The organism is Pseudomonas citronellolis (assembly GCF_029335315.1).
Taxonomy (GTDB): Bacteria; Pseudomonadota; Gammaproteobacteria; order Pseudomonadales; family Pseudomonadaceae; genus Pseudomonas; species Pseudomonas citronellolis_A.
This window is the reverse complement of the sequence record NZ_JARJLT010000099.1, coordinates 1-56,915: the sequence shown is the minus strand read 5'-3', so window position 1 is coordinate 56,915 and position 56,915 is coordinate 1. Positions and strand designations below refer to the sequence as shown.

The window sequence follows — 56,915 nt, the reverse complement described above, 5'->3', positions numbered from 1 at the left end:
GGTCGCCTCGCTGCTGCTGATGGGCCTGTCGACCACCCTGATCGGCCTGCTGCCGGGCTACGACAGCATCGGCGCCTGGGCCCCGGCGCTGCTCTGCCTGCTGCGCTTCGGCCAGGGCCTGGGGCTGGGCGGGGAATGGGGCGGCGCCGCGCTGCTGGCCACCGAGAATGCGCCCAAGCACCGCCGCGCCTGGTTCGGCATGTTCCCGCAGATGGGCCCGTCGATCGGCTTCCTGGCCGCCAACGGCCTGTTCCTCAGCCTGGCCATGCTGCTCAACGAGGAGCAGTTCCGCGCCTGGGGCTGGCGCGTGCCCTTCATCCTCAGCGCGCTGCTGGTGGTGGTCGGCCTCTATGTGCGCCTGAAGCTGGCCGAGACCCCGGTGTTCGCCAGGGCCATGGAACGCCAGGAGCGCTCCAGCCTGCCGATCGCCGAGCTGTTCGCCCATCACTGGCGCCCGGTGCTGCTCGGCGCCCTGGCGATGGTGGTGTGCTACGCGCTGTTCTACATCTCCACGGTGTTCTCGCTGAGCTACGGGGTGAGCAGCCTGGGCTACAGCCGCGAACAGTTCCTCGGCCTGCTGTGCTTCGCCGTGCTGTTCATGGCCGCGGCCACGCCGCTCTCGGCCTGGGCCAGCGACCGCTTCGGGCGGCGCCCGGTGCTGATCGCCGGCTGCGTCGCGGCGATCCTCTCCGGCTTCGCCATGCAGCCGTTGCTGAGCCAGGGTTCTTCCGTGGCGGTGGCGGCGTTCCTGGCCCTGGAGCTGTTCCTCATGGGCGTGACCTTCGCCCCCATGGGCGCCCTGCTGCCGGAGCTGTTCCCCACCCGCGTGCGCTACACCGGCGCCTCGGCGGCCTACAACCTGGGCGGCATCCTCGGCGCCTCGCTGGCGCCCTACATCGCCCAGAAGCTGGTGGGCATGGGCGGGCTGAGCTGGGTGGGCGGCTACGTTTCGCTGGCGGCGGCGCTGAGCCTGATCGCCGTGCTGTGCCTGCATGAGACCCGCGAACAGGACCTCTGACACTCCACCCGCACCCTGTAGGAGCGCCCCATGGGCGCGAATCGCGGGCATGGCCCGCTCCTACGGGCGTAAACGGACGCCATCGGCGTACAACCGTGAACGGTTGTACGCCCTACGCTTCCACCAGCCACTGGGCCAGATGCTCGCCCCACACCTGGTAGCCCAGCGCCGACGGGTGATAGCCGTCGATGGCCAGGTACTGTGGCCGCATCTCCAGCCCCACCGTGCAGTAGCCGGCACCCGATCGCAGCGTCAGCTGCCGCAGTTGACGATCCAGCAGGCCGGCGCGCCAGCCGAGCAGTTGACGGAGCAGCCAGGGCAGCGCGGAGAAGTGCCGCAGCGGCGGTACCGCCGTGCACACCACGCGGGCGCCGCGCGCCTGGAAATGTTCGATCAGTTGGCCGATGGCGGCTCGCCAGCGCTCACTGGAACTGCAATGGGTGGTGTCGTTGACGCCGAACACCAGCGCCACCAGGTCGTAGCGCGCGTCCGCCAGCGGCAGCAAGCGCTCGCAGGCCTCACCGGCGGTGATGCCGTTCTCGCCCAGCGCGCGCCAGGCCACCGGCCTGCGCAGGCGCGCCGCCAGGGCCGTGGCCAGGCGCCCGGCCAGGGCAAAGTCGAGGCAGGAAGCGCCGACGCCGGCGACCGTCGATTCACCGAGCAGCAGCAACCTTAGCGGTTCGCCGGGAAAGTCGGCGCCAGCCAGCCCCTCGGGGGAGCCGGCAGCCGGCGCCAGGCGCAGGGCCGTGCGCCGGGTGCGCACAGCCAACGGCAGGGCCAGTGGCAGCAGCGGCAGGGCCGCGGCCCACCAGGCCAGCCCCGCCAGGCGACTCACAGCTCGATGACCACCGCCTCGGACGAACGGGTCGCCTTGGCCCGCGCTTCCTCGATCGACTCGGCGCGCGCCAGGGCCACACCCATGCGCCGCTGGCCGGAGACTTCTGGCTTGCCGAACAGGCGCAGGGCGCTGTCCGGCTCGGCCAGGGCCGCGCCCAGGTTGCCGAAGCTGACCTGCTGCGACTCGCCGTCGACCAGGATCACCGCCGAAGCCGACGGGCCGACCTGGCGGATCGCCGGGATCGGCAGGCCGAGGATGGCCCGCGCGTGCAGGGCGAACTCGGAGAGGTCCTGGGAGATCAGGGTGACCAGGCCGGTGTCGTGCGGGCGCGGCGAGACTTCGCTGAACCACACCTGGTCGCCCTTGACGAACAGTTCGACGCCGAACAGGCCGCGCCCGCCCAGGGCCTCGGTCACCGCCTTGGCCACGCGTTCGGACTCGGCCAGGGCTTTCGGGCTCATGGCCTGGGGCTGCCAGGACTCATGGTAGTCGCCCTTGACCTGGCGGTGGCCGATGGGCGCGCAGAAGGTGGTGCCGCCGATGTGGCGCACGGTGAGCAGGGTGATTTCGTAGTCGAAGTCGATGAAGCCTTCGACGATCACCCGGCCCTTGCCGGCGCGGCCGCCTTCCTGGGCGTAGTCCCAGGCGGCCTTGAGGTCGGCGTCGGACTTGAGCACGCTCTGGCCCTTGCCCGAGGAGCTCATGATCGGCTTGACCACGCAGGGGTAGCCCACCGCGGCGGCGCCGGCGGCGTATTCCTCGTAGGTATCGGCGAAGTGGTACGGCGAGGTGGGCAGGCCCAGTTCCTCGGCGGCCAGGCGGCGGATGCCCTCGCGGTTCATGGTCAGCTGGGCGGCGCGGGCGGTCGGCACCACGGTGTAGCCCTCGGCTTCCAGCTCGACCAGGGTGGCGGTGGCGATGGCCTCGATTTCCGGGACGATGTAGTGCGGCTTCTCCTGCTCGATCACCGCGCGCAGGGCGGCGCCGTCGAGCATGCTCAGCACGTGGCTGCGGTGCGCCACCTGCATGGCCGGGGCGTTGGCGTAGCGGTCGCAGGCGATCACTTCGCAGCCCAGGCGCTGCAGCTCGATCACCACTTCCTTGCCCAGCTCGCCGGAGCCGCAGAGCAGTACACGGGTCGCGGTGGGCGACAGGGGGGTTCCAATACGGGGCATTGCGTCGGACCTCGGGAAGGGAATGTATTCGGCGCGCTAGAGCAGCACGCCCTGTTCGCGGGCGCGGTCATGGCACTGGCGCAGCACTTCGCGGCGCTCGTCGTTGTCCATGCGGCCCCAGCGGGTGATTTCGTCGGCCGTGCGCTGGCAGCCTATGCACAGGTCCTGCTCGTCCAGGGTGCAGACGTACACGCAGGGCGAGGCTACCGGGCGTTCCTGGCTCATGCGTCGTCCTGTTCGGCCAGGTCGCGGGCATAGCGCTGGGCGTTGTGCACGTAGTGGGCGGCGCTGGCCTCGAGCATCTTCTTCTGCTGCTCGGTCAGTTCGCGCACCACCTTGCCGGGCGAACCCATGACCAGCGAGCCGTCGGGAATCTCCTTGCCCTCGGGAATCAGCGAGTTCGCGCCGATGATGCAGTACTTGCCGATCTTCGCGCCGTTGAGCACCACGGCGTTGATGCCGATCAGGCTGTGGTCGCCCACCGAGCAGCCGTGCAGCATGACGTTGTGGCCGATGGTCACGCCCTTGCCGATGGTCAGCGGGAAGCCCATGTCGGTGTGCATCACGGTGCCGTCCTGGACGTTGCTGTTCTCGCCGATGTGGATCAGCTCGTTGTCGCCGCGCAGCACGGCGTTGAACCAGACGCTGGCGCCGGCGTCCAGGCGCACCTTGCCGATCACCGCGGCGTTCGGCGCGATCCAGCTGTCGGGATGGGTTTCGACTCGGGCCTGGCCCAGGCGGTATTTCATCGGTGATTCCTCAGGCATCTTGTTGTTGTGCGGCGCCGCTCAGCTGAGCTTGATGAATTGCGGCGGCGCCTGGTGCAGGTCGATCCGGGCGTCGTACAGCAGGTTGACCAGCTCGACCACCATGATCGCCGACAACCCCCAGATCTTGTACTCGCCGAAGCGGTAGCTGGGCACGTACCAGCTGCGCCCGAAATAGTCGATGCGGTGGGTCATCTCGCGCGGGTCGCCGCGGAAGAACTCCAGCGGCACCTTGAACACGGCGGCGATCTCGCCGTCGTTGGGGGTGTACTCGACGAAGTCCGGGACGAAACCGACGAACGGCGTCACCTTGATCCCATGGCGCGACACCAGGGTGCTCAGCGGGCCGAGCACCTCGACCAGGCTCGGCGGCAGGGCGATTTCCTCCTGGGCTTCGCGCAGCGCGGTGTGGATCAGGTCCACGTCCTCCGGGTCGCGGCGCCCGCCGGGGAAGGCGACTTCGCCGCTGTGGGTGGACAGCCCGGTGGCGCGCAGCGTCAACACCAGCTCCTCGGCGGGAGTGATGGGCAGCAGCACCGCCGCTTCGGGGAAGCGCTGCTCGCTGTTCAGGTCCAGAGGGGTGTGCGCCGTGATGCGCCGGCGCAGCTCGTCCAGCATGCGGACATCCTGCGTGTAAGCCATTCTCTCAATTGCGGAATCATGGCATGAAAGGCAGCCTCGCCCAAGCCCCACCCCCTTGCTGGGCGGGGGCTCGGACGAGCAAGATGGGCGCAGCAGCCCCCAAGGAAACCCCATGAAATTCTGCAGTCAGTGCGGCGCCGGCGTCAGCCTGCGCATTCCCGACGGCGACAACCGACCCCGTTACGTCTGCGACCAGTGCCACACGGTGCACTACCAGAACCCGCGCATCGTCGCCGGCTGCCTGCCGGTATGGGAGGGCCGCATCCTCCTCTGCCGCCGCGCCATCGCCCCGCGCCAGGGCTTCTGGACCTTGCCGGCGGGCTTCATGGAGAACGGCGAGACCCTGGAACAGGCCGCCGCCCGCGAGACCCTGGAAGAAGCCTGCGCGCGGGTCGAGGGCCTGCGCCTGTACACCCTGTTCGACCTGCCGCACATCAGCCAGGTCTACATGTTCTTCCGCGCCGAACTGGCCAGCGCGGACTTCGCCGCCGGCGAGGAAAGCCTGGAAGTGCGCTTGTTCGAGGAATCGGAGATTCCCTGGTCGGAGCTGGCTTTCCCCACCGTGGGCCGTACCTTAGAATGCTACTTCGGCGACCGGCAGAAGCAGGACTTCCCGGTACGCAACGAGGCCATCGCACCCATGCAGGGCCACTACAAGAAAACCTGAACGCTTTCCTGAACGCTTTCCTGAACACTTTGCAGTGCCGCTGTTCGCGGCCGCTTTATCGAACATCCGGGGGATAGTCTTTCCATGCGCTGGCTGCTTGCCTTTCTGTGCCTGACCTTTGCCGCCTTTTCGCAGGCCAACGCGACGCCGACCCTGGATGGCCGCATCGACAAGGTGCTGGTGCTCAAGTCCGAGCACAAGCTGCACCTGCTGAGCAACGGCAAGATCCTCAAGAGCTACCGCATCTCCCTGGGCAAGAGCCCGCGCGGCACCAAGCTGGCCGAGGGCGACAACCGCACCCCCGAGGGCTTCTACTGGATCGACTGGCGCAAGACCAGCGACAAGTTCAACCTCTCCATGCACATCTCCTACCCCAACGCCCGCGACGTGGTGCGCGCCCGCGAGAAGAACCTGGCGCCCGGCGGCATGATCATGATCCACGGCACCCCGCAGAGCGACGAATACCCGGAGTGGTACTTCTCGTCCCTGGACTGGACCAACGGCTGCATCGCCATGACCAACCCGGACATGCGCGAGGTCTGGAGCCTGGTCAAGGACGGCACGCTGATCGAAATCCGCCCCTGAGCGGCGGAACGAAAAAAGGCGCCCTCGGGCGCCTTTTTCATGCCTGCCGCTTCAGAAGACCATGTCCGACAGGCGCCAGACCTCGAAGGCCGGCGTCTCGTAGGGATGGGCCATCTTCAGGGCCTTGACCGAGTCGTGGATCAGTTCGTCGGCCACCACCAGCTCGACCTTCCATTCGGCCACCTGCTCGATGTGCCCGGCCGCGCCGAGGAACGGGTTGCTGCCCTGCAGCGGGCGGAACTGGCCCTGGCCGAGGGATTGCCAGCAGCAGCTGTCGTAGGCACCGATGCGTCCTGCACCGGCGGCGAACACCGCCTTCTTCACCGTCTCCAGGTGACTCTCGGGAACATAGAAACAGAGTTTGTACATCAGGCGCTCCGTGTCGGAAGACTGGACCGGGGTGGGAGTCGGGAGACAATGCTGCCACAAATGATGGCATTTTGCCTCTATCGACTCAGCGGTCATGCTCGGCAAATTTCGACAGCGCGAATGCCTTCACGTTCTGAAGGTAATTTCAGCGGAGTAGGAAAATTGTGACGGAAAGCTGATTTAGCGAGGCTCACTTTCCGACAAAGCGTCGCCAGCGCCCAGCCCAACCTTCGGTGGGCGGCGCGTGCTTGCCGTCGCAGTACGGCAGGCTGGCGGAGCGTCCGCAGCGGCACAGCAGCAGGCGCTGCTCGCGCGGCACGACCAGCTCCAGCGCCTGCGCGCAGTCGGCCGGGCAATCCGGCAGGTCCGGCGAACGCCCGCAGCGGCACAGGCGCAGGCGTTCACCGGCCTGGACCAGACGCACTTCAGGAAGTATCTCCAACTCGGCCAAGGCCCCTCCTCTTCCGGGTTTCCCGTTGGAGCGAATTCTATCCGCGAACCCGCCGCGCGCCTGTGGCTATCGCGGACAGAGTCCGCTCCTACGACCGCGCTTCCCTGGCAACGTAGCGGACTCCGTCCGCGATGGGCGGAACCTGGGCGCCATCAGCTTCGAAAAAACCGCGCACAACGAAAAAGGGGAAGGCCGAAGCCTTCCCCTTTTCCTGCTGCGTCAGATACGGCCTTAGCCGACCCAGACGCGGGCGTTGCGGAACATGCGCATCCAGCCGCCGTCTTCCTGCCACTCGTCCGGGCGCCAGGAGTTCTGCACGGCGCGGAACACCCGCTCGGGGTGCGGCATCATGATGGTCACGCGGCCGTCGCGGCTGGTCAGGCCGGTGATCCCGCGCGGCGAGCCGTTGGGGTTCGCCGGGTAGGCTTCGGTGACCTTGCCGTGGTTGTCGACGAAGCGCAGCGCCACGCAGCCGGACAGGTCCGACTCGAGCAGGGCTTCCTCGCTCTCGAACTCCGCGTGGCCTTCGCCGTGGGCGATGGCGATCGGCAGGCGCGAACCGGCCATGCCCTGCAGGAAGATCGACTGCGATTCCTGCACCTGGACCATGGCCACGCGCGCTTCGAACTGCTCGGAGCGGTTGCGCACGAAGTGCGGCCAGAACTCGGTGCCGGGAATCAGCTCGTGCAGGTTGGACATCATCTGGCAACCGTTGCACACGCCCAGGGCGAAGCTGTCCTTGCGCTCGAAGAAGGCCTGGAAGCCGTCACGGGCACGGGCGTTGAAGAGGATCGACTTGGCCCAGCCCTCACCGGCGCCGAGCACGTCGCCGTAGGAGAAGCCACCGCAGGCCACCAGGCCCTTGAAGTCTTCCAGGCTGACGCGACCGGCGAGGATGTCGCTCATGTGCACGTCCACCGCGGCGAAGCCGGCGCGGTCGAAGGCCGCGGCCATCTCCACCTGGCCGTTGACGCCCTGCTCGCGGAGGATCGCCACCTGCGGGCGCAGGCCTTTCTTGATGTAGGGCGCGGCGATGTCGTCGCTGACGTCGAAGCTGAGCTTGGTCGACAGGCCGGGGTTGTCCTGCTCCAGCAGGACATCGAATTCCTGGTCGGCGCAGTCGGCGTTGTCGCGCAGGCGCTGGATCTGGTAGCTGGTTTCGCTCCAGACGCGCTGCAGCAGGCGACGCTCGGCGTTGTACACCGGCTCGCCGTTGAAGCTCAGCTCGATCTCGTCGCCGGCGACCGGCTGGCCGATAACCGCGACGCAGTCGCCCAGGCCGGCGGCGCTGAACTGCGCCAGCACTTCGGCGGAGGCCTCGCTGCGCACCTGGATGATCGCGCCCAGTTCCTCGCTGAACAGCGCGGCGCCCAGTTCTTCGCGGCTGGCGGCCAGGTCGTCGGCGTGCAGGTTCAGGCCGCAGTGGCCGGCGAAGGCCATTTCCAGCGCGGCGGCCAGCAGGCCACCGTCGGAACGGTCGTGGTAGGCCAGCAGGTGACCGTCGGCGTTGAGGCCCTGGATCACCGCGAAGAACGCCTTGAGGTCCTCGGCGTCGTCGACGTCCGGGGCCTGCTGGCCGATCTTGCCGTAGGTCTGCGCCAGGATCGAACCACCCAGGCGGTTCTTGCCGCGGCCCAGGTCGATCAGGATCAGGTCGCTGTCGCCCTTGTCCAGGCGCAGCTGCGGGGTCAGGGTGCGACGCACGTCGGTGACCGGGGCGAAGCCGGAGATGATCAGCGACATCGGCGCGGTGACGCTCTTCTCCACGCCCTCGTCCTGCCAGCGGGTCTTCATGGACATGGAGTCCTTGCCCACCGGGATGGTGATGCCCAGCGCCGGGCACAGCTCCATGCCCACCGCCTTGACGGTGTCGTACAGGCGCGCATCCTCGCCCGGGTGGCCGGCGGCGGCCATCCAGTTGGCCGACAGCTTGATGTCGGAGATCGCGCCGATGCTGGCGGCGGCCAGGTTGGTGATGGTCTCGCCGATGGCCATGCGGCCCGACGCCGGGGCGTCGAGCAGGGCCAGCGGGGTGCGTTCGCCCATGGCCATGGCTTCGCCGGTGTAGACGTCGAAGCTGGTGGCGGTGACGGCGCAGTCGGCCACCGGAACCTGCCACGGGCCGACGAACTGGTCGCGGGCCACCAGGCCGGTGATGGTGCGGTCGCCGATGGTGATCAGGAAGCTCTTGCTGGCCACGGCCGGGTGGCGCAGCACGCGCTCGGTGGCCTCGCCGATGTCCAGGGCGGCGGCGCTGAAGTCATCGCCGATCTCCGCTTCGCGGCTGACCGAGCGGTGCATGCGCGGCGGCTTGCCGAGCAGCACGTCGAGCGGCATGTCCACCGGCTTGTTGCCGAAGTGGCTGTCGGCCACGGTCAGATGCGGCTCGGCGATGGCCTCGCCGACCACCGCGAACGGGCAGCGCTCGCGCTCGCAGATGGCCTTGAAGGTCTCGAAGTCGGCGGCGTCCACCGACATCACGTAGCGCTCCTGCGACTCGTTGCACCAGATTTCCAGCGGGCTCATGCCCGGCTCGTCGTTGGGCACCGCGCGCAGTTCGAAGCGGCCGCCACGGCCACCGTCGTTGATCAGTTCCGGCAGGGCGTTGGAAATGCCGCCGGCGCCGACGTCGTGGATGAACTTGATCGGGTTGTTCGCGCCCAGCTGCCAGCAGCGGTCGATGACCTCCTGGCAACGGCGTTCCATTTCCGGGTTCTCGCGCTGTACCGAGGCGAAGTCCAGGTCCGCGGCGGAAGCGCCGGTGGCCATGGAGGAAGCCGCGCCGCCGCCCAGGCCGATGAGCATGGCCGGGCCGCCGAGCACGATGAGCTTGGCGCCGACGCTGATCTCGCCCTTCTGCACGTGGTCTTCGCGGATGTTGCCGAGGCCGCCGGCGATCATGATCGGCTTGTGGTAGCCGCGCACTTCCTCGCCGCGCGGGGTCGCCACGGCCTGCTCGAAGGTACGGAAGTAGCCGGTCAGGTTGGGACGGCCGAATTCGTTGTTGAACGCGGCGCCGCCCAGCGGGCCCTCGATCATGATGTCCAGCGCGGTGACGATGCGCTCGGGCTTGCCGTAGGGCACTTCCCAGGGCTGCTCGAAACCGGGGATGTTCAGGTTCGACACGGTGAAGCCGACCAGGCCGGCCTTGGGCTTGGCGCCGCGACCGGTGGCACCTTCGTCGCGGATCTCGCCACCGGAGCCGGTGGAGGCGCCGGGGAACGGGGCGATGGCGGTCGGGTGGTTGTGCGTCTCGACCTTCATCAGGATGTGCACCGGCTCCTGGCTGGCGCCGTACTGGCGGGTCTGCGCGTTGGGGTAGAAGCGCCCGGCGACCGAACCCACCATGACCGCGGCGTTGTCCTTGTACGCGGACAGCACGCCTTCGCGGTGCATTTCATAGGTGTTCTTGATCATGCCGAACAGGCTCTTGTCCTGGGCCTGGCCGTCGATATCCCAACTGGCGTTGAAGATCTTGTGGCGGCAGTGCTCGGAGTTGGCCTGGGCGAACATCATCAGCTCGACGTCGTGGGGGTTGCGCCCCAGCTCGACGAAGCTCTTCACCAGGTAGTCGATCTCGTCCTCGGCCAGGGCCAGGCCCAGCGCGACGTTGGCTTTCTCCAGCGCGGCGCGGCCGCCGGCGAGGATGTCGACGGCGGTCAGCGGCTTGGGCTGGGCGTGGCTGAACAGGCCGGCGGCCTCTTCCAGCTGCGCCAGCACCAACTGGGTCATGCGGTCGTGCAGGCGCGCGGCGACATGCGCGGCGTCAGCCTCGGAGAGCTCACCGGCGACGTAGTAGGCGATGCCGCGCTCGATCCGCTCGATCTTCGCCAGGCCACAGTTGCGGGCGATGTCGGTGGCCTTGCTGGACCACGGCGAGATGGTGCCGAAACGCGGTACCACCAGGAACAGACGGCCCTTGGGCTCCTGCACCGGTACGCTCGGGCCGTACTTCAGCAGCCGGCCGAGCACCTGCTCCTCATCGGCGGTCAGCGCGCCGCTCACTTCGGCGAAGTGCGCGAACTCGGCGTACAGCCCGGTGACGGCGGGTACCTGCCGGGTCAGCAGGTCGAGCAGTTTGCCGTGGCGGAAAGCGGAAAGAGCGGGAGTGCCGCGCAGGATCAGCATTGTCGGAACAGCCTCTGGAGACAGGGGAATGTGCGGGGCCGGGAGGGGCGGCCGGCAGAGGCCGTGCATTCTACCGTAAAGCGCGGCGCGACGGCACCCGCGGCGCGGTCGTCGCTGGTCGCTTTCTGCCATTGGGCGCCCGGCGGACGCCATTCATCTTCGAAGCGTTTCGAGAGCAGCCCTGCGCACCCCGCGCAGCGCCGGGGTGCCGGCCCCGCGGCGACGCCCCGGGCGGGCCCCGGCGGACGACCGCTAGCAGAGATGCCGGAAGCTGTCCAGATATTGGGCTCCGCGACCTTGGGATATACTGCGTCGATGTTTGCCCCGAACCTGTCCCGCGTGCGCTCCGCCGTATGGATCCTGGCGACCTGTATCTTTCTGCTGCTCTCCGGCTGCACCGAGGCGAAAGTCCCGACGGCCCTGGAGCAAGTGCAGAAGGACGGGGTGCTGCGCGTGATCACCCGCAACAGCCCGGCCACCTACTTCCAGGACCGCAACGGCGAGACCGGCTTCGAATACGAGCTGGCCAAGCGCTTCGCCGATCATCTGGGGGTGAAGCTGCAGATGGAGACCGCCGACAACCTCGACGACCTCTATAGCAAGCTCGGCCAGGAAGGCGGTCCCTCCCTCGCCGCCGCCGGCCTCACGCCGGGGGGCGAGCGCGCCGACCTGGTGCGCTTCTCGCACTCCTACCTCGACGTCACCCCGCAGGTGGTCTATCGCAACGGCGACCCGCGCCCGACCCGCCCGGAAGACCTGGTCGGCAAGCGCATCGTGGTACTCAAGGGCAGCAGCCACGCCGCCCAGCTCGCCGAGCTGAAGAAGCAGTACCCGAAGCTGGAGTACCAGGAATCCGACGCCGACGAGATGGTCGACCTGCTGCGCATGGTGGACGTCGGCGACATCGACCTGACCCTGATCGACTCCAACGAACTGGCGATGAACCAGGTCTACTTCCCCAATGTGCGCGTCGCCTTCGACCTCGGCGACGCCCGCGGCCTGGCCTGGGCCCTGCCGGGCGGTACGGACGACAGCCTGTTCGCCGAGGTCAACAAGTTCCTCGACAAGGTCAAGCAGGACGGCACCCTGCAGCACCTCAAGGACCGCTACTACGGCCACGTCGACGTGCTCGGCTACGTCGGCGCCTACACCTTCGCCCAGCACCTGCAGCAGCGCCTGCCGCGCTACGAGACGCACTTCAAGCAGATCGCCCAGAGCCTGAAGGTGGACTGGCGCCTGCTCGCCGCGATCGGCTACCAGGAATCCATGTGGCAGCCCGACGCCACCTCCAAGACCGGCGTGCGCGGCCTGATGATGCTGACCAACCGCACGGCGCAGGCGATGGGCGTGTCCAACCGACTGGACCCGAAGCAGAGCATCCAGGGCGGCGGCAAGTACTTCGATCAGGTCCGCGACGAACTCCCGGATAGCATCAAGGAGCCGGACCGCAGCTGGTTCGCCCTGGCTTCCTACAACATCGGCAGCGCCCACCTCGACGACGCCCGCAAGCTGGCCCAGCAGGAAGGCCTGAACCCGGACAAGTGGCTGGACGTGAAGAAGATGCTGCCGCGCCTGTCGCAGAAGCAATGGTTCCGCAAGACCCGCTACGGCTACGCCCGTGGCGGCGAGACGGTGCACTTCGTGCAGAACGTGCGGCGCTACTACGACATCCTCACCTGGGTGACCCAGCCGCAGCTCGAAGGCGGCCAGCTGGCCGAAAGCGGCCTGCACCTGCCGGGCGTGAACAAGACCAAGCCTGGCGACGAGCCTGACGAGAAGCTTTGAAGCTCCCGGCTTGTAGGCGCGAGCTTGTTCGCTAACGGTGCTCCCGGTGACTGCGGTCCCTGTGATTGACTCCGCAACCCTCTCCCGCAAGCGGGAGAGGGGGCCGTCCGGCGTAAGCGGATAGCTCGGCGCCATCCTTCCACTCCATCATTCCCGTGAACGCAGGAACGTAGGGCGAATAACCGTTCGCGGTTATCCGCCGCTGGCCCGAGCGCCGGAGCCGACGATAACGACGGATAACGCCGTAGGCGTTATTCGCCCTACGACGCAGAGGAATATCCGTGCGCACCGGAGCGGCGCGCTACACCGAACAACAAGACGTCTCTGGGTCCCCGCATTCGCGGGGATGACGACGGGAGGGATGGCGCTCGGTGGAAAGAATCGCCGTTACCCGCCGCCATGGCTGGCAACAGCGGCTCCCGCCCTAGCCCTTGCGCCGCGCCTTGAAGAAGGCCGAGAGCATCGCGCTGCACTCCTCCGCCAGCACCCCGCCTTCCACCAGCACCCGGTGGTTGAGGAAGTCCTGGGCGAAGAACTCGCCGCGACTGATGACCACCCCCGACTTCGGCTCCGTGGCCGCGTAGACCAGGCGCTGGATGCGCGCGTGCACCAGCAGGCCGGCGCACATGCTGCAGGGCTCCAGGGTCACGTACAGGGTGCTGCCCGGCAGCCGGTAGTTGCCGGCCGCCGCCGAAGCTTCGCGGATGGCGACCATCTCGGCATGGGCGCTGGGGTCGTGGGCGGTGATCGGCTGGTTGAAGCCGCGGCCGATCACCTGGCCGTCCAGCACCAGCACCGCGCCCACCGGCACCTCGCCCAGGGCCGCGCCCTGTTCGGCCAGGGCCATGGCCGCGCGCATGAATTCGCGATCACGGCTGCGGTCGATCACCGGGGCCAGGCCCTTCACGGTCGGGTGGCCCTTGCTGTTGGTCAGCCGCACCAGGCGTCACCCACGGCGATGGTGCCCATCAGGCCGGTCTCCATATGGTCGATGACGTGGCAGTGGAACATCCACAGGCCGGGGTTGTCCGCCACCAGCGCCACCTTCGCGCTCTCGTTCTTGCCCAGCAGGTAGGTATCACTGTAGTACGGGATGATCTTGCGGCGGTTCGACGCCAGCACCTTGAAGGTCATGCCGTGCAGGTGGATCGGGTGCTGGTACTGGGTCAGGTTGCGCAGGGTGAAGATGTAGCTCTTGCCCAGTTCCAGCTTGGCCAGCGGCGGCGCGTTGTGCTTGTGCTCCTCGCCGCCCTGCCAGGCCACGCCGTTGATCTGCCACAACGACGGGGTTTCCTGGCCCTTGGAATAGTCGGTCATGGCGCCGACCCACTCGAACTTGAAGTCGAGGGTCTCGGCCTTCGCCAGGTCCGGCTCGCTCACCGGGTTGGCCGGCAGCGCCGCCGGCCAGTCGGCCGAACCGCCCTTGAGCGGCGCCACGCCGCGCAGCGTGCCCAGGCGCACCACGCCGTCGCGCAGGGACACTTCCTCGCCCTCGGCGGGGCCGCGCACGGCCAGCTCCAGGCGCATGCCCGGGCCGATCCAGACCTGCTCGTCCATGTCCCGCGGCTGCACCGGGTGCCCGTCCATGGCGTAGATCTTCGCCTCGCAACCCGCCAGGTTGAGGCGGTAGGTCACGGTGTTGTCGATGTTCAGGATGCGCACCCGGGTGACCTGCCCGGCGGGCAGCTCGATCACCGGCACGTTCTGCCCGTTGATGGTCGACAGGCTGCCACGGGTGCCCTCGCGGGCGGCCTCGCGCGGCACGCTGAAGGCGGTGAAGGCGCCTTGCTCGTCCACGTGCCAGGTCTTCAGGCAGAGGATCTTCTCGTGGCTGAAGCCGCTGGGCTCGCGCTCGTCGATGATCAGCGGACCGACCAGGCCGCGGCCGAGCTGCTCGCTGCTCATCAGGTGCGGGTGGTACCAGTAGCTGCCGGCGTCCGGGGTCTTGAACTGGTAGATGAAGCTCTGCCCCGGCTGCACCGGCGGCTGCGAGATGTAGGGCACGCCGTCCATCTCGATCGGCAGGCGGATGCCGTGCCAGTGGATGGTGGTCGGCTCGTCGAGCTTGTTGGTGAAGCGCACGCGCAGCCAGTCGCCTTGCCGGGCACGGATCTCGAAGCCGGGGAAGCGCCCGCCGTAGAGCAGCGCCGGGGTCTTGTGCCCGGGCACCAGTTCCAGGTCCATGGGCGCGGCGATCAGTTCGTAGTCGTGTTCGGCCGCCACCTGCGGGCGCGCCAGCCACAGGCGCGCGCCGCCGGCGCCAAGGCCGACCACGGCGAGGCCGGCGATGCCGCCCAGTACCTGTCTGCGGGTAAAGCTCATGTCTCCCCCATCCCCTTGCGGGTATCTCGCAAATGCAAGATTTTCTCATTTTTGCCGGGGCCGTGGCGAGGGCGAAGGCGCTTCCTTATGTCGCAAGCCGACCGATGCCAGAGCCAATCGAAGACAGACATGGACAGCCGCGCCCCGGGAAGCTATCTGGATAGCCTGCCAGCAATCAGCGTGGAGAGTCGAAGCATGAGCGAAAAACTGAAAGTGGAACGCCGGGGCCATGTGCTGTGCATCGGGCTGAACCGTCCGGAGAAGTACAACGCCATGGACGTCGAGCTGTACCAGGAGCTGGCCGACGCCTATGGCGAGCTGGAGCGCGACGAGCAGCTGCGTTGCGGCCTGCTCTACGGCGAGGGCCGCCACTTCTGCGCCGGCCTCGAACTGGACAAGTGGGGCCCGCAGTTCGCCCAGGGCCGCTTCCCCGAGCTGCGCCCCGGCGCCTGCGACCCCTTCGGCCTGGACCCGGCGCGACGGGTGAGCAAGCCCCTGGTGGTGGCGGCGCGCGGCGTCTGCTTCACCGCCGCGCTGGAGCTGATGCTGGCCGCCGACGTGCGGGTCGCCGGCGACGACGCGCGTTTCGGCCAGATCGAGGTGAAGCGCGGCATCTACGCCGTGGGCGGGGCGACCATCCGCTTCGTGCAGAACATCGGCTGGGGCAACAGCATGCGCTACCTGCTGACCGGCGACGAATTCGGCGCCCAGGAGGCCCTGCGCATGGGCCTGGTGCAGGAGGTGACGGCGCCGGACGAGGCCTTCGCGGTGGCCCTCGGCATCGCCGAGCGCATCGCCCGCCAGGCCCCGCTGGGCGTGCGCGCCACCCTGGCCAGCGCGCGCCTGGCCCTGGCCGAGGGCGAGGCGGAAGCCGCGCGCCGGCTGCTGCCGGACCTGCAGCCGCTGATGGGCAGCGAGGACGTCAAGGAAGGCGTGGCCTCCTTCCTCGAACGCCGCGAGGCGAACTTCGTCGGCCGCTAACTGCCGCGGCAGTCCGGCGTCGGTTGCGCGGCGCCGGGGCTGCCGCCGGTGGCGATGCGCACGAAGCAGGCGTTGCGCACGGTGCTGTCGAGCAGCTGGCTCTGCACCGGCAGCAGGTCGCCGATGAGGATGTTCTGCAACGGCGGGTTGCCCTGGTAACTGTTGCCGCCGAGCACCACCTCGTCCACCCCTTCGACCCGCACCAGGGCCTTGCCGATGCCGTCCAGGCGGTTGCCGGTAAGCACCAGGCGCCCGGCCAGGCGCGTCGGGTTGCGCACGCTGATGGCGTACTCCGGGCTGCCGCCGATGCGGTTGTCCAGCAGGTAGGCCGAGGCCACGCCCGCCGCGTCGATGGCGCTGCCCTGGCTGTTGCCGATCAGGTTGCCGTCGAGCAGCAGGCGGGTGTCGGCGGCGCTGGCGATGTCGCGCAGCTGGATGGCGTTGCCGCGCGACTCGCCCAGCACGTTGTGGTTGATCGCCAGCCGGCCACTGAAACCGTTGACCTCGATGCCGGCCTTGGCGGTGCGCAGGATGCGGTTGTCCGCCAGGCGCCCGGCGAAGCTGCCGCGTACGCGGATGCCGCTGTTGTTCTCCACGCCATCGATGCGGTTGTCGCGCACCTCGGCGCGGCTGTCGCGCAGGTCCACGGCGTACTGCTGCATGGCGCTGAACCGGTTGCCCTCCACCCGTGCCAGCGCCGCCTGCAGTTCCAGCCCGGAGGACAGGTCCTCGAAGCGGCTGTTGCGCACCAGCACCTGCGCCGGCGCCACCGTGGCCGCCTGCTGGGTGCTGCGGGCGGTGGTCAGGCCGCGCGTCAGGTTGGCGTTGTAGCCCAGCCGGCGCAGGGTCGAGTCCTCCACGCGCACGCGGCTGCCGGCCCAGGCCATGATGAACGGGCGGTACGGGCGGTCGGTGGATTGCGGCTTGTCGCCATTCCAGCTCTCCACACCGGCCTTCTCCAGGCTGAGCAGGCCCTGGTTGATGATCGCGGTGCCGGAGTAGGTGTACAGGTACAGCGTCTGGCCCTGCACCAGCAGCGCCGCGCCGGGGCCGATCACCAGCGGGTAGCTGAGCAGGTAGCCGTCCTTGTGCCGGCGCAGGATGCGCGGGTCGTTGACGCTGGCGGCGAGCTGCTCCAGGGTCAGGCTGCCGCCGCTGAGCACCAGGGCCTGCGGGTGGTGCGCCTGGTAGCCGGCGATGGCGCGGAACAGGCCGTCGTTGACGAAGGGCTCGAAGGGCCAGCTGCCCTGCTGCGAGGAGAACATCGGCTGCACCGCGACGCTGCCGCGCCCGGCCGGCGCCTGCAGGTTCGGCGCCGGCAGGCGCTCGCCCTCCAGCTGCGCGCGCAGCTCGCCGGCCTCGGCGCGCAGGTCGGCGCCGGCCACCACCTCCAGGCGCGGCTGGGCCAGGCCGTAGCTGGCCGCCTGGGCCTGCCCGGCGAGGGCCAGGGTAGCGCCGAGAAGCAGCCCGAGGCGGGCCGCGCGTAGTCCTGTGTTGTTCATAGAGCGGTCGTCCTCGAATCAGTGCGCGCGCGGGTAGAAGGGTTTGATCGCGCCGCCGATCTGGCTGTAGTTGTCCACTTCGCCGTCCTCTTCCTGGTACAGCTTGCGCGCCCAGGGGTGCTGCGGATAACGCGCGAGGAACGGCAGCAGCCAGACCAGCTTGTAGGTGGCCGGGTCTTCCTGGGACTGGCCGCCCAGCTCGTCCAGGGTGTCCGGCTCCATGGCCGCGCGGGCGGCGAAGGTCGCCAGCTGCTGCAGCTTGCGCTGCTCCTCGGGGCTGAGCGGGCGGCCGTTGGCCTCGGCGGTTTCCACCAGCAGCATCAGCGGCACCAGGGCGTACTGGGTGTAGGTCGAGGCCAGCTTGCCGCGCGCCACTTCCAGCGGCAGGTAGGCGTAGTCGCCGTGGGTCGACGGGGTGATCTGCTGCAAGGCGCGGCGCAGGCTGCCGTCGCCCCAGGCGATGAAGTCGTCGCGGCCCAGCGCCATGCCGGTGGCCGAGACCGCCCAGCCGGCCCAGTAGTCGTGGTTGTTGAAGTAGCGGAACTCCGCCGTGCGGCGCGGCTGGTACTCGGCGATCACCCGCTCGGCCAGGCGCTGCAGCCAGTCGCGCTCGCTCGTCGAGAGGCGGAAGCGCCCATCGCTCAGCGCCTGCACCCGCAGCACGCTGCCGGCGATGGCCGCCAGCGCCCACTTGCGCCCGGCCATGCCGGTGCTGCTGGCGTCCGGGTTGAGCAGCGCTCCGCCGCGCGCCCAGGCTTCCAGCCACTGGTCGAAGCAGCCCACGGCGAGGGTCGCGCGCTCGCCGTCCTTGGCCCGCTGGAAGTACTTGGAGGCCTGGATCAGGCCGCCGATGTAGGTCTTCACCTGGGCCTGGATCTGCTTCGTCGAGGCGTCCTGGCGGCCGCTCAGGGTCGACTTGGTGACGTCGCTCTGGTCGTACTTGCTCTGCAGTTGCAGCGGCCCGGTGTAGGCCGGCGGCGGCGTCTTCTCGCAGCTCACCGCGTGGTAGTCGCCGAGCAGCGCCGCCTGCGGCGTGGCCTGGGGCGCCCAGATGCTGGTGGTGGCCTGCGCCTGCGCGGCCAGGCACAGGCCGCAGAGCGCGGCGGCCAGGGGTTTCAACGGCATAGCTGGACCTCCACCGAGGCCGGCCCGGCGCTGGCCTGGGTCGGTTCCATGAATACCGAAAGCAGGTTGGCCTTGCGGAAGTTCTCGGCGCGACTCAGTTCCAGGTAGTACTGGCCGCCGGTGACGATGGCCTCGCGGCGGAACCACACCTTGTCGCGCTCGCCGTTGTCGTAATAGACGATGACGTAGAAGTCCTTGACGTTCTTGTCGCTGACCTTGATGTCCAGCAGGCCATCCAGGCCGGTGAAGTCCTTGCGCTGCTCGCCGGCGTTGCTCAGCAGCTCGATGCGGTCGCCGACCTTCAGCTGCGTGCGCTCCACCTTGTTCTTCGCCAGCGCCAGGGCCGAGCAGCCGCCATTGATCGCCGGGATCAGCTGGCGGTAGCTCAGCGGGCTGTCCAGCCGGTAGTTGGCCGGCAGTTCCCAGATGATCATCTTCGGCGGTTTCTTCACCGAGTAGTTGGGCGACTGCAGGTACTCCAGCAGCGCGCCGTCCTGGCCGGCGCCGGGCAGCGCGTAGTTGAGGATGTCGACGTCGAGGTCCTGCTTGAGGAAACCGTCGAAGTTGAACTGCTTGCTCTCGTCTTCGCGGGAGGCCGAGTTACTGGTGCCCACCAGCACCACTTCCGGGTCCGGGGCCTCGTCGAACAGCGCGCTGGCGTCGTCGTTCACCGGCACCGTCTGGAAGCCGCGGGTGTACTGGAAGCTGTAGTTGTTGCCGCAGATGCGCCCCAGCGCCAGGTTCATGGTGCCGTCCTTGGGCACCATGACGCCGGGCTCGGTGCGGTACTTCTTCTTCGCCAGGCTCGCGTAGAACGGCTGGCGGCGCACCTCTTCGGCGACCAGCTTGGCGGTGGCCTCGGCGCCGGCCGGGGTCCAGTGGTGGTCGCGGCGGAAGAAGTATTCCTTCTGCGGCGGGTGCTCCACCAGTTGCATCACGTCCGGCACCACGGCGCCACCGGCGCGCAGCTGGCCGAGGAAGGCGCGCAGGCTGGTGCTGGCCTTGGCGTAGTCGAAACCGTAGGCGCGCTGCGGGTCGATCTTGTCGCGGTGCATCAGCCCACGGGTGGGCTGCACGGCGAACACCACGTGGGTGCCGTGGGCGGCGAAGGTGGCCATCAGCCGGGCGAACTCCGGGCGCATCGGGGCCGGGATGCCGAACTCGTTGGTCAGGTCCACGGCCGAGCGGAACAGCCAGCGGTCCTTGCCCGGGGCGATGTCGCGCATCAGCTTCATGTTGCCGGTGGCGTACTGCGCCGGGTCGGTCAGCGCCGGGCAGACCATGCATTCGAGGCCGCTGCAGGCGCTCTTGTCGGCGGCCGCGCCGGCCAGGCTGGCGCCACAGGCGAGGAGCGCGAGGCCGAGCTGCAGGAATTTCTTCATGGGTTCATCCGCTGAGGGGGAAAGGCGCCGCCCGTGCCGGCGGCGCCTGGTGGTCACTCGCTGGGGTCGATGGCGTTGGCCAGGCTGATGGTCCGGAAGCCGGAGCCGGCCGGCAGCAGCAGGTAGCTGTAGGAGCGGCCCTTCTTGAGGAACTGCTCGTCGAAGGTGGCCAGGCTCTTGTCGCCGGCGTAGGCGGCGAAGGCGATCTTGATCTCGTTCACCATGCGCCCGCCGGTCTGGTTCTGCGGTAGCGCCTCGACGATGGCGTGCTTGCCGTCCACGGTCTTCAGCGCCACCGGTTCGGCGGTGAGGTTGTAGAAGGCGACCTGGGCCTTCTTCGGCTCGTTGACGAAGGTGTCGGCCAGCAAGGTCAGCTTGCCGCCCTCGTAGATCACGGTGCTGGCGGTGTTGGGCTTGAGGTCGGCCTCCAGGCTCTGCCCGCCGATGGCGATGCGGTGTACGCCCTTGGGCACGAAGCGGTAGCCGCTGAGCTGGCCGCCGGCGACCTTCTGCGGGTTGATCTTGCCGCTGAGGCTGGCCTCGACGCTGCCGCTGCTGAGGTTGAGCACGCGGACGAAGGCCGAGTCGGCCGGGGCCACGGCGTCGTACAGGTCGGCATTGCTGTCCTTGGCCTGGGCCAAGCCGGCCAGGCCCAGCAGCAGGACGGCGCCGGCGAGCAGATGGGTGAGGCGATTGCGCATGATGGTCTCCTTGGAGTCAGAAATGGTGCGGCTGGTCGTCGGCGACCAGGCTCGAGCCTTCGCGCTGGGCCAGCAGGGTGCGCAGCGGGAATTCCCAGATCACGGTCTGGATGGCCTGGTCCTGGAGTTCCTTGCCGGCGAGGAATTCGTCCATCGCCTGGAACGGCCCACGGGCTTCCACGGCGATGCTCACCAGGTCGGTCTGCAGCGCCTCCTTGAGGAAGCCGACGAAGTTCCAGTCGTCGATCTTGCTGTAGCTGGTGCCCACCAGGAGGATCGACGGGTCCTGTTCGCCGAACAGGTTGTCGTCGCTCACCGGCTGCTGCTGGCGCAGGGTCTCGTAGACCGGCAGGCGCGCCAGGTGGAACTCCTGCGGGGCCAGGTCGGGGCTGAACAGCATGTAGTTGAGCAGGTCGCCCTTGTGCTCCTTCTCGCCGACCTGCTGCGACCGGTAGGCCAGGCCGCCCACCAGCTGCGGCTGCTGGGCGGCGAAGCTGGCGGCGGCCAGGCGCGCGCCGGCCGGGCTCCAGTGGGTGTCGTTGGGCACGAACAGCTCGCTGGCGTCGCGCTGGGCGAGGAAAGGCGCGCGGATCGGCGAGACCTTCACCCCGCGCTGGCCGAGCTCGGCGGTGAAGCTGTCGTACAGGCCCAGGGCGCGCGGGTCGGGCTGGCGCCGGGCATGCTCGGCGTAGACGTCGACCTTCATCGGCAGCGGCAGCAGGATCAGCTCCTTGCCGTGCTCGCGCAGGCGTCGCTGCACGTCGACGATGCGCTGCACCTGCTGGTCGAGGTTGTGCGGCAGGTCGGTGGGCACCAGGTACTCTTGATTGGTGAACAGCCAGCCGTCGTTGCCCAGCACCACCCCGCTGCTGCCTTCGCCGAAGAGCATGAAGCGCGCGTCGGCCCACAGCCGCACCGAGGGCTCGCGGAGGAAGAAGCGCTTGTCGTAGACCTTCTCGAAACGCCGCAGCAGCTTGCCGTCGAGGAACAGCCCGAGCGCCTCGGTCTGGCCCTTGGCGAAGCCGAACACCGCCGGCAGCGAGTAGACGAACATGGCCGCCATCAGCGCTATGAACAGGATGCCGTTGAGCTTGCTGGCCGATTTCATCACCGGGAACATGGCGGGCCTCCTAGAACTGGAAATAGAGGAAGGGCGAGAAGGAATTCGCCGCCAGGCTCGACAGGGCGACGAAGAAGCCCGCCCACAGCAGCAGCATGTTCAGGCCGCTCACCGAGGCCATGAAGTAACCGTCCTTGTTGCCGGCGTAGAAACGCACGTTGTTGATCCCGGCCAGCGCCAGCCACACCAGCGCCAGGGCGGTGAAGGCCATGGTCATCTTCGAGGCGCCGAGCACGTACATGTCCAGGCTGCCGAAGCCGTGCAGGCCGAACAGCGCAGCGTAGATGTCCAGGCTGTGGGCCAGGTTGTTGGTGAAGAACAGCGGCATGCTGAGGATGATCAGCGCGAAGGTGCGCAGGTTGCGCCACAGGCTGTAGGGGGTGTTGAGCTTGGTGGCGATGCCGAGCTTGCGCTCCACCACCATGGCCACGCCGAAGAACAGGCCCCAGCAGATGAAGGCGAAGCTGGCGCCGTGCCACAGGCCGGAGAGGATCATGGTGTACACCAGCGCCGGCAGCGCGCCGGCGAAGCGCTTGCGGACCATGGGCATGTACACGTAGTCGCGCAGGAAGTGCGCCAGGGTCATGTGCCAGCGCTGCCAGAACTCGGTGACGCTCTGCGAGACCCAGGGGTGGTTGAAGTTCTCCGGGAAGCGGAAGCCCATCATCAGCGCCAGGCCGATGGCCATGCAGCTGTACCCGGCGAAGTCGAAGTACAGCTGCAGCGAGGACGCCACCAGGCCGAACCAGGCGTCGGAGAACTGCAGCTCTGCCTGGCCGACGAACAGCCCGCTCATGGGCGCCAGGTTGTCGGCGATCAGCACCTTCATGATGAAGCCCTGGAGGAAACGGCACACGCCCAGGCTGAACAGCTCCAGCGAGTGCTCGCGCTGGCGCAGCTGCGGGGCCAGCTGGCTGTAGCGCAGGATCGGCCCGGCCACCAGGTGCGGGAAGAGCGCGACGAAGGCGGCGAAGTCGACGAAGTTGTTCGTCGGCTCGGCGTCCTTGCGGTAGATGTCGACGATGTAGCTCAGGGCGTGGAACACATAGAAGGAGATGCCCAGGGGCAGGAAGATGTGCTCCAGGGTGAAGGTGTTGATGCCCAGCGGCGCCAGCAGCGCGGCGATCACCTCGACGCCGAAGTTGGCGTACTTGAAGTAGCCCAGGGTCGACAGGTTGCCGACGATGCCGATCCACAGCAGGCGCAGGGCCAGGCGCTTGTCGCCGGCGTCCAGGCGCGCCTTGATGCGCAGGCCGAACCAGTAGTTCCAGTAGGTGATGGCGACGAACAGCAGGAGGAAGTCCGGGCGCCACCAGGCGTAGAAGATGTAGCTGCCGGCGACGATCACCGTGGAGCGCCAGGCCGGCCGCGCCAGGTAGTAGATGGCCAGGAACACCGGCAGGTAGAGGAAGAGGAAGACGTTGGAAGCGAAGATCATCGGACGGGCCCTCTCCTTAGTAACGCAGCACGATGCCGAAGGACAGCTGGTAGTCGTCGCCGCTCTGCAGCGCGCTGCCGGCCTTCAGGTAGCTGGCGCTGACCAGCGCATTGAGGTCTACGTGCTTGCCCTGCCAGGCCTGCGGGAACATCTTCCAGTAGTAATTGAGGTCGTAGACCTGGCCGATCGAGTCGCCGCCGGAGAGCGTGCCGGCGTCGCGCGCGCGGTTGCGCTCGCGGCTCTGCTCGCGGTCCACGCGCACCGGCAGGTCGCCGTCGGGGTCGCGCATGCGCAGGTCGGAGACGCGGAAATCCAGCGAGCTGCGCGGGGTCGGCCGGGTTTCCAGGGCCACGCCGTAGTACTTCAGGTTGCGCATGTCCAGGCGCACGAAGGAGCTGACCAGGCGTGTGCTGTAGGTGTCCGGGTTGATGATGCGGTCGGACTCGATGCGGTTCAGGCGGAAGCCGTCGTTCTCGTCCGAAGGCTTGTCGGTGATGCCACCGCGCAGGGCGACGCGCGGCGTCCAGGGCAGCGCCTCGAAGCGCTTGCCGATCTCGCCCAGGGCCATCCAGCCACGGGTGTCGTCGCGGCTACTGACGTAGTTGTCGTCGGTGCTGCGCACCTTGCCGGTGAGGCCGGCCAGCTCCAGGTGGTAGTCGCTGAACACCGGGGTGACATCCAGGTCGTCGCCCTTGAAGAACAGCCCGGCGCGCCAGCCGGTGAAGTCCTGCGGGTCGTCCGGGTCCTTGTCGGAGCGGTCGTCCTCGTAGAGGAAGCGCGTGCCCACCCAGTTGTTGCCGCTCCAGCGCAGGGCGTATTCGCCCATGCCGTAGAAGGTGTGCTTGTCGCGCGGGTCGAGGGCGTTGACGTCGGTGTTGTAGTTCCAGAACTTCTGCGCCACGGCGACGAAGCCGTTGGCGAAGGTGTCGTTGTAGTTCAGGCGCAGCGATTCGATGCTGTCGTCCCACCAGATGCCGTAGGTGTCGTAGAAGCGCTGGCGGCCGAGGGAGGCGGAGAAGCGCGGGTCGTCGCCGATCAGGTTGCGTCGCACGTACAGCTCGCGCAGCTCCGAGTAGAAGTACTCGGGGCGCTCGTAGCTGCGGTCGGCCTGCTGGTTGTTGTCCTGCAGCCCGGTGGTGGCCTGGCTGGAGTCGTAGTTGATCCAGGCGCGGCCGAACACCTGCCACTTGGCCCAGCGCTGTTCCGGCGAGTACCAGATGAAGGTCGGCTCGTAGCGCAGGCTGTAGAAGCTCTCGCGACCGTTGCCGATCACCGAGTCCTGCGGGCCGAAGCCGCCCTGCATGGTCAGCTTGTTGAAGAACTCCGAGGTCACCGGTGCCTGGGTGGTCTGCGACAGCGACGCCGGCGCGGCGGCATGGCTATCGGCAGGGGAATCGAACGCGCCTTCGTCGGCGGCCTGGGCCAGCACCGGGGCGAGCAGCGCCAGGGTGCCGATGACGGTCTTCAGGTCCTTCACAGCCGGTACTCCTTGATGATCTGGTCGCGGACGACGGCGGCGCGCGCCAGCTCGTCGGCGGTCATGTCCTTTTCCAGGCGCTTGAGCAGCCCGCGCGCACGGAACTCGCCGAGCCCCATGGAGGCCTCGGCATAGGCGTGGGCCTGCACCTTGTCGTGGCAGATGGAACGGCCGATGTAGTAGATGCTGGCGATCCGGTAGAAGGCCGAGGGCGCGCCCAGGCGCGCCTGCTCCTTGAAGATCGCCAGGGCCTTGTCCTGGTCCGCCTCGTCGAGGCCGCCGCGGCTGTAGAGGTCACCCAGCAGCAGGTTGGCGTCGCGGTAGTGGTCGGCCAGCAGTTCCTCGATCAGGCCGTGGGCCTTCTCCGGGTCGAGGGTCAGCCAGTTGGTCACCATCAGCACCGAGACGCGCAGCGCCTTGCCCTGCTGCGGGTCGCTGGCGGCGACGCGGTCGACCAGCGCCAGCGCCTGGTCGGCGGTGAAGTCGGTGGGCCAGGAGGTCATGTTGTTGACCTTGCTGACCATCGCCGGCACCCAGTTGCGGCCCACGGCGTTGTCCAGCCAGGCGCGAACCTCGGCGTTCTGCCGCGCCTCGACCTGTTGCTGGGCCTTGGCGCGGGCTTCCTCGGCCTGCTTGGCGGCGTCCTTCTCGTCGCCGTCGAGGCCGGCGTCGGCCTCGCGGGCGGCGCGGTTCTCGATGGCGGCCAGGCCATTGCGGGTGGAGTAGATGCTGTCCAGCAAGGTCGCGATGCGCTGCACCGTCTCCACCGGCAGGCTGCCCATCTGCCCCTGCAGGCTGCGCGCGAAGGCCGGGAACTCGGTGTCCTGGCGGTCGCCGAGGAACTCGTAGTAACGCACCACCGCACGGGTATCCACGCGCACCGACTTGCGGTACAGGCGCTCGGCCAGCTCGCGCTGGCCCTGGCGCTCGGCGAGCACCGCGCGGAAGAACTGCGGCCGGCAGAACTCCAGGCACGAGGCTTCGTACAGTTCGATCAGGCGTTGCACCCGGGCGTTGTCGAAGTACTCGGGGAACACCACGAAGACTTCCAGGGTGGCGTCCAGGGTGCGCGGGTCGCGCTCGTGCGGGTAGCGTCCGAGGGCGTCGCGCACGTACTCGGCGTTGGCCTTGCGCAGGCGCGGGTTGGCGTCGAGCAGACGGGCCATGGAGGCCAGCGCCGGCACCTCGCCGCGGCCGCCGGCGAAGGCCTCCTTGTACAGCGCCAGGGACTGCTCGGCGTTGGCCGAATCACCGGCGGCCAGGCGCTCGCCAAGCAGCTGCTTGGACGCCAGGTCGCCGCGCTCGGCCAGCGCGCGCAGGTCGGCCAGCACGTCGGCGTTGGGGTCCTTGTACAGCGCGTAGCGGATCTGTTCGAGGCTCTGCCCGGCGTTGGCCGAGAGGGCGAAACCGGCGAACAGCGCGGCCAGCAGCAGGGAGGAATGCGCCTTCATCGCCAGCCTCAGAAGCTCGGGCCGGAGGGCAGGCCGAGGTACAGGTCCACCGCCGCCGGCTTCTGGTAAGCGTCGCGGGGCAGCGGCTGCTCCGGACGGATGTTCAGCACCAGGTTCTGGGTCTTCTCGTCGACGCTGGAACCGATGATCTCGCCGCGCACGTTCTCCTCACCGCCGAACACGCTCAGGCGCACCGAGCGCACGCGGTTGAGGTCGGCGAGCTTGGCCGCCGGCACGCTGGCGCGGACGAACAGGTCCTCGCCCCTGGGCACCAGGTGCACCAGTGGCGCGTCCTTGTAGGCGTAGCCGTCCAGGCGCGGCGCCGGGAAGTACAGCTCGCAGTCGCAGGGGCTGTTGATCACCGTCTCGATGGTCGCGCGGCCGAGCAGGGTCTGCACGTCGCCGGGCGCCAGGTTGGACAGCGCGGCCATGTCCGCCGGGGTGGTGAAGCGGGTCGCCAGCTGGGTCGAGACGCTGGCCACCGGCTCGCCGACCTTGACCTCGGTCTGGCCCGGCTTGAGCAGGTACTTCACGTAGCCGTTCTCCGGCATGCTCAGCACGTAGGTGTTGGCGCTGACCACGGCCTGCACCGCCGGCACGCGGAAGAACAGCATGTAGACCTTGTAGGCCACGAAGGTCAGCGCCAGCAGACCCACGGCGGTGAACGCCAGGGAGCCCAGGGCGGCCTTCAGGCGGTCGCCGAAGGTGCGCGGCTGGGCGCCCTTCTGCTTGCGCTCCTTGATGTAGTTCTCGCGCTGCATCACGTTGAACAGGCCGTTGATGTCGGCGATCTCGCCGGACATGTAGGCGCTGATGATGTAGCGCAGGATGTCGCGCTTCTGCGCGTCCAGCTCGACGAACTGAGCGCCGACTTCGCTGCCGCGCTGGGAAACGATCTTCACCATGGCATCGACGTTGAGGTCGATCTTGTTCAGCTTCAGCTTGACCGACGCGTGCAGCAGGCTGCCGATCTTCAGCGGCTGGTCGTGGGTCAGGCCGATGCCGCCCAGGGAGATGTCCTGCAGCTCGCATTCGATCTGCGGCTGGCCGCCGCCGCTGAGGATCACCCGGGCGGGGATCTTGGTGCGGACGTACTGGCGTTCGTCGATCGCCTCGTGGACGACGTTTGCGGGAGTGTTCATGGGTTGCGCGCCTATGCCTTAGAGTTGCGTGAGTTCCAGCAGAACCGAGACGACCCCGAGGAAAATCGCGATGGAGGACAGCATCATCGCCTTCGAGGACCAGCGGTTCAGGGCCGCGTCGAAACCGACGCGGCCGTTCGCCAGGGTGGTCTTCTGTCGGGTCCAGCTCTGCTGATCCATATGGAAGAGCGCGTAGACCTTCATCAGGGAACCCACGATCTGGTTGTAATAGAGAACGAACGGGTACAACGCATCGACCGGGTGCCCGCTGAAGTGGAACAGCAGGGTCACCAGGCTGCGCGACAGCAGCACCCAGAACAGGTACACCAGCAGGTACTGCACGCCGAACAGCAGCGAGGCCGCCACCGAGGCGGTGAGCCCCATGAGGCAGGTCCACATGGAAATGCGCTGGTCGTACAGCACGTACATGGTGAAGGCTCCCAGGCGGTCCAGACCGAGCAGGCTGGTGGCCCGGAAGTTCTGCCGCAGCGAGTTGCCGTACCAGCGGAACATCAGCTGGCGGGTCGCGCGGAAGAAGTTGCTGTCCGGCGGATGCTCCACCGTCAGCGTGTGGCTGTCGGGGACGTAGAAGGTGTCCCAGCCGGCCCGCATCAGGCTGAACCAGGAGGACTTGTCGTCGCCGGTGAGGAACTGGAAGCGCCCCAGGCGCCAGTGTTCGAGGAAGTCGGCCTCGACGTCCTTGATGAAGTCCGGGTCGGTCATCACGCTGGCGCGGAAGAACGACAGGCGCCCGGTCAGGGTCAGCACGCGCTTGGACAGGGCCATCGAGCACATGTTGATGTGGCGCTGGACGAAGCGCATGGTGTGCCACTCCTTGACCAGCTTGCCGCCTTCCACCTCGCAGTATTCGTTGGTGGTCAGGCCGCCGACGCTGGGCAGGTAGGCGAACAGCTTGACCGCGCGCTCGACGCAGCCGGGCAGCATGATGGTGTCGCCGTCGACCACGCCCACCGCCGAGTTCTCCAGCGGCATCTGCCGCGACAGCGCGCGGAACGCGTGGGCCAGGCCGTCGCGCTTGCCGGTGCCGCGGGCGCGGACGATCACCAGCTTGATGTCGCGGCGCTCGCTGACCACCTCGCGCATGATCTGCTTGATGAAGTTCTCGTCACCGCGCTCGACGATCGAGGCGATCACCGTGCACGGCACCGGCAGGCGCTGCACTTCCTCGAACACCGAGCGGTACACCTTGTAGGTGGTGGCGGTGGGGATGCGGAAGCTGGTGACCACCATGAACAGGTGGTCCGGCAGCGCGGCGTCGCCCATGCGCTCTACCGCGCGGCGGATGCGCGGGAACTTCCAGTGCAGGAAGTACATGCCGCGCAGGAAGTGGATCGCCGCGTTGCTGTAGCGCCACAGGCCCAGGCCACCGACGATGAAGATGAACTTGGCGTGGTCCGGGTCCAGGTATTCCGGACCGACCATCTCCGAGGCCAGGGCGATCAGCCCGAACAGGCAGGCCCAGCCGAGGAAACTGCGGCTGAACCGCTTCCCGGCGCCGGGCACGCCCGTGTCGGCACTATTGGCTTGCATCCTTTCTCCCCTCTTTTCCCGCCAACGCGGCGCAAAAGGTCACGCAAGGCCCGCCGGGCGCGAGCCGCGGCGGGCGTGGTTTCTTGTGATGGCGCTGGTGGCTAGCCGGCTATGGGTGCGGAGCGTCCGTAGACGTCCTCGATCCGTTCGATGTCGTCTTCACCCAGGTAGCTGCCTGACTGCACTTCGATGATTTCCAGCGGGATCTTTCCGGGGTTGGCCAGGCGGTGCACCGAGGCCACCGGGATGTAGGTGGACTGGTTCTCGCTGAGCAGGAACTGCTTGTCGTCGCAGGTCACGTAGGCGGTGCCGGAGACCACGATCCAGTGCTCGGCGCGGTGGTGGTGCATCTGCAGCGAGAGGCTGGCGCCGGGCTTGACGGTGATGCGCTTGACCTGGAAACGGCTGCCCAGGTCGATGCTGTCGTAGGAGCCCCAGGGCCGGTGCACCAGGCGGTGACGGCTGGCTTCCGGGCGGCTGTCGGCGTCCAGGCGCTGGACCAGCGCCTTGATTTCCTGGGCGCGCTCGCGATGGGCGACCATCACCGCGTCGTTGGTCTCGACCACCACCACGTCGTCCAGGCCGAGCACGGTGACCAGCTTGCCGCTGCTGTGCACGAAGCAGTTGTTCGCCTCGTGGAGGATGGCGTCGCCACGGGTCACGTTGCCGTTGGCGTCCTTGTCGTGCACTTCCCACAGCGACGACCAGGAACCGACGTCGCTCCAGCTGGCATCCAGCGGCACCACGCGGGCGCTGTCGGTCTTCTCCATCACCGCATAGTCGATGGACAGGTCCGGGCAGCAGGCGAACGACTCGGCGTCGATGCGGATGAAGTCCAGGTCGGTGGCGCTGTGTTCCAGGGCCAGCCGGCAGGTGTCGAAGATGTCCGGGCTGTGCCGCTGCAGCTCTTCCAGGTAGCGGCTGCAACGGAACAGGAACATGCCGCTGTTCCAGAAGTAGCCACCTTCGTTGACGAAGGCGGTGGCACTGGCGGCGTCGGGCTTCTCGACGAAGCGCTCGACCACCAGGCTGCCCTCGGCGTTCTCGACACCTGCGGCGCCGAGGTCGGCCTTGATGTAGCCGTAGCCGGTCTCCGGGCGCTCGGCGGGAACGCCGAACAGCACCAGGGCCCCGGCCTCGGCGCTGCGGCGAGCCTGCTCCAGCGCCCGGCTGAAGGCTTCGCCGCCGTCCAGCACGTGGTCGGCCGGCAGCACCAGCAGCAGGTCGTCACGGCCTTCGGCGAGCAGGTGCATGGCGGCGATGGCCACCGCCGGCGCGGTATTGCGGCCGAAGGGTTCGAGCAGGATGGCCTGGGGCGCGACGCCGATCTCCGCCAGCTGCTCACTGACGATGAAACGGTGCTCTTCGTTGCTCACCACCAACGGCCGCCCTACCCCGTCGATGGCCAGGCGCTGGACGGTCTGCTGGAACAGGGTGCGCTCGCCGGCGAGGGCGAGGAACTGCTTGGGGTGCTGCTTGCGCGACAGCGGCCAGAGGCGCGAGCCGCTGCCACCGGACAAAATCAGCGGAATCATGTCGTCTCTCCTGAAAACATGAGTGCTTGGAACAGGCAGGTCTTGTGCAAGGGGGCGCCTGGCCGGGCCGCGCAAGGCGGCTCCGGCGCGCGCCGGGTGCGAGCGGGGGCGTCGAGGCCCCCGGCGCCCTACCAGCAGATGCCTTCGCGGCTTTCGGTCGAGGCTCGCTCCATGAAACCGACCAGGTCGAGGATCTGCTTGTCGTCGCCCGCCGACTGCAGCACTTCGGCGAACTGCGCGTCGTTGTTGCCCAGGACGATCACTTCCGAGTCGCCGACGACGGCGTCGAGATCGCTGAGCAGCAGGCTGGAGACGTGGGGAATCTTGCCTTCGATGTAGTCCTTGTTGGCGCCGAAGACCCGTGCGTACTCGACGTTGCGGTCGTAGATCTTCAGCTCGTAGCCCTTGCCGATGAGTTGCTCGGCCAGCTCCACCAGCGGGCTCTCGCGCAGGTCGTCGCTGCCGGCCTTGAAGGCCAGGCCGAGCAGGCCGACCTTGCGCTTGCCGTAGCCACTGATCAGCTCCATGGCGCGCTGCACCTGGACCTGGTTGCTGCGCATCACCGAACTGAGCATCGGGTGCTCGACGTCCAGCTGGCCGGCGCGATAGGTCAGCGCGCGCACGTCCTTGGGCAGACAGGAGCCGCCGAAGGCGAAACCGGGGCGCAGGTAGTAACGCGACAGGTTCAGCTTGCGGTCCTGGCAGACCACGTCCATCACCTCGCGGCCATCGACGCCGCAGGCCTTGGCGATGCTGCCGATCTCGTTGGCGAAGCTGACCTTGACCGCGTGCCAGACGTTGCAGGTGTACTTGATCATCTCCGCGACTTCGACCGACTTGCGGATGATCGGTGCGTCCAGGCCCTCGTAGAGCGAGGCGAGCAGATCGCCGGAGGCCTTGTCGAGTTCGCCGATGACGGTCATCGCCGGGAAGTCGTAGTCCTTGATCGCGGTGCTTTCGCGAAGGAACTCGGGGTTGGTGGCGACGCCGAAGTCCTCGCCGGCGCGCTTGCCGGAGGCAGCCTCGACCAGCGGGATCACCACGTTGTTGACGGTGCCCGGCAGCACGGTGCTGCGGACCACGATGGTGTGACGCTCGGCCTTGTCGCGCAGCGCCTCGCCGATCTGCCGGCAGACGACTTCCAGGTAGGCCAGGTCGAGATCGCCGTTGCGCTTGCTCGGCGTGCCGACGCAGATGAACGACATCTCGCTGCCGAGCACCGCTTCGCGGACCTCGGTGGTGCCGCGCAGCCGGCCACTCTCGACGCCGGCCAGGAGCAGTTCGCCCAGGCCCGGTTCGACGATGGGCGATTTGCCCTGGTTGATCAGGTCGATCTTGCCCTGCGAGACATCGACCCCGATGACCTCATGCCCCCTCGCGGAAAGACAGCCCGCGCAAACGGCCCCCACATAGCCCAAACCGAAAATGCTGATACGCATAAATCCCTCTGCTCGCCGTATTCGTCGTCCAAAACGAACACTCCCCCTTGCGGCCGTCTAATGCGGTCTTGTTCTTGTTGTGCAGGGCTCCGGGAAAGTGTGAACCCGATCACGCTGACCGGGCGTAGGAAAAATCCTAAGAGTTATTTTTTTGGCGTTCAATAGCCAATGCGTCAAAAAATAGATGTAAAAAATAAAACACGCATAAATCAACGGGTTAAGCCTTAATATTTCTTTTGACGCCAAAAAACCACTCTAGAACGCCAGAATGCAGGCGCCAGAGGGCGCGACGTTTTCGCCCGCCCAGCCACTGAACGCCCCTCAATGGACGTCAACAAACAGTCACTAGCAGCAAACAATTGACGAAAACGCCACAAGCCCGACAACCAAAGTATGGAAAACGGTTCGAAGCAAGGCGGAACGAGCGCGTCAAAAAGGCGCAAAGAGACCCGAGCGGGCACCCGAAAAGTGCGCGGCAGAGCGGTTGGAGCGCAGAGGAAAAGCGGGGGGGAACGCAGGAAGGAAGCGAGGGGGGGAGATCCCCCTCACGCCAGAAGCGCGAGGGGGACCGGCGGGAGCATCACTCCCACTCGATGGTCGCCGGCGGCTTGCTCGACACGTCGTAGGTGACGCGGGAGATGCCTTCGATCTCGTTGATGATACGGTTGCTGACCTTCTCCAGCAGCTCGTAGGGCAGGTGTGCCCAGCGGGCGGTCATGAAGTCGATGGTCTCCACCGCGCGCAGGGCGACGACCCAGGCGTAGCGGCGGCCGTCACCGACCACGCCGACCGATTTCACCGGCTGGAAGACCACGAAGGCCTGGCTGGTCTTGTGGTACCAGTCGAAGTTGCGCAGCTCTTCGATGAAGATGTGGTCAGCGCGACGCAGCAGGTCGGCGTATTCCTTCTTCACTTCGCCGAGGATGCGCACGCCCAGGCCCGGGCCCGGGAACGGGTGGCGGTAGACCATGTCGTAGGGCAGGCCCAGTTCCAGGCCGATCTTGCGCACTTCGTCCTTGAACAGTTCGCGCAGCGGCTCGACCAGCTGGAACTGCATGTCTTCCGGCAGGCCGCCGACGTTGTGGTGCGACTTGATCACGTGGGCCTTGCCGGTCTTGGCGCCGGCCGACTCGATCACGTCCGGGTAGATGGTGCCCTGGGCCAGGAACTTCACGTCCTGCAGCTTGGTGGCTTCCTCGTCGAAGACTTCGATGAAGGTGCGACCGATGATCTTGCGCTTCTGCTCCGGGTCGGCTTCGCCGGCCAGGCGGCCGAGGAACTTCTCTTCGGCGTTGGCGCGGATCACCTTGACACCCATGTTCTCGGCGAACATGGCCATTACCTGGTCGCCTTCGTGCAGGCGCAGCAGGCCGTTGTCGACGAACACGCAGGTCAGCTGGTCGCCGATGGCCTTGTGCAGCAGGGCCGCGACCACCGAGGAGTCCACGCCGCCGGACAGGCCGAGCAGCACCTTGGAGGAGCCGACCTGGGCGCGCACGGTGGCGATGGCGTCGTTGACGATGTTCGACGGGGTCCACAGGGCTTCGCAGCCGCAGATGTCCAGCACGAAGCGCGAGAGGATGCGGCCGCCCTGCTTGGTGTGGGTCACTTCCGGGTGGAACTGCACGCCGTAGTAGCCGCGGGCGTCGTCGGCCATGGCGGCGATAGGGCAGCTCGGGGTGCTGGCCAGCACGTGGAAGCCGTCGGGGATCTCGGTGACCTTGTCGCCGTGGCTCATCCACACGTCGAGGCCGAACACGCCGTCTTCATCGACGTGGTCTTCGATGCCGTCGAGCAGGCGCGCCTTGCCGACCACGTCGACGCGGGCGTAGCCGAACTCGCGCAGGTCCGAACCCTGCACCTTGCCGCCCATCTGCTCGGCCATGGTCTGCATGCCGTAGCAGATGCCGAACAGCGGCACGTTCAGGTCGAACACCGCCTTGGGCGCGCGCGGGCTGTTCGCCTCGTGGACCGACTCCGGGCCACCGGCGAGGATGATGCCGCGCGGGGCGAAGGCACGGACTTCGTCGTCGCTCATGTCGAACGGATGGATCTCGCAGTACACGCCGATCTCGCGCACACGGCGGGCGATCAGCTGGGTGTACTGGGAGCCGAAGTCGAGGATCAGGATCCGGTGAGCGTGAATGTCTTGGGCCATGGCCATCTCTCGTAGCGAAATTCTCAAACGACACGGGGCTGTATCAACCAGCCCCGTGTCCGACTCATTTACCTGGAACCCCTCAACCTACGCGGTAGTTCGGGGCTTCCTTGGTGATCTGCACGTCGTGCACGTGGGACTCGGCCATGCCGGCGCCGGTGATGCGCACGAATTGCGGCTTGGTGCGCATGTCCTGGATATCGGCGCTGCCGGTGTAGCCCATGGCGGCGCGCAGGCCACCCATCAGCTGGTGGACGATGGCGGTCAGTTGGCCCTTGTACGGGACGCGGCCCTCGATGCCTTCGGGCACCAGCTTCTCGGCGCCGGCGGAGGCGTCCTGGAAGTAGCGGTCGGAGGAACCGGTGGAACCGGCCATGGCGCCCAGGGAGCCCATGCCGCGGTAGGACTTGTAGGAACGGCCCTGGAACAGCTCGATCTCGCCCGGCGCCTCTTCGGTACCGGCGAACATCGAACCCATCATCACGCAGTAGGCGCCAGCCACCATGGCCTTGGCCAGGTCGCCGGAGAAGCGGATGCCGCCGTCGGCGATCAGCGGAACGCCGGTGCCTTCGAGGGCGGCGGCGACGTTGGCGATGGCGGAGATCTGCGGCACGCCGACACCGGCGACGATGCGGGTGGTGCAGATCGAGCCCGGGCCGATACCGACCTTGACCGCGTCGGCGCCGGCGTCGGCCAGGGCCTTGGCGGCTTCGCCGGTGGCGATGTTGCCGCCGATCACCTGGACCTGCGGGAAGGTTTCCTTGACCCAGCGAACGCGGTCGATCACGCCCTTGGAGTGGCCGTGGGCGGTGTCCACCACCACCACGTCGACGCCGGCGGCGACCAGCGCGGCAACGCGCTCGCCGGTATCGGCGCCGGTGCCGACGGCGGCGCCGACACGCAGGCGGCCCAGGTCATCCTTGGACGCCAGCGGGTAGGTCTTGGCCTTCTCGATGTCACGGAAGGTGACCAGGCCGGTGAGGCGGAACTTCTCGTCGACCACCAGCATCTTCTCGATGCGGTTCTCGTAGAGCGCGGCCTTGATCTCTTCCAGCGCGGTGCCTTCGCGGGCGGTGACCAGCTTTTCCTTCGGGGTCATGATCGCGGAGACGCTGTCGCCGACGTTCGGCTTCACGCGCAGGTCGCGGCCGGTGACGATGCCGACCAGCTCGCCCTCTTCCACCACCGGGAAGCCGGAGAAGCCGTATTCGCGGGCGATCTGCAGCAGCTCGATGATCTTGGTCGAGGGGGTCACGGTGACCGGGTCGCGGACGATGGCGGTCTCGTGTTTCTTGACCTTGCGCACCTCGGCGGCCTGCTGCTCGATGCTCATGTTCTTGTGGATGATGCCGATGCCGCCTTCCTGGGCCATGGCGATGGCCAGGCGGGATTCGGTCACGGTATCCATGGCGGCGGACACCAGCGGAATGTTCAGTTCGATGCCCCGGGTCAGGCGGGTCTTCAGGCTCACGTCCTTGGGCAGGACTTCGGAATAACCGGGGATCAGGAGGACGTCGTCGAACGTCAGGGCTTCTTGGCTGATGCGCAGCATGGCGGGGGCTCCCACGCGGGAAAATGGAAGCGCGGCATTATATCCCAGTTCGGGGCTCGGGCTCAACGCGCCCGACCGCTGGAATCGCGGCTTTCGCACTGGCCCTCGGCGAAGGCCGGGCTTATCATCCTGCGCCATGTTCAAGGACCCTTTCCAACGGCTCGGCCTCGACCGCGAGGTGCTGACCGTCAGCCAGCTCAACCAGCGCGCCCGCCAGCTCCTGGAGGACGTGTTCCCGCAGGTGTGGGTGGAAGGCGAGATTTCCAACCTCGCCCGCCCCGCCTCCGGCCACCTCTATTTCACCCTCAAGGACGGCAACGCCCAGGTGCGCTGCGCGCTGTTCCGGCAGAACGCCCTGCGCGTGCGCCAGGCGCTGCGCGACGGCCTGGCGGTCAAGGTGCGCGGCAAGGTGTCGCTGTTCGAGGGCCGCGGCGACTACCAGCTGATCGCCGACGCGGTCGAGCCGGCCGGCGACGGCGCCCTGCGCCTGGCCTTCGAGGCGCTGAAGGAAAAGCTCGCCGCCGAGGGCCTGTTCGCCAGCGAGCGCAAGCGCCCGCTGCCGGCCCACCCGCAACGCATCGGCATCGTCAGCTCGCCCACCGGCGCGGTGATCCGCGACATCATCAGCGTGTTCCGCCGCCGCGCGCCGCAGGTCGAGCTGACCCTGGTGCCCACCGCCGTGCAGGGCCGCGAAGCCACCGCGCAGATCGTCCGCGCCCTGCGCCTGGCCGACGAACGGGGCTTCGACGCCATCATCCTGGCCCGTGGCGGCGGCTCGCTGGAAGACCTCTGGTGCTTCAACGAGGAAGCCGTGGCCCGCGCCGTGGCCGCCTGCGCCACGCCGGTGGTGAGTGCCGTCGGGCATGAGACCGACGTGTCCATCAGCGACTTCGTCGCCGACGTCCGCGCGCCCACGCCCTCGGCCGCCGCCGAGCTGCTGGCGCCGCACAGCGGCGACCTGCAGCAGCGCCTGGACGGCCTGCGCCGGCGGCTGATCCTGCGCATCCAGGATCGCCTGACCCGCGAACGCCTGCGCCTGGAAGGCACCGCCCGGCGCCTGCGCCACCCCGGCGAGCGCCTGCGCCAGCAGGCCCAGCGCCTGGACGACCTGGACATGCGCCTGCGCCGCGCCTTCGAGCGCCAGCTGCAGGTGCGCAACGAGCGCATCGGCCGCCTGCAGACGCGCCTGCAGGCGCAGCACCCCGGCCGCGCCCTGGCGCTGCTGCGGCAGAAACTCGACAGCCTGGCCGAACGCCTGCCGCGCGCCACCCAGGCGATCCTCCGCGAACGCCGCCAGCGCCTCGACGGCCTGGCGCAGAACCTGCACATCGTCAGCCCGCTGGCGACCCTCGGGCGCGGCTACAGCATCCTCCTCGACGAACGCGGCCAGGCCGTGCGCCGCGCCGACCAGGCGCAGCCGGGCCAGCGCCTGACCGCGAAGCTCGGCGAAGGCCAGCTGGAAGTGCGCGTCGAGGACAACCACCAGGCGCCGGTAACCCTTTCCCTGCTGGACTGACACAGTGACCGACCTGCTCGCCGCCATCCCCGAAGCGCCGGAGCCCGACTGGGCGGCGGCGTTCCGCATGCCCATCGTCGAATGCGGCGAGCCGCTGGAAGCCCTCGGCACCAGCCAGGGCTTCCTGGTCTGGCCGGCCTACCAGCGCCTGGGCATTCCCAACGCCCTGCCCGAATGCCACGCCCGCGCCGGTGTCTTCGAGCGCCTGCTGCATGCGGCGCGCCTGCTGCCCGACGGCCTGCGCCTGGTGGTGCTGGATGCCTGGCGGCCATTCGCCGTGCAGCAGCACCTGTACGACACCCTCTACGACATCCTCCGCCAGCACGAGCCCAACGCCGCCCCGGCCGAGCTGACCCGCCGCACCCGCGAATTCGTCGCCCCGCCGAGCACCCGCGCCGAGGCGCCGAGCCCGCACCTGACCGGCGGCGCCATCGACCTCAGCCTGTGCGACCGCGACGGCCGCTGGCTGGACATGGGCAGCCTGTTCGACGAGGCCACCCCGCGCTCCTACACCCGCCACTACGAGAACGCCACCGACGATCACGGCCGCGCCATCCGCGACCGCCGCCGGCTGCTGTTCAACGTGATGCGCGAAGCCGGCTTCAGCAACCTCTCCAGCGAGTGGTGGCACTACGACTACGGTGACCAGCTGTGGGCCTGGCACCTGGGCAAGCCGGCGGCGATCTACGGCCCGGCGCAGGTGCCGCCGCTGGAAGCGCTGTGGCGCCAGCAACTGCAGAGCCTCCCAGGCTCTTCGTAGGAGCGAGCTTGCTCGCGAAAGGCCTAGGCAGCGAACCCTCGGCAATGGCGCAAGATCCGCGAGGACCGTGCGGTGGTACATGAAAGCTCTGGCTCCCCGCACCGAGGAGGATGGCCTGGAGTAGGGGCGGTTCGCGAGCAAGCTCGCTCCTACAGGGGCTGGCCAATTCAGGGCGCACCGGCCTTTCCCGGGATGTAGACTGCTCGACTCATCCCCAGCGCCACCCCGGAACGCCCCATGCTTCGAGCCTTCTGCCTGCTGTTCGCCACCTTCCTCGCCCTGCCCGCCCACGCCGAGGGTTTCATCAGCCGCACGCTGAACAAGCCGGTGCCCGGCGGGGTCGCCGTGGTGCAGCTGGGCCAGGACGCCGCCGCGCCCACCGCCACCTACCAGGGCAAGCCGGTGCTGGTGGTGCGCGAAGAGGGTCGCGACTGGATCGCCATCGTCGGCATCCCGCTGACCATCAAAGCCGGCGCCCAGCAGATCGTGGTGAAACAGGGCGGCGCCAGCCGCAACCTCGGCTTCACCGTGGGCAGCAAGCACTATAGAGAGCAGCGCATCACCCTGAAGAACACCCGCCAGGTGAACCCGCTGCCGGAAGACCTCAAGCGCATCAACCGCGAACTGGCCGAGCAGACCGCCGCCTACCGCAGCTTCAGCCCCGGCACGCCGAGCAACCTGGTGCTCGACAAACCGGTCGACGGCCCGCTCTCCAGCCCCTTCGGCCTGCGCCGCTTCTTCAATGGCGAGGAACGCAACCCGCACTCCGGCCTGGACTTCGCCGTGCCCGCCGGCACCCCGATCAAGGCTCCGGCGGCCGGCAGGGTGATCCTGATCGGCAACTACTTCTTCAACGGCAATACCGTGTTCGTCGACCACGGCCAGGGCTTCATCAGCATGTTCTGCCACATGTCGAAGATCGACGTGAAGGTCGGCGACCCGGTGCCGCGCGGCGGCGTGGTCGGCCGCGTCGGCGCCACCGGCCGGGCCACCGGGCCGCACATGCACTGGAACGTCAGCCTCAACGATGCCCGCGTCGACCCGGCGATATTCATCGGCGCCTTCAAGCCCTGAGAGCCTCTTTACGATCTCGCGAGCTAACGCAGTCATGCCGACGCGCAGCAGATCGTAGGTGGCTCAGTCGGCGCGGCTGGGCATTCGTTCCAGGCGGTACAGCTGGCCGATCAGGCAGGGCTCGGGGATGCCCGCCGAATCCACCGAGACGATGCGGTCGAGCGGGGTCACCGCGCCCACCGTGTTGCTGATGTTCAGGCGGTTGCTGAACGACAGGTTGTTGCACGGCGAGGAGAAGGCCACCAGGTAGCGCCGCCCCGGCGCCTGGCCGAGGACGATGTGGCCCTTGTCGAGGTATTCCCAGCCCTGGGTATCCCACACCGGGATCGACTTCACCGCCTCGCCCTGGCGCAGGCCAAGCTTGGCCAGGTGCGCCTCCAGCGGCAGTTCGTCGTCGTGGAGCGAGCTGTGGGCGCAACCGGCGAGCAGCGCGAGCGCCGCCAGCAGCGGAAGCAGAGGGAGCCTGAGCATGCCGCACCTCCTGGCCGCCCTGGCGGCCGCACGCGGGGCGGCGCCCAGGCTGGCGGCGCCCCGCTGGCCATTGTCCCACCGGGCCGGCGGCGGCGCCACGTGGATCAGTTCATCTTCATGTCGGGCATGTCATGGCCGGACATGTCGTGCTCGGGCATGCCGTGCTCGCCGCTTTCCGGCGCCTGCTTCTGCACCAGCACCTCGACCTTGAGGTCGCCGGCCTTCTGGAAGTGCAGGGTCAGCGGGAAGCGCTCGCCGTCGGCCAGCGGTTTCTTCAGGCCGAACAGCATCAGGTGGTAGTGGCCGGGGGCGAAGGTGAGCGTGCCGCCGGCGGGGATGTCCACGCCGTCGACCTTCTGCATCTTCATCATGCCGTCCTTCATCAGGTGCTCGTGGACCTCGGCGCTGGCCGCGCGCTCGGTGTCGGCGCCCAGCAGGCGGTCAGCCGCCTTGCCGTGGTTGTGCACGACGAAGTAGGCCGCGCCGTTCGCCGAGTTGGCCGGCAGCAGCAGCGACCAGGGGTGCTCGACGTCGAGGTCGCCGGCCTTGTATTCGTGGGCCAGCAGCGGGGTGGAGAACGACAGCATGGCCGCCAGGGCCAGGAGGGTCTTGCGCATGGTGAAACTCCTAACGATCTCATGGGCCGCCCGGCGTGCGGGCGGCTGCGTCGAGGGGCACGGCCAGCATAGCCATTCCGCGCCCCCACTCAAGCCGGCGATCGCTGCCGCCGGGTCAAACGAAACTCAGGACAGCGCCGCGCGGCGCTCGCCCAGGCGCGACAGCACCAGCCAGTCGAGCCCCCACACCAGCAGCAGCGACAACCCCACCAGCGGGAAGGCCACGCCCAGCGCCAGCACTATGCCCAGGCCGACCTTCCACACCGGCAGCGCGTGCGGCAGCGGCGGCGCGCCCAGGCGCCCGGCCGGCTTGCGCAGCCACCACAGCCACAGGCCGCTGGCGGCGCTGAAGAGGATCATCAGGCAGACCGCCAGCATCAGCAGCTGGTTGGCCAGGCCGAACATCTTGCCCTCGTGCAGCATCACCCCGGTCTCGACGCTGCGCGCCACCAGGCCGTAGTCCTTCCAGCCGATATCGGCGAGCACCCGGCCGCTGTACTGGTCGATGTGCAGGGTGGCGTCCCGGCGCGGGTCGTCGGCGAACACCGCGACGGTGAACACGCCTTCGGCGGTGGTCGGCAAGGTCACGCTGTAGCCCGGCGCCACGCCGCGCTCGCGAGCGATGTCGAGCACCCGCTGCAGGCTCACCTGCGGCGCCGCAGCGGCGCCATCGGCCGCGTGCCCAGCGTGCCCGGCATGCGCGCCGGAAATCGGCATGGGGGTGTTCTCCACCGCCCAGGGCACGGTCTGGCGATGCGCCTGGTTGAGCTCGCGGGCCTGCACGTCGGACTTCGGCACCTCGTTCCACATGGCCGCCGGGAAGCGGTTCCAGACGTCGGCGAAGCTCTGCCCCCAGTAGCCGGTCCAGGTCATGCCGGTGAGCAGCATGAACAGCAGCGCCAGCGCGCCCCAGAAGCCGACCACCGCGTGCAGCTCGCGCCACCAGCCGCGCCCGCGCTGCTCGCGGTTGGGCAGCAGCACGCCGCGCTTGGCGCGCCCGCGCGGCCACCAGAGGTAGACGCCGGACACCACCAGGACGATGCCCCAGCCCGCCGCCAGTTCCACCAGGCGATCGCCGACGGTGCCGAGCAGCAGCTCGCCGTGCAGCGCGCGGGCGATGGCCTGCAGGTTGTCCTTGGCGTCCTGGCGACCGAGCAGTTCACCGCTGTAGGGGTCGAGGAACAGGTTGGTCTCGCGGCCGTCGAGGCTGGCGACGAACTGCGCGCTGCGCCCCTCGCCCGCCGGCGGCAGGTACTGGCTGACGCTCGCCTGCGGCAGCACCTGCCGCAGCCGCGCCAGCTGCCGGTCGGCGTCCAGCACCTGGGCGGCCGGCTGTACCTGCAGCAGGTCGCGGTACATCAGCGGGTCCAGCTGCGGCTTGAACAGGTAGATGATCCCGGTGAGCGACAGCAGGATCATGAACGGCGCCACGAACAGGCCGGCGTAGAAATGCCAGCGCCAGGCCAGGCTGTAGAAGTCCACGGATTTCTTCATCGTTGTTCTCTCCACGCAAGGCCGCCCCCGCCTTGGCGGGGGCGGCGGGGCTCAGAAGCTGAAGTCCACCTTGGTCCAGAGCGTGCGGCCCGGCTCGCGGATCGCCTGCGGGTCGTTCGCCGGGTAGCCGAAGCCGGCGTTGCCGGCGAGGTTGAGGTGCTCGGCGTAGTCCTTGTCGAACAGGTTGTCGACGCCGGTGCTGACCTTGAAGTGCTGGTTCACGCGGTACGCGGCGTTGAGCGAGAACACGCCGAAGCCGGCGGTCTCGTCGAAGTCCTGGCCGACCACGTTGCCCTGCCCCTCGGCCACCCGGCCCTGCTTGGCCACCAGGCGCCAGAGCGCGCCGGCGCTCCAGTCGCCGCGCTCGTAGGTCAGCCCCAGGCGGCTTTCCAGCGGCGGCATCTGCGGCAGCGCGCGGTCGTCCGTGGTGTTCTTGCCCCAGGCGTAGGCCAGGGTCGCGTCGGTCTTCCAGTTCGGCGCCAGCTGGTAGGCCGCGCCCAGTTCACCGCCCATGATGCGTGCGTCCACGTTGCTCGCCTGGGACGTTGCACCCATCATGCCGCCGCTGGTGTAGCTGAACAGGATGTAGTCGCGGATCTCGCCGACATAGCCCGAAGCCCAGGCCTTGAGCTTCTCGCCCTCGTACTGGGCGCCGAAATCGAGCTGGGTGGTCTTCTCCGGCTTGATGCTGTCGAAGGCGTTCGCCGAGCCGGCAGGCCCCGAATCCGGGGAAAACAGCTCCCAATAGTCGGGGAAGCGCTGCACGTGGCCGAGGCCGGCATAGAGGGTGGTGGGCGAGTCGGCCAGGTCGTGCTCGTAGCGCACGAAGCCGCTGGGCAGGGTGTCGGCGCGGGTGTCGTCGGCGGTCGGATTGGGCGTGCTCATCATCCCCGAGCCCAGGGTCTGCCGGTAATCCTTCGCCGAGGCGCGGTCCAGGCGCGCGCCACCGATCACCCGGTCGCGCTCGGCGGCGTACCAGGTCAGCTCGCCGAAGGCGCCGTAGTTGTGGAAGGCGGCGTCCTTGTCCCAGGGAATGTCGTCGTAGGTGCCGATGCCCGAGGCGCTGCGCTGGCGGTGCTCGTTGGCCTGTGCGTCGACCCCGGAGACCAGCTTGAAGTCGTCCCAGCGCCAGGTCGCCGCCAGGCGCCCGCCGAGGGTGCGGCGGTCGACGTTGGCGGCCATCGGGCCGGCCATCATGCCGGCGCCCGAGGGCGTGCGCAGGCTGTAGTTGTCCATCACGTGGTCGGCGTAGTTGTAGTAGACCTGCGCCTCCAGCTTGTCGAGCACGCCGCCCAGGTTGGACTTCTCGAAGCGCAGGCCCAGGCTCTCGCGCTTGAACTGCGCGCCGTCCATGCCGCGCCCGGCGTAGCGCGCCTCGCCGTCGCCCTTGCCGGCGGTCAGCTCGACCAGGGTGTCGGCATCCGGGGTCCAGCCCACGGCAACGTCGCCGTTCCACTTGTTCCAGCGCGACGGCACGGTGTGGCCGCCGCCATCCTGGTAGTCGTCGGACTGCGAGCGGTTGCCGGTGAAGCGCAGGTAGCCTTCGGGGCCGCCGGCGGCGGCGTCGAGTACGCGGTCGAAGCGGCCGTTGGAGCCGGCCACCAGGCTGCCGTTGATCCGCGTGCCCAGTTCGCCGAAGCGCTCCGGCTCGCGGTCGAAGCGGATCGTCCCGGCCGAGGCGCCCGGGCCCCAGATCACGGTTTCGGGGCCCTTGACCACGGTCAGGCGGTCGTAGGTTTCCGGCGAGATGTAGGAGGTCGGCGCGTCCATCCGCGCCGGGCAGGCGCCGAGCATCACGCCACCGTTGGCGAGGATGTTCAGCCGCGAGCCGAACATGCCGCGCAGCACCGGGTCGCCGTTGGTGCCGCCGTTGCGGATGGCCGAGAAGCCGGGGATGGTCTTCAGGTAGTCGGCGCCGTCGCTGGCCGGGATCGGCTGGCGCGCCTGCTTCGGGTCGGTGACCACGGTCAGCGGCGAGCTTTGCGCCACGGCGGTGATCACGCTGGGTTGCAGTTCGGCGACCTTGTGCGCGGCATGCGGGTCGTTGTTGTCGAGGTCGTCGGCGTGCGCCAGGCCGACGATGCCGCCCAGGGCGGTGAGGGCGCACAGGGTGCGCAGGCGCGGCGAGCGAACAGGCCCGCGCGGGAAGGTTCTGGACATGCGAGATTCCATGATCGATGACGATGTGCTTCAGGCCAGGCACGGCGAGCGCGCGCAGGGAGCAATCCCGGCGCGGCGGCGCGTAGCGCTGGCTATGGCGTAGCGGTCAGGCGATCAGGGACGGTGGCGCGCGCGAACGGGCGCCGGGGAACACCGGCGACGGCGGGATGGGGTGTTCGATGACGACCTGGGGCGCCGGCGCGGCGCCGGGCAGGTCGGCGGAGAGTGCCAGGCGCGGGGTTTGCAGCGCCGGGCTGTGGAGCAGCAGGCCGCAGTAGCCGCACTTCTCCATGAAATGGTCGGCGGCGAAGCCCTTCTGCGCGGCACCGGCGTCGTGATGGCCGCTGCGCGCGTGCTCGGAACAGGCCATGGCGTCCATGCCCGCCATGTCGGCCATCGCCGGCATGGCGTGGTCCATGGGCATGGACTGCGACAACAGCGGGCCGAGGTGGATCATCAGCATGGCGAAGAGCGCCAGCCAGATGGCCATGCCTTGTCCTGTGCCTTGTCGTCTGCGACCTGTCACTGGGAGTCCCCGGAATAAGTGGCGGCGTTTTACCCTGCCAGGCCGGCGGACGCAATTCGTCGATGGCCAAATGCCCGTGCGGCATGGGGACGCATCAGTCAGTTAAGCAGAAAAATGCCATCGCAATTCATTGCGCAGAAACCGCCACAGACAAGCATAAAATCTTGCTTTAAGTCATCCGAAGACGATTTCTACCAAATTTTCCACAATGCTTGCCATGAAACCCCGAGAGCACTAGGGTGGTCGCTATGAAAACCGCACACACCCTCATCCTGCTTCGCCAACACGCCTGCCTGCGCCTGGTCAGCCCGCGACTGCGTAGCTGATCCCTTTCCCCGGCTTCGCCACTTCATCTTTTTACCGCGCAGGGCCGTCGTTGGCCCGGAAGAACAAGGATTCCGCCCATGAGCATGCTCAAAGACCCGTCGAAGAAATACCGTCCCTTCACCCAGATCACCCTGCCGGACCGCACCTGGCCGGACAAGATCATCGACAAGGCGCCGATCTGGCTGAGCACCGACCTGCGCGACGGCAACCAGTCGCTGATCGAGCCGATGGACGCCGAGAAGAAGATGCGCTTCTTCAAGTGCCTGGTGCAGGTGGGCCTGAAGGAAATCGAAGTGGGCTTCCCGTCCGCCTCGCAGACCGACTTCGACTTCGTCCGCGAGCTGATCGACGGCAACCACATTCCCGATGACGTCACCATCCAGGTGCTGACCCAGGCCCGCGACGACCTCATCGAGCGCACCTTCGAATCGCTCAAGGGCGCCAAGCGCGCCATCGTGCACTACTACAACGCCTGCGCGCCGAGCTTCCGCAAGATCGTCTTCAACCAGGACAAGGAAGGCGTCAAGCAGATCGCCATCGCCGCCGGCAAGACCATCAAGCGCCTGGCCGCCGCCGCACCGGAAACCCAGTGGGGCTTCGAGTACTCCCCCGAGGTGTTCAGCTCCACCGAGACCGATTTCGCTGTCGAGGTGTGCAACGCGGTGATCGACGTGTTCCAGCCGACCCCGGCCAACCGCCTGATCCTCAACCTGCCCGCCACCATCGAGTGCGCCACGCCGAACAACTACGCCGACCAGATCGAGTGGTTCGGCCGCCACATCGACAAGCGCGACAGCGTGATCATCAGCCTGCACACCCACAACGACCGCGGCACCGGCGTGGCCGCCTCGGAACTGGCGCTGATGGCCGGCGCCGACCGCGTGGAAGGCTGCCTGTTCGGCAACGGCGAGCGCACCGGCAACCTGTGCCTGGTGACCATGGCGCTGAACATGTACACCCAGGGCGTGGACCCGGAACTGGACTTCTCCGACATCGACGCCGTGCGCAAGGTGGTCGAGGAGTGCAACCAGATCCCGGTGCACCCGCGTCACCCGTATGTCGGCGACCTGGTCCACACCGCCTTCTCCGGCTCCCACCAGGACGCCATCCGCAAGGGCTTCGCCCAGCAGAAGGACGACGCCGTGTGGGAAGTGCCCTACCTGCCGATCGACCCGGCCGACATCGGCCGCAGCTACGAGGCGGTCATCCGCGTCAACAGCCAGTCGGGCAAGGGCGGCATCACCTTCCTGCTCGAACAGGAATACGGCATCAGCCTGCCGCGCCGCATGCAGATCGAGTTCAGCCAGGTGGTACAGAACGAGACCGACCGTCTCGGCCTGGAAATGACCGCCGAGCAGATCTACGGCCTGCTGCAGAGCGAGTACCTGCAAGCCGTCTCGCCGTTCGGTCTGAAGAACTACCGCCTGCAGGAAGAGAACGGCATCTGCGCCATCGACATCGACGTGACCCACAAGGGCGAGCAGCACCGCTGGCACGGCAAGGGCAAGGGCACCCTGGAAGCCCTGGTCGCCGCGCTGCCGGTACAGGTCGAGATCATGGACTACAACGAGCACGCCATCGGCGCCGGCACCACGGCCCGCGCGGCGGCCTACATCGAGCTGCGCGTCGAAGGCGGCCGCTCGCTGCACGGCATCGGCATCGACGAGAACATCACCACCGCCAGCTTCCGCGCCCTGTTCAGCGCGCTGAACCGCGCCGTGACCCTGGGCCAGGCGCAAGCCGCCTGAGTCCGCCGGTGATGTGAAAAAGGGGCCTTCGGGCCCCTTTTTTCGTCCATGCCACCGCGTCGAACACTCCGATGGCCAGCGTAGGAGCCTGTTACTCGTCGTCGCCGCTGGCGCTGACCGCGCCCAGGCAGCGCAGGCGGTGCTCGACGCCTTCGGCCTGCAGCGTCCAGCTGTCGTCGGCGGCCTGGTATTGCGCTTCCATCACCTGGTTGTAGGTGAACTGCCAGCGGCGCTTGTCGCGGCCGTCCAGCGCCTCCACGCTCAGCACCACTTCGTCGCTGGAGAAGGCCTGGCCGGCTTCGGCGGCGATCTCGGAGCGGTCCAGCAGGTCCTCGTCGAGGCTGAATTCCCAGGCGTGCAGGCCGTCCAGTTCGAGCATGTCGGTCAGTTCGAGCTGGTCCAGCAGGTAAAGGGTTTCTTCGGACATTTTCGTGTTCCCGGTAAGACAGGCCGCCATGATAGAGCAAAGCCCCGGCGGCGGCCCTCCCCGCCTAGTCGGCCAATGCCGCCAGCACCCCGCGCAGGCGCTCGATGGTCACCGGCGCGCAGCGCTGCATGGGCTCGCGCAGTTCGTCGCCGATCAGCCCCTGCAGCGCCAGCGCCGCCTTCACCGCCGCCGGGTTGGGCTCGGCGAAGGCCGCCTGCATCCACGGCAGCAGGCGGTAGAAGGTACGCCGGGCGCTGGCCAGGTCGCCCTCCTCCACCTGGCGCTGCAGCAGCACGTAAAGGTCGGCGCGGACGTGGGCGGAAGCGGAGATCGCCCCGGCGCCGCCCAGGCACAGGCTGGTGAAAATCTGCGTGTCCTCGCCGGCCAGCACCGCGACGTTGCCGTCGGCGATCAGCGCCATCGTGGTCTCCGCGTCGCCGCCGCAATCCTTGATCGCCGCGATACGCGGGTGGCGAACGATGCGCCGCAGGGTCTCGCGCTCGATGCGCACGCCCGTGCGGTAGGGAATGTCGTAAAGCACCACGGGCACGCTGGCGGCGTCGGCCACGGTCTGGAAGAACGCCTCCAGGCCCTGCTGCGACGGGCGGATGTAGTACGGCGCCGGCACCAGCAGGCCGGCCAGCGGGCGGCGCTGGATTTGCTGCTGGAAGGCCAGCAGCTCGCGCAGGTTGTTGCCGGCCAGGCCCATGATCACTTGCTGCGGCGGCACCCATTGCAATACCGCGTCGAGCACGGCGAGTTGCTCGTCGTGGCTGAGCGCGGCGGCCTCGCCGGTGGTGCCGCAGACCACGAAGCCGGCGACGCCATCCTCCAGCAGCTTGCCGACCAGGCCGCGCAATGCGGCGAAATCGACCTCGGCGTTACGGAACGGCGTGGCCAGGGCGACCCAGATTCCTCGAAAAGCGGACATGCGAAAACTCCTAGTGGCTGACCGTCTGGTCGCCGTCAGGGAGGGTGAGGGAAGCAAGCGGGGGGAAGTTCAACCTGGCGCCTTGTGTCCTGTCAGCCCATCTGACGGGACAGCACGCCCCGGTCAAATGAGCGACTGTTTCTTCGATTTCTTGGCAACGGCGACGCACGCGCAGGCCGGGGCGAAAGAGCCCGGAAGCGGCAGCGAGTGGTCGAGGTTCGGAGACATGGGTAGTCCGTTGCGCGAATCAGGCTGCGAATATGCGCAACGTAGGAAGCGGCTGTCAAGAAGCGGCTATCAAGAAGCAGCTATCAGGAAACGCCAAGGGTCTATGCTGGTTCAACCACACCGCAGTATGGAGAAGTGACAGGTGAACTCTCGCGAACTGGGCCGCTCCGGGCTGGCCATCCCGCCACTGGTATTCGGTGGCAACGTCTTCGGCTGGAGCGCCGATGAAGCCACTTCCTTCCGCCTGCTCGACAGCCTGCTGGACGCCGGGCTGAACTGCATCGACACCGCCGACGTGTACTCGCGCTGGGTACCGGGACACACGGGCGGCGAATCCGAGGCGCTGCTCGGCAAGTGGCTGAAGCTGCGCGGCAACCGCGACCGGGCGATCATCGCCACCAAGGTCGGCATGGACATGGGCAATGGCCACAAGGGCCTCTCCGCCGCCTACATCGAGCAGGCCGTGGAGCGCTCGCTGAAACGCCTGCAGACCGACTACATCGACCTCTACCAGTCGCACTGCGACGATACCCACACCTCGCTGGAGGAAACCCTCGGCGCCTACGCCAGGCTGGTCGAGAAGGGCAAGGTACGGGTCATCGGGGCGTCCAACTACGACGCCCGGCGCCTGCGCGAAGCGAAGGAGGTGGCCGAACGCCTGCGCCTGCCGAGTTACCAGAGCCTGCAGCCGAACTACAACCTGTACGACCGCGCCGACTACGAGACGCGCCTGGAGCCGACGGTGCGCGAGCTGGGGATCGGCGTGATCCCCTACTACGGCCTGGCCGGCGGCTTCCTCAGCGGCAAGTACCGCAGCGAAGCGGACCTGGGCAAGAGCGCGGCGCGCGCGGACAAGGTCAAGGGCTACCTCAACGAACGCGGCGTGACCATCCTGGTGGCGCTGGACGAGGTGGCCGAGGAACACGACGCCACGCCGGCGCAGGTGGCCCTGGCCTGGCTGATCGCCCGGCCGAGCATCACCGCGCCGATCGCCAGCGCGTCGCACCTGGAGCAGTTGCCCGACCTGGTCGCGGCGACCCGCCTGCAACTGAGCGACGAGGATATCCACAGGCTGGATGCGGCGAGCGCGTACTGAGCCGCACAACGTAGGATGGCGTTGAGCGAAGCGATACCCATCCTACGAAAAGCGCCTCGGCGCCATCGCATCCCGTAGGGCGCATAACGCCTACGGCGTTATCCGCCATTTTCGACAGGCATCGGTGTTTCGACCGACGGCGGATAACCGCGAACGGTTATTCGCCCTACCGGTTGCCCCGACACCGCGTCAGGGCTCGATGACGAAGCTGTCGGCGTCGAGGTAGGCCGGGAAGCGTTCGCGGTAGGCCGCCAGGGCCTGGGCCGAGAGGGTCGCGTGGAACACGCCGTCGCCGTTGCCGGCTTCGAGCAGCGGTTCGCCCTGGAAGTCCAGCACCTGGCTGTCGCCGGAGTAGGCGTGGCCCTTGCCGTCCTCGCCGACGCGGTTCACCGCCGCCACGTAGCACAGGTTCTCGATGGCCCGCGCCGGCAGCAGGCGGTTCCAGTGCAGGCGCCGCGCGGCCGGCCAGTTGGCGGTGTAGAGCAGCAGGTCGGTGTCCTGGGCGTCGCGGCTCCAGGCCGGGAAGCGCAGGTCGTAGCAGACCAGCGGGCGCACCCGCCACCCCTTCCACTCCAGCAGCACCTGGGCGTCGCCCGCGGTGTAGTGCTTGTGCTCGCCGGCCATGCGGAACAGGTGGCGCTTGTCGTAGTGGAGGATTTCGCCGTCCGGGCGCGCCCAGAGCAGGCGGTTGCGATGGCTGCCATCGGCGGCGCGGACGATCACGCTGCCGGTCACCACCGCGTCCAGGCGCGCGGCCTGGCCGCGCAGCCAGGAGTAGGTCTCGCCCTCCTCCGCCTCGGCCAGGGCCGCCGAATCCATGGAGAAGCCGGTGGTGAACATTTCCGGCAGGATCACGATGTCGGCGCCGCGCGCCTGTTCCAGCAGCGCGTCGAAGTGCGCGCGGTTGGCCGGCGCGTCGTGCCAGGCCAGGGTGGTCTGCAGCAGCGCCAGGTTCAGGTCGGGCAGTTGGCTCAGATCGCGCATAGCTTCTCCGCCGCCTGGCGCAGCGTCTCCTCTTTCTTGGCGAAGCAGAAGCGCACCAGGCGCATGTCCGCCGGGGCCTGCTGGTAGAACACCGATACCGGAATGGCCGCCACGCCGTGCTCGCGGGTCAGCCATTCGGCCATGGCGACATCGTCCAGGTCCGGGCGGATCGCCGAGTAGTCGACCACCTGGAAGTAGGTGCCGGCGGCGCGGCGGAAGCTGAAGCGCGAGCGCGCCAGCAGGTCGCAGAATAGGTCGCGCTTGGCCTGGTAGAAGCCCGGCAGCTCGCGCAGGTGCTCGGGGTGCGCGGCCATGAAGTCGGCCAGCGCCCACTGCAACGGGGTGACACCGCAGAAGTTCACGTACTGGTGGATCTTGCGCAGCTCCGCCGAGAGAGTCTGCGGCGCCACCACGTAGCCGGTCTTCCAGCCGGTGACGTGGTAGGTCTTGCCGAAGGAGCTGACCACGAAGGCGCGGGCGTAGAGCTCGTCGTGGGCCAGCACGCTGGCGTGCTGCACGCCGTCGTAGATCAGGTGTTCGTAGACCTCGTCGCTGATGACGTAGATCTCCCGCTCGCGGATCAGCGCGGCCAGGCGATCCAGGTCGGCGCGGTCGATCAGCGCGCCGCTGGGGTTGTGCGGGCTGTTGAGGAAGATCAGGCGGGTGCGCGGGGTGATGGCGTCGGCCAGGCGCTGCCAGTCGATGCGGAATTCCGGCAGGCTCAGCGGCACGTGCACGCAGCGGCCGCCGGCCAGTTCCACCGAGGGTTCGTAGCTGTCGTAGCAGGGGTCGAGGACGATGGCCTCGTCGCCCGGGCGGATCAGCGCCTGCACGGCGCAGAAGATCGCCTCGGTGGCGCCGGGGGTGATGGTCACTTCGGCATCGGCGCTGACGGTGCGCCCGTAGAAGGCGGCGACCTTGGCCGCCACCTGCTCGCGCAGCGCCGGCAGGCCGGTCATCGGGCAGTACTGGTTGTGCCCGGCCATGACGTGGCGGGCCACCGCTTCGCGCAACGCGGCGGGGCCGTCGAAGTCGGGGAAACCCTGGGACAGGTTGAGCGCACCGCACTCGGCGGCGAGCTGCGACATGCGGGTGAAGATGGTGGTGCCGACGTTGGGCAGTTTGCTGGTCAACATGGGGCTACGGGTCGCAGGCGATGAGTAGGAAGGGCCCTACTCTATCGCCTGTGGCCGGCGGCCTGAAGAGCGGCGAGCGTTATTAGCGCTTGTCCTTCTTCTTCTTCTCGGCCTTCTTGTGGTGCGACATCAGGCGGCGCTTCTTGTTGACCTGGCGATCGGTAAGCTGGGTCTTCTTGCCCTCGAAGGGGTTGTCGCCGCCCTTGTACTCGATGCGGATCGGCGTACCGACCAGCTTCAGCACGCGCCGGTAGGTCTTCTCCAGGTAGCGGGTGTAGGCCTTGGGCACCGCGTCGGTCTGGTTGCCGTGGACCACGATCAGCGGCGGGTTGGCACCGCCCAGGTGGGCGTAGCGCAGCTTGATGCGGCGACCGTTGACCATCGGCGGCTGGTGGGTCTGCACCGCGTCTTCGAGGATCTGCGTCAGGCGGCTGGTCGGCCAGCGGGTCACGGCGGAGCGGAAGGATTCCTGCACCGACTTGTACAGGTGGCCCACGCCGGTGCCGTGCAGCGCCGAGATGAAGTGGATGTCGGCGAAGTCGACGAACAGCAGGCGGCGCTCCAGCTCGGTCTTCACGTACTCGCGTTCGCCCGCGTCCATGCCGTCCCACTTGTTCAGGGCGATGACCAGCGCGCGGCCGGTCTCCAGCACGAAGCCGAGCAGGTTGAGGTCATGCTCGACCACGCCCTCGCGGGCGTCCATCACGAAGATCACCACGTTGGCGTCCTGGATGGCCTGCAGGGTCTTGACCACCGAGAACTTTTCCACCGCCTCGAAGATCTTGCCGCGGCGGCGCACGCCGGCGGTGTCGATCAGGGTGTACTTCTCTTCGTTGCGCTCGAAGGGGATGTAGATGCTGTCGCGGGTGGTGCCGGCCTGGTCATAGACGATCACCCGCTCTTCGCCGAGCATGCGGTTGACCAGGGTCGACTTGCCGACGTTGGGACGGCCGATGATGGCGATCTTGATGCCATCCTTCTCGCTCGGGCCGGGGATGCGCTTGGCTTCCTGGCCTTCGGCGACCTCTTCGAGCTCGTCCGGCAGGTCGTTGTCTTCCGGCGCGTCGGGTTCGGGCTGGAACAGCTCGCCCAGGGCTTCCTGGAGCATCTGGGTGATGCCGCGGCCATGGGCGGCGGCGACCGGCAGGGCGTCGCCCATGCCCAGCGGGCTGAATTCGGCGCGGGCGATGTCCGGGTCGACGGTGTCGACCTTGTTCGCCACCAGGTAGCTGCGCTTGTTGCGCTTGCGCAGGTGCTCGGCGATCAGCTCGTCGGCGGCGGTCATCCCGGCGCGCGAGTCAACCATGAAGAGCACGGCATCGGCTTCCTCGATCGCCTGCAACGACTGCTCAGCCATCTTCGCATCGATGCCTTCCTCATCACCGGTGATACCGCCGGTGTCGATGACGATGAATTTCTTGCCTTGCCACTTGGCTTCCCCGTACTGGCGATCACGGGTCAGGCCGGCGTACTCGGCGACGATGGCGTCGCGAGTCTTGGTCAGGCGGTTGAACAGGGTGGACTTGCCGACGTTCGGGCGGCCCACCAGGGCGATTACGGGAACCATGCGGCTCTCCAGGAAATTTCAGGAATTCGTAAAAAACACGCCGGCCGCTGTCGTCATCCAACAGCGGCCGGCAGGTAACACAACAGCTTAGCGAATGGTGTAGGCGACGAGCTTGCCGCTGTTGCCGAACACGTACATCCAGCGGTCGACCACCAGCGGGCGCACGCGCACGCCGTCACCGTCGACCTTCTCGCGGCCGACGAAGCGGCCGTCCACCTGGCTCAGCAGATGAATGTAGCCTTCCAGGTCGCCGACCACCACGTTGCTGGAGAACACCGCCGGGGCCGACAGCTGACGGCGCGCCAGGGCTTCGTTGCTCCACAGCGAGGACGAGCTGCGGCCGTCGAGGGCTTCCACGGTGCCGCTGGCGTCGCTGACGTAGACGTTGCCGAAGCCTTCGGCGACGCCGGCGTAGCTGGACGCCTCGCGCTGCCACAGCACGCGGCCGCTGGCCGGGTCGAGGGCGGCGGCGCGGCCCTGGTAGCTGGCCACGTAGATCACGTTGTCGACCAGGGTCAGGCCGCCGTCGATGTCGACCACGCGGTCCAGTTCGGAACGGCCCTGGGGCACCGCCACGCGGGTTTCCCACGCCGGCAGACCACGCTGCAGGTCGACCGCCACCACCTTGCCACTGGCCAGGCCGGCGATGGCCAGGCGACCGGCGATCAGCGGCGAGCCGGTGCCACGCAGGGTCAGCACGGGCACGCTGTTCTCGTAGGCCCAGCGCTGGTTGCCGGTGCTGGCGTCGAGGGCGATCAGCTTGTCGTCCTGGGTCTGCAGCACCACCACGTCACCGTCGGTGACCGGTGCGGAGAGCACTTCGCTGGGCACCTTGGTGCGCCACTTCTGCTCGCCGTTGGCGGCGTTCAGGGCGATAACGTCGCCCTTCATGGTGCCGACCAGGACCAGCCCGCCACCGACGCCGACGCCGCCGGAGATCGGCAGGTCGATGTCCTGTTTCCAGAGCACGTCGCCGCTCTCGCGCTGCATGGCCATGACCCGGCCTTCGGCGGACGCGGCGTAGATGGTCGAGCCATCCACGGCGGGCTGCAGGAGTTCGTACAGGTCGCCCTGGCCGTCACCGACCGAACGACTCCACTGCTTGTCCAGGCGCACCTCTTCCTTGAAGTCGGTGAGCTCCGCCGGCGGCAATTCCTTCTTGCTGTTGCTGCTGCAACCGACAGCGAGCAGGGTCAGCGCCAACAGCGCCGCATGTTTCCAGCGCAGCATCTCAGGCGCCTCCCTTGGCCAGATCGTCGAGTTTGACCTGCAGGGCGCCGGCCGCGGCGTCCTCCGGCAGGGAGGCCTTGGCCTTTTCGTATGCGCTGCGGGCGTCGTCGGTGCGCTTGAGCTGCACCAGCAGGTCGCCCTTGAGTTCTTCGCGGCTGGACTGGTAGGCCTTGTCGGCGTCGCCTTCGAGCAGCTTCAGGCCGTCCTCGGCCTTGCCCTGGGCGGCCAGGACGCGCGCCAGGCGCTGACGGGCCAGCTCGCCAAGGGTGGCGTCGACCGGCTTGTCCAGCACGGCCTTGAGTTCGGCGGCGGCGTCATCCAGCTTGCCGGCGTCCACCGCGACCTTGGCCACGAACAGGCGGCCGTACTGGGCGTAATGAGTGCCGCCGTACTCGCTGGTGAGCTTGTTGGCCAGCTCGGCGACCCGCGCGGTATCCGGCTGCCCGGAGGGGGTCAGCGAAGATTCCACCAGCTGCTGGTAGAGGATGGATGCGTTCTGCGCCTGGTTGTTCTGGTACTTCTTCCAGGCCTGCCAGCCGAACACCACCACCAGGGCCAGCGCGGCACCGGTGAGCAGGGGCATGCCATTGCGCTGCCACCAGTCCTTGATGTCGGCCAGTTGTTCTTCTTCGGTACGCGTGGTCACCCCAATACTCCTATACGTATTCGGTCTTATCTCAAACCCGCTGGATGCAGGCGGCCAGGTGCTCGGGCAGAGCGTCCCAGCCGATGTTCTGTTGCTCACCCTCGCCACGCAGGGGTTTGAAACCTACCACGCGGCCCGCCAGTTCGTCGTCCCCCAGGATCATCGCGAACTGCGCGCCGCTCTTGTCGGCTTTCTTGAACTGGCTCTTGAAGCTGCCGGCGCCGGAGTTGACCAGCAGGCGCAGGCCGGGAACGGCGTCGCGCAGGCGCTCGGCCAGGGCCAGGCCGGCGAGTTCGGCGGCTTCACCGAAGGCGCAGAGGAAGACGTCGGCCGGGCGATTGAGCTCGGCGGGCACCACGCCCAGGGTCTCGAGCAGCAGCACCAGGCGTTCCACGCCCATGGCGAAGCCCACGCCCGCGGTCTGCTTGCCGCCGAACTGGGCGACCAGGCCGTCGTAGCGGCCACCGCCGCAGACGGTGCCCTGGGAGCCGAGCTTGCTGGTGACCCACTCGAAGGCGGTGCGGCTGTAGTAGTCGAGGCCGCGCACCAGCTTCTGGTTGATCTCGTATTGCAGGCCGACCGCATCCAGGCGGGCCTTCAGGCCCTCGAAGTGGGCGATCGACTCTTCGTCCAGGTAGTCGTGCAGGGTCGGCGCGCCGACCAGCAGGGCCTGGGTGCTTTCCACCTTGCTGTCGAGGATGCGCAGCGGGTTGGTGGTCATGCGTCGCTGGCTGTCTTCGTCGAGCTGGTCGAAGCGCACCTGCAGGTAGGCCACCAGGGCGTCGCGGTAGCGCGCGCGGGCCTCGCTGGAACCCAGGGTGTTGAGCTGCAGGGTGACCGCGTCGGCCATGCCGAGCTTCTTCCACAGGCGCCAGGTGAGGATGATCAGCTCGGCGTCGATATCCGGGCCGGGCAGGTTGAAGACTTCCACGCCGATCTGGTGGAACTGGCGGTAGCGGCCCTTCTGCGGTTTCTCGTAGCGGAACATCGGCCCGGTGTACCAGAGCTTCTGCACCTGGCCGCCCCCGGTCAGGCCGTGCTCGAGCACGGCGCGGACGCAACCGGCGGTGCCTTCGGGGCGCATGGTCAGGGATTCGCCGTTACGGTCGAGGAAGGTGTACATCTCCTTGTCGACCACGTCGGTGCCTTCGCCGATGCCGCGGGCGAAGAGTTCGGTGAACTCCAGGATCGGCATGCGGATTTCGCTGTAGCCGTAGCCTTCGAGCAGTTCGGCGAAGCTGCGTTCCAGGTAGCGCCAGGCCGGGGTCTGGTCCGGCAGGATGTCGTTCATGCCACGAATGGCTTGCAGGGACTTGCTCACGTGATGTCCTTGTTGCGGTCAGCCGCGCACGATCAGTGCGGCGTCGGCCTCGGCCTTCTCGGCCGCTTTTTCGCGGATCAGCCGTTCCAGCTCATCCACCAGGTTTTCGTTCTGCAGCTTCTGCGCCGGCTTGCCGTCGATGTAGACGAGGTTGTTCGGCGTGCCGCCGGTGAGGCCGACGTGGGCCTCCTTGGCTTCGCCGGGGCCGTTGACCACGCAGCCGATCACCGCGACGTCCAGCGGCACCAGCAGGTCCTCGAGGCGGCCTTCGAGCTCGTTCATGGTCTTGACCACGTCGAAGTTCTGGCGCGAGCAGCTCGGGCAGGCGATGAAGTTGATGCCGCGCGAGCGCAGGCGCAGCGACTTGAGGATGTCGAAACCGACCTTGATCTCCTCCACCGGATCGGCGGCCAGGGAGATGCGGATGGTGTCGCCGATGCCTTCGGCCAGCAGCATGCCCAGGCCCACCGCGGACTTCACGGTGCCCGAGCGCAGGCCGCCGGCCTCGGTGATGCCCAGGTGCAGCGGCTGCTCGATCTGCTTGGCCAGCAGGCGGTAGGCCGCCACGGCCATGAACACGTCGGAGGCCTTCACGCTGACCTTGAAGTTCTGGAAGTCCAGCTTGTCGAGGTGGTCGACATGGCGCATGGCCGATTCCAGCAGGGCTTCGGGGGTCGGTTCGCCGTACTTCTTCTGCAGGTCCTTTTCCAGGGAACCGGCGTTGACGCCGATACGGATCGGGATGTTCTTGTCGCGGGCCGCGTCGACCACGGCCCGGACGCGGTCCTCGCGGCCGATGTTGCCCGGGTTGATGCGCAGGCAGTCGACGCCAAGCTCGGCCACGCGCAGGGCGATCTTGTAGTCGAAGTGGATGTCGGCGACCAGCGGCACGTTGACCTGCCGCTTGATCTTGCCGAAAGCCTCGGCCGCGTCCATGTCCGGCACCGAGACGCGCACGATGTCCGCGCCGGCTTCTTCCAGGCGGCGGATCTGCGCGACGGTGGCGGCGACGTCCAGGGTGTCGGTGTTGGTCATGCTCTGCACGGCGATGGGGGCGTCCCCACCCACCGGCACGTTACCCACCCAGATCTTGCGGGACGGGCGACGTTTGATCGGAGACTCGCAATGCATCTTACTGCCCACCCAAGGTTACGCGCGCAGTGCCGCCGCGCGCCGGGGTCACTTCGACCGGCTGGCCGTTGTAGCTGACCTGGGCGCCACGGGCGAAGCCCAGGCGCAGCTGAATCGGTGCCTTGGCGGCCAGCTCCAGGCTGTCGCCCTTGCGTTTGAGCGCGCCGAACAGGACCTTGCCGTCGGCGTCGGTGACCTGGGTCCAGCAGTCTTCGCTGAACTGG

Annotated in this window: 49 protein-coding genes (1 of these 49 running past the window's edge); 10 read left to right on the top strand and 39 right to left on the bottom strand. The window is 68.0% G+C overall.

The window, feature by feature from the left end; translation table 11 throughout:
- Positions 1-1,018, top strand: the 3' portion of a protein-coding gene (locus P3W75_RS08320) for an MFS transporter (protein ID WP_276226894.1). 284 nt of this gene lie to the left of the window's left edge; 1,018 of the gene's 1,302 nt are visible here — the last part of the coding sequence; its start codon lies off the left edge, out of view; it ends in the stop codon at positions 1,016-1,018.
- A 112-nt stretch (positions 1,019-1,130) separates the two neighbouring features.
- Here the strand turns inward: P3W75_RS08320 and P3W75_RS08315 are convergent, their stop codons facing one another.
- Genes P3W75_RS08315 through P3W75_RS08295 form a run of 5 tightly spaced genes read right to left on the bottom strand, consistent with a single transcriptional unit; the run spans position 1,131 to position 4,416 of the window.
- Positions 1,131-1,853: an SGNH/GDSL hydrolase family protein gene (locus tag P3W75_RS08315; protein ID WP_276226893.1), complete on the bottom strand. Its 723-nt coding sequence runs from the start codon at positions 1,851-1,853 to the stop codon at positions 1,131-1,133.
- Positions 1,850-3,031 carry a formate-dependent phosphoribosylglycinamide formyltransferase gene (gene purT, locus P3W75_RS08310; protein WP_276226892.1) on the bottom strand — a complete coding sequence of 394 codons (1,182 nt, stop codon included), beginning with the start codon at positions 3,029-3,031 and terminating at the stop codon, positions 1,850-1,852. The genes P3W75_RS08315 and purT overlap by 4 nt, the downstream gene beginning before the upstream one ends.
- A gap of 36 nt (positions 3,032-3,067) precedes the next feature.
- Positions 3,068-3,256, bottom strand: a complete 189-nt coding sequence (locus tag P3W75_RS08305; protein ID WP_276226891.1) for a DUF1289 domain-containing protein — start codon at positions 3,254-3,256, stop codon at positions 3,068-3,070.
- Entirely contained in the window at positions 3,253-3,780 is a 528-nt protein-coding gene (locus tag P3W75_RS08300) for a gamma carbonic anhydrase family protein (RefSeq protein WP_276226890.1), read from the bottom strand. Before P3W75_RS08300 ends, P3W75_RS08305 begins: the two co-directional genes overlap by 4 nt.
- A gap of 39 nt (positions 3,781-3,819) precedes the next feature.
- Complete coding sequence (locus P3W75_RS08295) at positions 3,820-4,416, bottom strand: CoA pyrophosphatase (RefSeq protein ID WP_276226889.1); 597 nt, start codon at positions 4,414-4,416, stop codon at positions 3,820-3,822.
- A gap of 136 nt (positions 4,417-4,552) precedes the next feature.
- Here P3W75_RS08295 and P3W75_RS08290 point away from each other — a divergent pair, with 136 nt between their 5' ends.
- On the top strand, positions 4,553-5,107 hold the full coding sequence (locus P3W75_RS08290; protein WP_276226888.1) for an NUDIX hydrolase: 555 nt from the start codon (positions 4,553-4,555) through the stop codon (positions 5,105-5,107).
- An 84-nt stretch (positions 5,108-5,191) separates the two neighbouring features.
- On the top strand, positions 5,192-5,692 hold the full coding sequence (locus P3W75_RS08285; RefSeq protein ID WP_276226887.1) for a L,D-transpeptidase family protein: 501 nt from the start codon (positions 5,192-5,194) through the stop codon (positions 5,690-5,692).
- A gap of 51 nt (positions 5,693-5,743) precedes the next feature.
- Here P3W75_RS08285 and P3W75_RS08280 read toward each other — a convergent pair whose 3' ends face one another.
- The 3 genes from P3W75_RS08280 to purL form a co-directional block, all read right to left on the bottom strand.
- Positions 5,744-6,061: a YqfO family protein gene (locus P3W75_RS08280; RefSeq protein WP_276226886.1), complete on the bottom strand. Its 318-nt coding sequence runs from the start codon at positions 6,059-6,061 to the stop codon at positions 5,744-5,746.
- 190 nt (positions 6,062-6,251) lie between these two features.
- Positions 6,252-6,512 (bottom strand): CDGSH iron-sulfur domain-containing protein, encoded by a 261-nt coding sequence (locus P3W75_RS08275; protein WP_276226885.1) that lies wholly within the window; start codon positions 6,510-6,512, stop codon positions 6,252-6,254.
- 231 nt (positions 6,513-6,743) lie between these two features.
- Entirely contained in the window at positions 6,744-10,640 is a 3,897-nt protein-coding gene (purL, locus tag P3W75_RS08270; protein ID WP_276226884.1) for a phosphoribosylformylglycinamidine synthase, read from the bottom strand.
- 315 nt (positions 10,641-10,955) lie between these two features.
- Here purL and mltF point away from each other — a divergent pair, with 315 nt between their 5' ends.
- Positions 10,956-12,425 (top strand): membrane-bound lytic murein transglycosylase MltF, encoded by a 1,470-nt coding sequence (gene mltF, locus P3W75_RS08265; protein ID WP_276226883.1) that lies wholly within the window; start codon positions 10,956-10,958, stop codon positions 12,423-12,425.
- Between the two features lie 424 nt (positions 12,426-12,849).
- Here the strand turns inward: mltF and tadA are convergent, their stop codons facing one another.
- Positions 12,850-13,368 carry a tRNA adenosine(34) deaminase TadA gene (gene tadA, locus P3W75_RS08260; RefSeq protein WP_276226902.1) on the bottom strand — a complete coding sequence of 173 codons (519 nt, stop codon included), beginning with the start codon at positions 13,366-13,368 and terminating at the stop codon, positions 12,850-12,852.
- Positions 13,356-14,747, bottom strand: a complete 1,392-nt coding sequence (locus tag P3W75_RS08255; protein ID WP_276226882.1) for a multicopper oxidase family protein — start codon at positions 14,745-14,747, stop codon at positions 13,356-13,358. Before P3W75_RS08255 ends, tadA begins: the two co-directional genes overlap by 13 nt.
- A 195-nt stretch (positions 14,748-14,942) precedes the next feature.
- Between P3W75_RS08255 and P3W75_RS08250 the strand changes: the two genes are divergently transcribed.
- Entirely contained in the window at positions 14,943-15,728 is a 786-nt protein-coding gene (locus P3W75_RS08250; protein ID WP_276226881.1) for a crotonase/enoyl-CoA hydratase family protein, read from the top strand.
- On the opposite strand, the gene P3W75_RS08245 is transcribed toward P3W75_RS08250, so the two are convergent.
- From P3W75_RS08245 to guaB, 14 genes are all read right to left on the bottom strand, one after another.
- Complete coding sequence (locus P3W75_RS08245) at positions 15,725-17,230, bottom strand: right-handed parallel beta-helix repeat-containing protein (RefSeq protein ID WP_276226880.1); 1,506 nt, start codon at positions 17,228-17,230, stop codon at positions 15,725-15,727. The genes P3W75_RS08250 and P3W75_RS08245 overlap by 4 nt on opposite strands.
- 18 nt (positions 17,231-17,248) lie before the next feature.
- Entirely contained in the window at positions 17,249-18,355 is a 1,107-nt protein-coding gene (locus P3W75_RS08240) for a polysaccharide lyase (protein ID WP_276226879.1), read from the bottom strand.
- Positions 18,346-19,737, bottom strand: coding sequence for an alginate O-acetyltransferase AlgX-related protein (locus tag P3W75_RS08235; protein WP_276226878.1), 1,392 nt, complete (start codon positions 19,735-19,737; stop codon positions 18,346-18,348). Before P3W75_RS08235 ends, P3W75_RS08240 begins: the two co-directional genes overlap by 10 nt.
- A gap of 53 nt (positions 19,738-19,790) precedes the next feature.
- Complete coding sequence (locus P3W75_RS08230) at positions 19,791-20,438, bottom strand: alginate O-acetyltransferase AlgF (protein WP_276226877.1); 648 nt, start codon at positions 20,436-20,438, stop codon at positions 19,791-19,793.
- A 16-nt stretch (positions 20,439-20,454) separates the two neighbouring features.
- Entirely contained in the window at positions 20,455-21,558 is a 1,104-nt protein-coding gene (locus tag P3W75_RS08225; RefSeq protein ID WP_276226876.1) for an alginate O-acetyltransferase, read from the bottom strand.
- Between the two features lie 10 nt (positions 21,559-21,568).
- Positions 21,569-22,996 (bottom strand): MBOAT family O-acyltransferase, encoded by a 1,428-nt coding sequence (locus tag P3W75_RS08220; RefSeq protein ID WP_276226875.1) that lies wholly within the window; start codon positions 22,994-22,996, stop codon positions 21,569-21,571.
- Between the two features lie 16 nt (positions 22,997-23,012).
- Complete coding sequence (locus tag P3W75_RS08215) at positions 23,013-24,473, bottom strand: ion channel protein AlgE (protein WP_276226874.1); 1,461 nt, start codon at positions 24,471-24,473, stop codon at positions 23,013-23,015.
- Positions 24,470-25,924, bottom strand: coding sequence for a sel1 repeat family protein (locus P3W75_RS08210; protein ID WP_276226873.1), 1,455 nt, complete (start codon positions 25,922-25,924; stop codon positions 24,470-24,472). The genes P3W75_RS08215 and P3W75_RS08210 overlap by 4 nt, the downstream gene beginning before the upstream one ends.
- An 8-nt stretch (positions 25,925-25,932) precedes the next feature.
- Positions 25,933-27,066 (bottom strand): PilZ domain-containing protein, encoded by a 1,134-nt coding sequence (locus tag P3W75_RS08205; RefSeq protein ID WP_276226872.1) that lies wholly within the window; start codon positions 27,064-27,066, stop codon positions 25,933-25,935.
- Between the two features lie 18 nt (positions 27,067-27,084).
- Positions 27,085-28,617 carry a glycosyltransferase gene (locus P3W75_RS08200; RefSeq protein ID WP_276226871.1) on the bottom strand — a complete coding sequence of 511 codons (1,533 nt, stop codon included), beginning with the start codon at positions 28,615-28,617 and terminating at the stop codon, positions 27,085-27,087.
- Positions 28,618-28,718: 101 nt separating this feature from the next.
- On the bottom strand, positions 28,719-30,152 hold the full coding sequence (locus P3W75_RS08195; RefSeq protein WP_276226870.1) for a mannose-1-phosphate guanylyltransferase/mannose-6-phosphate isomerase: 1,434 nt from the start codon (positions 30,150-30,152) through the stop codon (positions 28,719-28,721).
- Between the two features lie 128 nt (positions 30,153-30,280).
- Positions 30,281-31,591, bottom strand: a complete 1,311-nt coding sequence (locus tag P3W75_RS08190) for a nucleotide sugar dehydrogenase (RefSeq protein ID WP_276226869.1) — start codon at positions 31,589-31,591, stop codon at positions 30,281-30,283.
- A 580-nt stretch (positions 31,592-32,171) separates the two neighbouring features.
- Positions 32,172-33,749: a glutamine-hydrolyzing GMP synthase gene (gene guaA / locus P3W75_RS08185; RefSeq protein ID WP_276226868.1), complete on the bottom strand. Its 1,578-nt coding sequence runs from the start codon at positions 33,747-33,749 to the stop codon at positions 32,172-32,174.
- Between the two features lie 82 nt (positions 33,750-33,831).
- Positions 33,832-35,301, bottom strand: coding sequence for an IMP dehydrogenase (gene guaB / locus P3W75_RS08180; protein WP_276226867.1), 1,470 nt, complete (start codon positions 35,299-35,301; stop codon positions 33,832-33,834).
- A gap of 136 nt (positions 35,302-35,437) precedes the next feature.
- Here guaB and xseA point away from each other — a divergent pair, with 136 nt between their 5' ends.
- The 3 genes from xseA to P3W75_RS08165 all read left to right on the top strand — a co-directional run bounded on the left by xseA (position 35,438) and on the right by P3W75_RS08165 (position 38,651).
- A complete protein-coding gene (xseA, locus tag P3W75_RS08175; protein ID WP_276226866.1) occupies positions 35,438-36,817 on the top strand; it encodes an exodeoxyribonuclease VII large subunit in 1,380 nt (459 codons plus the stop codon).
- Positions 36,818-36,821: 4 nt separating this feature from the next.
- Positions 36,822-37,577, top strand: coding sequence for a M15 family metallopeptidase (locus tag P3W75_RS08170; RefSeq protein ID WP_276226865.1), 756 nt, complete (start codon positions 36,822-36,824; stop codon positions 37,575-37,577).
- Positions 37,578-37,814: 237 nt separating this feature from the next.
- Positions 37,815-38,651 carry a M23 family metallopeptidase gene (locus P3W75_RS08165; RefSeq protein WP_276226864.1) on the top strand — a complete coding sequence of 279 codons (837 nt, stop codon included), beginning with the start codon at positions 37,815-37,817 and terminating at the stop codon, positions 38,649-38,651.
- Between the two features lie 63 nt (positions 38,652-38,714).
- Here the strand turns inward: P3W75_RS08165 and P3W75_RS08160 are convergent, their stop codons facing one another.
- The 5 genes from P3W75_RS08160 to P3W75_RS08140 all read right to left on the bottom strand — a co-directional run bounded on the left by P3W75_RS08160 (position 38,715) and on the right by P3W75_RS08140 (position 43,883).
- On the bottom strand, positions 38,715-39,122 hold the full coding sequence (locus tag P3W75_RS08160) for a DUF6491 family protein (protein WP_276226863.1): 408 nt from the start codon (positions 39,120-39,122) through the stop codon (positions 38,715-38,717).
- Positions 39,123-39,226: 104 nt separating this feature from the next.
- Positions 39,227-39,739 (bottom strand): copper chaperone PCu(A)C, encoded by a 513-nt coding sequence (locus P3W75_RS08155; RefSeq protein ID WP_276226862.1) that lies wholly within the window; start codon positions 39,737-39,739, stop codon positions 39,227-39,229.
- Between the two features lie 126 nt (positions 39,740-39,865).
- A complete protein-coding gene (locus tag P3W75_RS08150) occupies positions 39,866-41,233 on the bottom strand; it encodes a PepSY-associated TM helix domain-containing protein (protein WP_276226861.1) in 1,368 nt (455 codons plus the stop codon).
- A gap of 51 nt (positions 41,234-41,284) precedes the next feature.
- The gene (locus P3W75_RS08145; protein ID WP_276226860.1) at positions 41,285-43,393 is read right to left on the bottom strand and encodes a TonB-dependent copper receptor; all 2,109 of its coding nucleotides are present in this window, start codon (positions 43,391-43,393) and stop codon (positions 41,285-41,287) included.
- A gap of 106 nt (positions 43,394-43,499) precedes the next feature.
- Entirely contained in the window at positions 43,500-43,883 is a 384-nt protein-coding gene (locus P3W75_RS08140; protein WP_276226859.1) for a DUF2946 domain-containing protein, read from the bottom strand.
- Between the two features lie 440 nt (positions 43,884-44,323).
- Between P3W75_RS08140 and leuA the strand changes: the two genes are divergently transcribed.
- Positions 44,324-45,994: a 2-isopropylmalate synthase gene (gene leuA / locus P3W75_RS08135; RefSeq protein WP_276226858.1), complete on the top strand. Its 1,671-nt coding sequence runs from the start codon at positions 44,324-44,326 to the stop codon at positions 45,992-45,994.
- 91 nt (positions 45,995-46,085) lie between these two features.
- On the opposite strand, the gene P3W75_RS08130 is transcribed toward leuA, so the two are convergent.
- Together P3W75_RS08130 and dapA are read right to left on the bottom strand one after the other, a co-directional pair.
- Complete coding sequence (locus tag P3W75_RS08130; protein ID WP_276226857.1) at positions 46,086-46,421, bottom strand: DUF5629 family protein; 336 nt, start codon at positions 46,419-46,421, stop codon at positions 46,086-46,088.
- 64 nt (positions 46,422-46,485) lie between these two features.
- Positions 46,486-47,352, bottom strand: coding sequence for a 4-hydroxy-tetrahydrodipicolinate synthase (dapA, locus tag P3W75_RS08125; protein ID WP_276226856.1), 867 nt, complete (start codon positions 47,350-47,352; stop codon positions 46,486-46,488).
- Positions 47,353-47,722: 370 nt separating this feature from the next.
- Here dapA and P3W75_RS08120 point away from each other — a divergent pair, with 370 nt between their 5' ends.
- Positions 47,723-48,676, top strand: coding sequence for an aldo/keto reductase (locus P3W75_RS08120; protein WP_276226855.1), 954 nt, complete (start codon positions 47,723-47,725; stop codon positions 48,674-48,676).
- A 189-nt stretch (positions 48,677-48,865) separates the two neighbouring features.
- On the opposite strand, the gene P3W75_RS08115 is transcribed toward P3W75_RS08120, so the two are convergent.
- The 8 genes from P3W75_RS08115 to P3W75_RS08080 form a co-directional block, all read right to left on the bottom strand.
- Positions 48,866-49,660 (bottom strand): amidohydrolase, encoded by a 795-nt coding sequence (locus P3W75_RS08115; RefSeq protein ID WP_276226854.1) that lies wholly within the window; start codon positions 49,658-49,660, stop codon positions 48,866-48,868.
- The gene (locus tag P3W75_RS08110; RefSeq protein ID WP_276226853.1) at positions 49,648-50,796 is read right to left on the bottom strand and encodes a pyridoxal phosphate-dependent aminotransferase; all 1,149 of its coding nucleotides are present in this window, start codon (positions 50,794-50,796) and stop codon (positions 49,648-49,650) included. The genes P3W75_RS08115 and P3W75_RS08110 overlap by 13 nt, the downstream gene beginning before the upstream one ends.
- A gap of 82 nt (positions 50,797-50,878) precedes the next feature.
- Positions 50,879-52,363, bottom strand: coding sequence for a ribosome biogenesis GTPase Der (gene der, locus P3W75_RS08105; protein WP_276226852.1), 1,485 nt, complete (start codon positions 52,361-52,363; stop codon positions 50,879-50,881).
- 87 nt (positions 52,364-52,450) lie between these two features.
- Positions 52,451-53,593 carry an outer membrane protein assembly factor BamB gene (gene bamB / locus P3W75_RS08100; protein WP_276226851.1) on the bottom strand — a complete coding sequence of 381 codons (1,143 nt, stop codon included), beginning with the start codon at positions 53,591-53,593 and terminating at the stop codon, positions 52,451-52,453.
- A 1-nt stretch (position 53,594) separates the two neighbouring features.
- Entirely contained in the window at positions 53,595-54,239 is a 645-nt protein-coding gene (locus P3W75_RS08095; RefSeq protein ID WP_276226850.1) for a YfgM family protein, read from the bottom strand.
- A gap of 31 nt (positions 54,240-54,270) precedes the next feature.
- On the bottom strand, positions 54,271-55,560 hold the full coding sequence (gene hisS, locus P3W75_RS08090) for a histidine--tRNA ligase (RefSeq protein WP_276226849.1): 1,290 nt from the start codon (positions 55,558-55,560) through the stop codon (positions 54,271-54,273).
- Between the two features lie 18 nt (positions 55,561-55,578).
- The gene (ispG, locus tag P3W75_RS08085; protein ID WP_276226848.1) at positions 55,579-56,691 is read right to left on the bottom strand and encodes a flavodoxin-dependent (E)-4-hydroxy-3-methylbut-2-enyl-diphosphate synthase; all 1,113 of its coding nucleotides are present in this window, start codon (positions 56,689-56,691) and stop codon (positions 55,579-55,581) included.
- A 1-nt stretch (position 56,692) separates the two neighbouring features.
- The coding region (locus tag P3W75_RS08080; RefSeq protein ID WP_276226847.1) for a DUF4115 domain-containing protein at positions 56,693-56,915 on the bottom strand (223 nt) is incomplete at its 5' end.

Coding starts and splice junctions, on each gene's coding strand:
- purT (WP_276226892.1), bottom strand. CDS start 3,031: ATGCCCCGTATTGGAACCCCCCTGTCGCCCACCGCGACCCGTGTACTG.
- P3W75_RS08305 (WP_276226891.1), bottom strand. CDS start 3,256: ATGAGCCAGGAACGCCCGGTAGCCTCGCCCTGCGTGTACGTCTGCACC.
- P3W75_RS08300 (WP_276226890.1), bottom strand. CDS start 3,780: ATGAAATACCGCCTGGGCCAGGCCCGAGTCGAAACCCATCCCGACAGC.
- P3W75_RS08295 (WP_276226889.1), bottom strand. CDS start 4,416: ATGCTGGACGAGCTGCGCCGGCGCATCACGGCGCACACCCCTCTGGAC.
- P3W75_RS08290 (WP_276226888.1), top strand. CDS start 4,553: ATGAAATTCTGCAGTCAGTGCGGCGCCGGCGTCAGCCTGCGCATTCCC.
- P3W75_RS08285 (WP_276226887.1), top strand. CDS start 5,192: ATGCGCTGGCTGCTTGCCTTTCTGTGCCTGACCTTTGCCGCCTTTTCG.
- P3W75_RS08280 (WP_276226886.1), bottom strand. CDS start 6,061: ATGTACAAACTCTGTTTCTATGTTCCCGAGAGTCACCTGGAGACGGTG.
- purL (WP_276226884.1), bottom strand. CDS start 10,640: ATGCTGATCCTGCGCGGCACTCCCGCTCTTTCCGCTTTCCGCCACGGC.
- mltF (WP_276226883.1), top strand. CDS start 10,956: ATGTTTGCCCCGAACCTGTCCCGCGTGCGCTCCGCCGTATGGATCCTG.
- P3W75_RS08255 (WP_276226882.1), bottom strand. CDS start 14,747: ATGAGCTTTACCCGCAGACAGGTACTGGGCGGCATCGCCGGCCTCGCC.
- P3W75_RS08250 (WP_276226881.1), top strand. CDS start 14,943: ATGAGCGAAAAACTGAAAGTGGAACGCCGGGGCCATGTGCTGTGCATC.
- P3W75_RS08245 (WP_276226880.1), bottom strand. CDS start 17,230: ATGAACAACACAGGACTACGCGCGGCCCGCCTCGGGCTGCTTCTCGGC.
- P3W75_RS08240 (WP_276226879.1), bottom strand. CDS start 18,355: ATGCCGTTGAAACCCCTGGCCGCCGCGCTCTGCGGCCTGTGCCTGGCC.
- P3W75_RS08235 (WP_276226878.1), bottom strand. CDS start 19,737: ATGAAGAAATTCCTGCAGCTCGGCCTCGCGCTCCTCGCCTGTGGCGCC.
- P3W75_RS08230 (WP_276226877.1), bottom strand. CDS start 20,438: ATGCGCAATCGCCTCACCCATCTGCTCGCCGGCGCCGTCCTGCTGCTG.
- P3W75_RS08225 (WP_276226876.1), bottom strand. CDS start 21,558: ATGTTCCCGGTGATGAAATCGGCCAGCAAGCTCAACGGCATCCTGTTC.
- P3W75_RS08220 (WP_276226875.1), bottom strand. CDS start 22,996: ATGATCTTCGCTTCCAACGTCTTCCTCTTCCTCTACCTGCCGGTGTTC.
- P3W75_RS08210 (WP_276226873.1), bottom strand. CDS start 25,924: ATGAAGGCGCATTCCTCCCTGCTGCTGGCCGCGCTGTTCGCCGGTTTC.
- P3W75_RS08205 (WP_276226872.1), bottom strand. CDS start 27,066: ATGAACACTCCCGCAAACGTCGTCCACGAGGCGATCGACGAACGCCAG.
- P3W75_RS08200 (WP_276226871.1), bottom strand. CDS start 28,617: ATGCAAGCCAATAGTGCCGACACGGGCGTGCCCGGCGCCGGGAAGCGG.
- P3W75_RS08195 (WP_276226870.1), bottom strand. CDS start 30,152: ATGATTCCGCTGATTTTGTCCGGTGGCAGCGGCTCGCGCCTCTGGCCG.
- P3W75_RS08190 (WP_276226869.1), bottom strand. CDS start 31,591: ATGCGTATCAGCATTTTCGGTTTGGGCTATGTGGGGGCCGTTTGCGCG.
- guaA (WP_276226868.1), bottom strand. CDS start 33,749: ATGGCCCAAGACATTCACGCTCACCGGATCCTGATCCTCGACTTCGGC.
- guaB (WP_276226867.1), bottom strand. CDS start 35,301: ATGCTGCGCATCAGCCAAGAAGCCCTGACGTTCGACGACGTCCTCCTG.
- xseA (WP_276226866.1), top strand. CDS start 35,438: ATGTTCAAGGACCCTTTCCAACGGCTCGGCCTCGACCGCGAGGTGCTG.
- P3W75_RS08165 (WP_276226864.1), top strand. CDS start 37,815: ATGCTTCGAGCCTTCTGCCTGCTGTTCGCCACCTTCCTCGCCCTGCCC.
- P3W75_RS08160 (WP_276226863.1), bottom strand. CDS start 39,122: ATGCTCAGGCTCCCTCTGCTTCCGCTGCTGGCGGCGCTCGCGCTGCTC.
- P3W75_RS08155 (WP_276226862.1), bottom strand. CDS start 39,739: ATGCGCAAGACCCTCCTGGCCCTGGCGGCCATGCTGTCGTTCTCCACC.
- P3W75_RS08150 (WP_276226861.1), bottom strand. CDS start 41,233: ATGAAGAAATCCGTGGACTTCTACAGCCTGGCCTGGCGCTGGCATTTC.
- P3W75_RS08145 (WP_276226860.1), bottom strand. CDS start 43,393: ATGTCCAGAACCTTCCCGCGCGGGCCTGTTCGCTCGCCGCGCCTGCGC.
- P3W75_RS08140 (WP_276226859.1), bottom strand. CDS start 43,883: ATGGCCATCTGGCTGGCGCTCTTCGCCATGCTGATGATCCACCTCGGC.
- leuA (WP_276226858.1), top strand. CDS start 44,324: ATGAGCATGCTCAAAGACCCGTCGAAGAAATACCGTCCCTTCACCCAG.
- P3W75_RS08130 (WP_276226857.1), bottom strand. CDS start 46,421: ATGTCCGAAGAAACCCTTTACCTGCTGGACCAGCTCGAACTGACCGAC.
- dapA (WP_276226856.1), bottom strand. CDS start 47,352: ATGTCCGCTTTTCGAGGAATCTGGGTCGCCCTGGCCACGCCGTTCCGT.
- P3W75_RS08115 (WP_276226854.1), bottom strand. CDS start 49,660: ATGCGCGATCTGAGCCAACTGCCCGACCTGAACCTGGCGCTGCTGCAG.
- P3W75_RS08110 (WP_276226853.1), bottom strand. CDS start 50,796: ATGTTGACCAGCAAACTGCCCAACGTCGGCACCACCATCTTCACCCGC.
- der (WP_276226852.1), bottom strand. CDS start 52,363: ATGGTTCCCGTAATCGCCCTGGTGGGCCGCCCGAACGTCGGCAAGTCC.
- bamB (WP_276226851.1), bottom strand. CDS start 53,593: ATGCTGCGCTGGAAACATGCGGCGCTGTTGGCGCTGACCCTGCTCGCT.
- ispG (WP_276226848.1), bottom strand. CDS start 56,691: ATGCATTGCGAGTCTCCGATCAAACGTCGCCCGTCCCGCAAGATCTGG.